At 63.6% G+C, this 56,015-nt stretch carries 54 protein-coding genes and 1 riboswitch; of the genes, 46 read left to right on the top strand and 8 right to left on the bottom strand.

The genetic code is table 11. The features are described from left to right. Positions 1-178 precede the first annotated feature (178 nt). A riboswitch (TPP riboswitch) is annotated at positions 179-292 on the top strand. Positions 293-300: 8 nt separating this feature from the next. The 7 genes from NKI99_RS26270 to NKI99_RS26240 all read left to right on the top strand — a co-directional run bounded on the left by NKI99_RS26270 (position 301) and on the right by NKI99_RS26240 (position 5,898). Continuing rightward, positions 301-891 (top strand): YkoF family thiamine/hydroxymethylpyrimidine-binding protein, encoded by a 591-nt coding sequence (locus NKI99_RS26270; protein WP_352612679.1) that lies wholly within the window; start codon positions 301-303, stop codon positions 889-891. A 95-nt stretch (positions 892-986) separates the two neighbouring features. Next, a complete protein-coding gene (locus NKI99_RS26265) occupies positions 987-1,748 on the top strand; it encodes an ABC transporter permease (RefSeq protein ID WP_352612677.1) in 762 nt (253 codons plus the stop codon). Further along, on the top strand, positions 1,745-2,512 hold the full coding sequence (locus NKI99_RS26260; protein WP_352612635.1) for an ABC transporter ATP-binding protein: 768 nt from the start codon (positions 1,745-1,747) through the stop codon (positions 2,510-2,512). Before NKI99_RS26265 ends, NKI99_RS26260 begins: the two co-directional genes overlap by 4 nt. Beyond that, entirely contained in the window at positions 2,505-3,524 is a 1,020-nt protein-coding gene (locus NKI99_RS26255) for an ABC transporter substrate-binding protein (RefSeq protein ID WP_352612633.1), read from the top strand. The genes NKI99_RS26260 and NKI99_RS26255 overlap by 8 nt, the downstream gene beginning before the upstream one ends. A 173-nt stretch (positions 3,525-3,697) precedes the next feature. Then, positions 3,698-4,393 (top strand): methyltransferase family protein, encoded by a 696-nt coding sequence (locus NKI99_RS26250; RefSeq protein ID WP_352612631.1) that lies wholly within the window; start codon positions 3,698-3,700, stop codon positions 4,391-4,393. Between the two features lie 492 nt (positions 4,394-4,885). Continuing rightward, positions 4,886-5,491, top strand: a complete 606-nt coding sequence (locus NKI99_RS26245; protein ID WP_031213861.1) for a hypothetical protein — start codon at positions 4,886-4,888, stop codon at positions 5,489-5,491. A gap of 251 nt (positions 5,492-5,742) precedes the next feature. Continuing rightward, a complete protein-coding gene (locus NKI99_RS26240) occupies positions 5,743-5,898 on the top strand; it encodes a DUF3309 family protein (protein ID WP_023814061.1) in 156 nt (51 codons plus the stop codon). Between the two features lie 286 nt (positions 5,899-6,184). Here the strand turns inward: NKI99_RS26240 and NKI99_RS26235 are convergent, their stop codons facing one another. After that, complete coding sequence (locus NKI99_RS26235) at positions 6,185-6,442, bottom strand: hypothetical protein (RefSeq protein ID WP_023814060.1); 258 nt, start codon at positions 6,440-6,442, stop codon at positions 6,185-6,187. 84 nt (positions 6,443-6,526) lie between these two features. Here NKI99_RS26235 and NKI99_RS26230 point away from each other — a divergent pair, with 84 nt between their 5' ends. From NKI99_RS26230 to NKI99_RS26185, 10 genes are all read left to right on the top strand, one after another. Further along, complete coding sequence (locus NKI99_RS26230; protein ID WP_027035091.1) at positions 6,527-6,796, top strand: DUF982 domain-containing protein; 270 nt, start codon at positions 6,527-6,529, stop codon at positions 6,794-6,796. A gap of 219 nt (positions 6,797-7,015) precedes the next feature. After that, positions 7,016-7,741, top strand: coding sequence for a GntR family transcriptional regulator (locus NKI99_RS26225; protein ID WP_352612629.1), 726 nt, complete (start codon positions 7,016-7,018; stop codon positions 7,739-7,741). Between the two features lie 3 nt (positions 7,742-7,744). Continuing rightward, positions 7,745-8,785, top strand: coding sequence for an ADP-ribosylglycohydrolase family protein (locus tag NKI99_RS26220; protein ID WP_352612627.1), 1,041 nt, complete (start codon positions 7,745-7,747; stop codon positions 8,783-8,785). Then, positions 8,782-9,753 carry a PfkB family carbohydrate kinase gene (locus tag NKI99_RS26215; protein WP_352612625.1) on the top strand — a complete coding sequence of 324 codons (972 nt, stop codon included), beginning with the start codon at positions 8,782-8,784 and terminating at the stop codon, positions 9,751-9,753. Before NKI99_RS26220 ends, NKI99_RS26215 begins: the two co-directional genes overlap by 4 nt. Before the next feature lie 57 nt (positions 9,754-9,810). Beyond that, positions 9,811-10,872 (top strand): ABC transporter substrate-binding protein, encoded by a 1,062-nt coding sequence (locus NKI99_RS26210; RefSeq protein ID WP_128304631.1) that lies wholly within the window; start codon positions 9,811-9,813, stop codon positions 10,870-10,872. 65 nt (positions 10,873-10,937) lie between these two features. Continuing rightward, on the top strand, positions 10,938-11,801 hold the full coding sequence (locus tag NKI99_RS26205; RefSeq protein ID WP_127317861.1) for an ABC transporter permease: 864 nt from the start codon (positions 10,938-10,940) through the stop codon (positions 11,799-11,801). Continuing rightward, a complete protein-coding gene (locus NKI99_RS26200) occupies positions 11,801-12,589 on the top strand; it encodes an ABC transporter permease (protein ID WP_352612675.1) in 789 nt (262 codons plus the stop codon). Before NKI99_RS26205 ends, NKI99_RS26200 begins: the two co-directional genes overlap by 1 nt. Further along, complete coding sequence (locus tag NKI99_RS26195) at positions 12,589-13,653, top strand: ABC transporter ATP-binding protein (RefSeq protein WP_352612623.1); 1,065 nt, start codon at positions 12,589-12,591, stop codon at positions 13,651-13,653. The genes NKI99_RS26200 and NKI99_RS26195 overlap by 1 nt, the downstream gene beginning before the upstream one ends. A gap of 238 nt (positions 13,654-13,891) precedes the next feature. Then, on the top strand, positions 13,892-15,142 hold the full coding sequence (locus tag NKI99_RS26190) for an aconitase X (RefSeq protein WP_128303397.1): 1,251 nt from the start codon (positions 13,892-13,894) through the stop codon (positions 15,140-15,142). After that, positions 15,139-15,597 carry an aconitase X swivel domain-containing protein gene (locus NKI99_RS26185; RefSeq protein WP_352441197.1) on the top strand — a complete coding sequence of 153 codons (459 nt, stop codon included), beginning with the start codon at positions 15,139-15,141 and terminating at the stop codon, positions 15,595-15,597. The genes NKI99_RS26190 and NKI99_RS26185 overlap by 4 nt, the downstream gene beginning before the upstream one ends. Here the strand turns inward: NKI99_RS26185 and NKI99_RS26180 are convergent. Both NKI99_RS26180 and NKI99_RS26175 read right to left on the bottom strand, forming a co-directional pair. After that, positions 15,558-16,643, bottom strand: a complete 1,086-nt coding sequence (locus NKI99_RS26180) for a siderophore-interacting protein (RefSeq protein WP_128303399.1) — start codon at positions 16,641-16,643, stop codon at positions 15,558-15,560. The two genes, NKI99_RS26185 and NKI99_RS26180, sit on opposite strands and share 40 nt — an antisense overlap. A 2-nt stretch (positions 16,644-16,645) precedes the next feature. Further along, positions 16,646-18,772, bottom strand: a complete 2,127-nt coding sequence (locus tag NKI99_RS26175; protein ID WP_352612621.1) for a TonB-dependent hemoglobin/transferrin/lactoferrin family receptor — start codon at positions 18,770-18,772, stop codon at positions 16,646-16,648. Positions 18,773-18,958: 186 nt separating this feature from the next. On the opposite strand from NKI99_RS26175, the gene NKI99_RS26170 reads away from it, so the two are divergent. The 7 genes from NKI99_RS26170 to NKI99_RS26140 all read left to right on the top strand — a co-directional run bounded on the left by NKI99_RS26170 (position 18,959) and on the right by NKI99_RS26140 (position 25,590). Beyond that, on the top strand, positions 18,959-19,903 hold the full coding sequence (locus NKI99_RS26170) for a heme/hemin ABC transporter substrate-binding protein (protein WP_352554747.1): 945 nt from the start codon (positions 18,959-18,961) through the stop codon (positions 19,901-19,903). A gap of 277 nt (positions 19,904-20,180) precedes the next feature. Beyond that, positions 20,181-20,777 carry a thioredoxin family protein gene (locus NKI99_RS26165; protein ID WP_023814046.1) on the top strand — a complete coding sequence of 199 codons (597 nt, stop codon included), beginning with the start codon at positions 20,181-20,183 and terminating at the stop codon, positions 20,775-20,777. Between the two features lie 30 nt (positions 20,778-20,807). Beyond that, entirely contained in the window at positions 20,808-22,433 is a 1,626-nt protein-coding gene (locus NKI99_RS26160; RefSeq protein ID WP_352612619.1) for an FAD-binding protein, read from the top strand. After that, positions 22,430-22,756, top strand: a complete 327-nt coding sequence (locus NKI99_RS26155; RefSeq protein ID WP_023814043.1) for a 4Fe-4S dicluster domain-containing protein — start codon at positions 22,430-22,432, stop codon at positions 22,754-22,756. Before NKI99_RS26160 ends, NKI99_RS26155 begins: the two co-directional genes overlap by 4 nt. A gap of 32 nt (positions 22,757-22,788) precedes the next feature. Then, complete coding sequence (locus tag NKI99_RS26150) at positions 22,789-23,625, top strand: ABC transporter ATP-binding protein (RefSeq protein WP_031213850.1); 837 nt, start codon at positions 22,789-22,791, stop codon at positions 23,623-23,625. 12 nt (positions 23,626-23,637) lie between these two features. Further along, complete coding sequence (locus tag NKI99_RS26145; RefSeq protein ID WP_352554749.1) at positions 23,638-24,534, top strand: ABC transporter permease; 897 nt, start codon at positions 23,638-23,640, stop codon at positions 24,532-24,534. Between the two features lie 36 nt (positions 24,535-24,570). Then, positions 24,571-25,590, top strand: coding sequence for an aliphatic sulfonate ABC transporter substrate-binding protein (locus NKI99_RS26140; RefSeq protein ID WP_352612617.1), 1,020 nt, complete (start codon positions 24,571-24,573; stop codon positions 25,588-25,590). Positions 25,591-25,639: 49 nt separating this feature from the next. On the opposite strand, the gene NKI99_RS26135 is transcribed toward NKI99_RS26140, so the two are convergent. After that, on the bottom strand, positions 25,640-26,668 hold the full coding sequence (locus NKI99_RS26135) for a LacI family DNA-binding transcriptional regulator (protein ID WP_352612615.1): 1,029 nt from the start codon (positions 26,666-26,668) through the stop codon (positions 25,640-25,642). A 336-nt stretch (positions 26,669-27,004) separates the two neighbouring features. On the opposite strand from NKI99_RS26135, the gene NKI99_RS26130 reads away from it, so the two are divergent. The 15 genes from NKI99_RS26130 to purU all read left to right on the top strand — a co-directional run bounded on the left by NKI99_RS26130 (position 27,005) and on the right by purU (position 41,981). Further along, positions 27,005-28,618 (top strand): extracellular solute-binding protein, encoded by a 1,614-nt coding sequence (locus NKI99_RS26130; RefSeq protein ID WP_352612613.1) that lies wholly within the window; start codon positions 27,005-27,007, stop codon positions 28,616-28,618. Between the two features lie 81 nt (positions 28,619-28,699). Further along, positions 28,700-29,560, top strand: a complete 861-nt coding sequence (locus NKI99_RS26125) for a carbohydrate ABC transporter permease (RefSeq protein ID WP_013530821.1) — start codon at positions 28,700-28,702, stop codon at positions 29,558-29,560. Continuing rightward, positions 29,557-30,516 (top strand): carbohydrate ABC transporter permease, encoded by a 960-nt coding sequence (locus tag NKI99_RS26120; protein ID WP_352612611.1) that lies wholly within the window; start codon positions 29,557-29,559, stop codon positions 30,514-30,516. Before NKI99_RS26125 ends, NKI99_RS26120 begins: the two co-directional genes overlap by 4 nt. Beyond that, positions 30,513-31,604: an ABC transporter ATP-binding protein gene (locus tag NKI99_RS26115; protein ID WP_352612609.1), complete on the top strand. Its 1,092-nt coding sequence runs from the start codon at positions 30,513-30,515 to the stop codon at positions 31,602-31,604. The genes NKI99_RS26120 and NKI99_RS26115 overlap by 4 nt, the downstream gene beginning before the upstream one ends. A gap of 1 nt (position 31,605) precedes the next feature. Next, on the top strand, positions 31,606-32,667 hold the full coding sequence (locus tag NKI99_RS26110) for an ABC transporter ATP-binding protein (protein WP_352612608.1): 1,062 nt from the start codon (positions 31,606-31,608) through the stop codon (positions 32,665-32,667). Positions 32,668-32,702: 35 nt separating this feature from the next. Next, a complete protein-coding gene (locus NKI99_RS26105) occupies positions 32,703-33,788 on the top strand; it encodes a Gfo/Idh/MocA family protein (protein ID WP_352612606.1) in 1,086 nt (361 codons plus the stop codon). Between the two features lie 55 nt (positions 33,789-33,843). Continuing rightward, positions 33,844-34,758, top strand: coding sequence for a sugar phosphate isomerase/epimerase family protein (locus NKI99_RS26100; protein ID WP_127317901.1), 915 nt, complete (start codon positions 33,844-33,846; stop codon positions 34,756-34,758). A gap of 67 nt (positions 34,759-34,825) precedes the next feature. Next, positions 34,826-35,770 carry a sugar ABC transporter substrate-binding protein gene (locus NKI99_RS26095; RefSeq protein ID WP_352612604.1) on the top strand — a complete coding sequence of 315 codons (945 nt, stop codon included), beginning with the start codon at positions 34,826-34,828 and terminating at the stop codon, positions 35,768-35,770. A gap of 82 nt (positions 35,771-35,852) precedes the next feature. Continuing rightward, positions 35,853-36,833 (top strand): ABC transporter permease, encoded by a 981-nt coding sequence (locus tag NKI99_RS26090; protein ID WP_352612602.1) that lies wholly within the window; start codon positions 35,853-35,855, stop codon positions 36,831-36,833. Continuing rightward, positions 36,830-37,612, top strand: coding sequence for an ATP-binding cassette domain-containing protein (locus tag NKI99_RS26085; RefSeq protein ID WP_502905561.1), 783 nt, complete (start codon positions 36,830-36,832; stop codon positions 37,610-37,612). Before NKI99_RS26090 ends, NKI99_RS26085 begins: the two co-directional genes overlap by 4 nt. Positions 37,613-37,628: 16 nt before the next feature. Next, a complete protein-coding gene (locus NKI99_RS26080) occupies positions 37,629-38,810 on the top strand; it encodes an aldose 1-epimerase family protein (protein WP_352612598.1) in 1,182 nt (393 codons plus the stop codon). Positions 38,811-38,859: 49 nt separating this feature from the next. Then, positions 38,860-39,942: a fatty acid desaturase family protein gene (locus NKI99_RS26075; protein WP_352612673.1), complete on the top strand. Its 1,083-nt coding sequence runs from the start codon at positions 38,860-38,862 to the stop codon at positions 39,940-39,942. A gap of 11 nt (positions 39,943-39,953) precedes the next feature. Then, on the top strand, positions 39,954-40,268 hold the full coding sequence (locus NKI99_RS26070) for a MocE family 2Fe-2S type ferredoxin (protein WP_013530832.1): 315 nt from the start codon (positions 39,954-39,956) through the stop codon (positions 40,266-40,268). 34 nt (positions 40,269-40,302) lie between these two features. Then, positions 40,303-41,103, top strand: coding sequence for a 3-methyl-2-oxobutanoate hydroxymethyltransferase (locus NKI99_RS26065; RefSeq protein WP_352554756.1), 801 nt, complete (start codon positions 40,303-40,305; stop codon positions 41,101-41,103). Next, positions 41,100-41,981: a formyltetrahydrofolate deformylase gene (purU, locus tag NKI99_RS26060; protein WP_023814025.1), complete on the top strand. Its 882-nt coding sequence runs from the start codon at positions 41,100-41,102 to the stop codon at positions 41,979-41,981. Before NKI99_RS26065 ends, purU begins: the two co-directional genes overlap by 4 nt. A gap of 9 nt (positions 41,982-41,990) precedes the next feature. Here purU and NKI99_RS26055 read toward each other — a convergent pair whose 3' ends face one another. Next, positions 41,991-43,472 carry an HAL/PAL/TAL family ammonia-lyase gene (locus tag NKI99_RS26055; protein WP_352612596.1) on the bottom strand — a complete coding sequence of 494 codons (1,482 nt, stop codon included), beginning with the start codon at positions 43,470-43,472 and terminating at the stop codon, positions 41,991-41,993. Next, positions 43,469-44,470 carry an ornithine cyclodeaminase family protein gene (locus tag NKI99_RS26050; protein ID WP_352612594.1) on the bottom strand — a complete coding sequence of 334 codons (1,002 nt, stop codon included), beginning with the start codon at positions 44,468-44,470 and terminating at the stop codon, positions 43,469-43,471. The genes NKI99_RS26055 and NKI99_RS26050 overlap by 4 nt, the downstream gene beginning before the upstream one ends. Before the next feature lie 121 nt (positions 44,471-44,591). On the opposite strand from NKI99_RS26050, the gene NKI99_RS26045 reads away from it, so the two are divergent. The 7 genes from NKI99_RS26045 (at position 44,592) to NKI99_RS26015 (ending at position 53,879) form a co-directional block, all read left to right on the top strand. Next, entirely contained in the window at positions 44,592-46,025 is a 1,434-nt protein-coding gene (locus tag NKI99_RS26045) for a DHA2 family efflux MFS transporter permease subunit (RefSeq protein ID WP_352612593.1), read from the top strand. A gap of 270 nt (positions 46,026-46,295) precedes the next feature. Then, positions 46,296-47,282: an ABC transporter permease gene (locus tag NKI99_RS26040; protein WP_128303419.1), complete on the top strand. Its 987-nt coding sequence runs from the start codon at positions 46,296-46,298 to the stop codon at positions 47,280-47,282. A 60-nt stretch (positions 47,283-47,342) separates the two neighbouring features. Next, complete coding sequence (locus NKI99_RS26035; protein WP_352612591.1) at positions 47,343-48,368, top strand: sugar ABC transporter substrate-binding protein; 1,026 nt, start codon at positions 47,343-47,345, stop codon at positions 48,366-48,368. 77 nt (positions 48,369-48,445) lie between these two features. Continuing rightward, complete coding sequence (locus NKI99_RS26030; protein WP_352612589.1) at positions 48,446-50,569, top strand: ABC transporter permease; 2,124 nt, start codon at positions 48,446-48,448, stop codon at positions 50,567-50,569. After that, positions 50,566-51,615 carry an SMP-30/gluconolactonase/LRE family protein gene (locus tag NKI99_RS26025; protein WP_352612587.1) on the top strand — a complete coding sequence of 350 codons (1,050 nt, stop codon included), beginning with the start codon at positions 50,566-50,568 and terminating at the stop codon, positions 51,613-51,615. The genes NKI99_RS26030 and NKI99_RS26025 overlap by 4 nt, the downstream gene beginning before the upstream one ends. After that, positions 51,615-53,111 (top strand): sugar ABC transporter ATP-binding protein, encoded by a 1,497-nt coding sequence (locus tag NKI99_RS26020; RefSeq protein ID WP_352554761.1) that lies wholly within the window; start codon positions 51,615-51,617, stop codon positions 53,109-53,111. Before NKI99_RS26025 ends, NKI99_RS26020 begins: the two co-directional genes overlap by 1 nt. Positions 53,112-53,471: 360 nt before the next feature. Then, entirely contained in the window at positions 53,472-53,879 is a 408-nt protein-coding gene (locus tag NKI99_RS26015) for a carboxymuconolactone decarboxylase family protein (protein WP_352554762.1), read from the top strand. A 4-nt stretch (positions 53,880-53,883) separates the two neighbouring features. Here NKI99_RS26015 and NKI99_RS26010 read toward each other — a convergent pair whose 3' ends face one another. After that, the gene (locus NKI99_RS26010) at positions 53,884-54,771 is read right to left on the bottom strand and encodes an amidohydrolase family protein (protein WP_352612671.1); all 888 of its coding nucleotides are present in this window, start codon (positions 54,769-54,771) and stop codon (positions 53,884-53,886) included. Next, entirely contained in the window at positions 54,771-55,907 is a 1,137-nt protein-coding gene (locus NKI99_RS26005; protein ID WP_128303424.1) for a vWA domain-containing protein, read from the bottom strand. The genes NKI99_RS26010 and NKI99_RS26005 overlap by 1 nt, the downstream gene beginning before the upstream one ends. Between the last annotated feature and the right edge of the window lie 108 nt (positions 55,908-56,015).

Raw genomic sequence — 56,015 nt, 5'->3', positions numbered from 1 at the left:
GTGAAGTCGTCGCTTATTTTCTACGAAAGTGATCGCGTTGCGACTGTGGGGACAACCGGTCGCGGCGGCGAAGGTTCCCGACAAAATTCCGCTCAGGCGCACCGTGACTGGCGCAATGCTTTTGGCGCAGTGCTCTGAAAAAACGGCTTTCCCTTGAACTCGAATGATGCTTTAAGGCGCACATCCACAGGGGTGCTCCGTACGGTCGGGGCTGAGACGGGGGCGGCAAGCCCACAGACCCTAGAAGCTGATCTGGGTAATACCAGCGGAGCGAGGCGGGCGATGTTTTGAGGCGCACAGATTTCCCTATACCCCATGACCGACGATTTCGTCGGTGTCATTCTTGGCGCGCTCGGTGCGCTCGATCCCTGGCGCGACAAGCTCAGGATCGAGACCGACGACATCTCGACCTTGCTGGTCGGGTCGCCCGAAGTGCTGTTTCCCGCCATGCGCGACCTCTTCGTGGCGGCGGCACGTAGCGGCAAACATTGCGTGTTGTCGGCCACCATCTCGCGCGGGTGCCCTGGCGAGCCGGATGATCCGATCTGCCGCTCCGATGCACTTGGCGGGCCTGTCGGGCCACTCGGCCCGCGCAAGGATGCGGCCATCGCGGCGGTGCGCAATGCTGCTGCCACCGGCCAGCCGGCGGCGGCGCAGTTCTCGCTCTATGTGATGGGCACCGACGACCACATGGACGAGATCTACGGCTGCATCGATTTTCTCAAGCAGTCCGGCGTCTATGAGCGTTCCAAGCATTTCTGCACGAAACTGCGCGGTGATGCCGGTGCGATCTTTTCGGCGCTGGACGAGGCCTTCTGCCGCTTCGGACCAGGCGCCGGCCACGTAACCCTCGACGTCACGGTCTCGGCCAACAGCCCGTCGGCTGTCTGAAGCTGCCGCCGCCTCCGCGCGGCCGTCAAAGGTTATCTCCCGTGGTCTCATCATCATTCGCTTCGCGCCCGATCGCGGGCCTTCTTGTCAAGGCAATGCCGGCCATGATCTCGGTCGGTTTGCTCCTAGTGGCGTGGGAGCTTTATGCCACCTATTCCGGCATCAGGCCGACGATACTGCCGGCGCCGTCGCGCGTTTTCGAGCAAGCGCTGCTCAATCGCCAGGCGCTGGCCGACAACGCCATTCCGACCATCGGCGCCACGCTGCTCGGCTTTGCCTGTTCGCTCAGCGCCGCCTTCGTGCTGTCGATGCTGGTCGACTTCTTCCAGCCGCTGCGGCGTGCGCTGTTTCCCGTCTTAATCGTCAGCCAGACCTTGCCGCTGGTGGCCATCGCGCCGCTGGTGGTGCTGTGGTTCGGCTTCGGGCTGGCGCCCAAGATCATGCTGGTGGCGCTGGTTACCTTCTTTCCGATGCTGGTTGCATTGGTCGAGGGTTATGAGTCGACCGAGGCCGAGATCGGGCAAATGCTGCGCGCCATGGGGGCAGGGCGCTGGCGCATCTTCGTGCTGGCACGGCTGCCTTCGGCGCTGCCCTATTTCTTCGCTGGCTTGAGGATCTCCATCACCTACGCCGTGGTCGGCGCGATCTTCGCCGAATATGCGGGGGCCGCGAAGGGGCTGGGCATCTACATGCTCAACGCCAAGAACAATTTCCGTCCTGACCTGGTTCTTGCCGGCGTCGGAGTGAGCGCTGCCCTGACCCTTGTCCTGTTCGGGTTGACTGTACTGCTGCAGCGCCTTGCGATGCCCTGGGAGCGGGCCGGCAAGGAAACCGCCGGGAAGGGAGCCTGGCGATGAGCCGGCTGGAACTGCGGCACGTGCGCAAGGCGTTCGGTCGGCTCGACGTGCTGGCCGATATTTCGCTTAGCGTCGGCGCTGGTGAATTCGTCTCGATTCTTGGACCCTCGGGCGCCGGCAAATCGACGCTGTTCCAGCTTCTGACCGGCGCCGAGCATGGCGAGGGCGAGATGTTGTTCGACGGCGCGCCGCTCGACGACCACGGCAGGCATTTCGCCTTCATGCCGCAGCGTGACGCGCTGATGCCGTGGCGGCGCATCCTCGACAACGCGACGCTCGGGCTCGAAGTCCAAGGCATGAGGAGACAGGCGGCGCGGGTGCGCGTTGCGCCGTTGTTTGCCGAATTCGGGCTTGCCGGCTTCGAGCGGCATTTTCCAGCGCAACTGTCCGGCGGTATGCGCCAGCGCGCGGCCTTGCTGCGCACGGTGGTGCAGCAACGCGACATGCTTTTGCTCGACGAGCCGTTCGGCGCGCTCGACGCGCTGACCCGCACGGCCATGCAGCGCTGGCTGGAACAGATGTGGCGGCATCATCGCTGGACGGCGCTCCTGATCACCCATGACGTGCGCGAAGCCGTGTTCCTGTCCGACCGCATCTATGTGCTGTCGGCGCGCCCGGCCCGCATCGTGCGTGAAATCAAGGTGCCGCTGCCGCGCCCGCGCAGCCTTGGCGGCGATGCCGCGCGCCAGGCAAGTACGCTCGAGGCCGAGATTCTCGACATCATCGTCAACGCCTCCCCATCCAAAGGACACGATCATGACTGACTTGACGCGCCGGCAGGCCTTGTTGCTGACCCTTGCCACAGGCCTTCCGCTCATTGCCGGATCGGGGCGAGCCCAAGCACAATCGGCACAAAAGGTCACCGTTGCCCTCGACTGGACGGTCAACACCAACCACATCGGACTGTTCGTCGCCCGCGACAAGGGCTTCTATCGCGAGGCCGGGCTCGAGGTCGACATCCTGCCTTACAGCGATACCGGTGCGGGCACGCTGGTTGCAAATCGCGTCGCCGATTTCGGCATCAACGGCACCATCAGCCTGTTCACCCAGAGAACCGCCGGAGCGGACCTGAAGGGCGTCTATGCGGTGGTGCAATCGGAAACCGGCCGCGTGGTCCTCAATGCGGCCCGCAGCGAGATAGTAAGCCCGAGAAACCTTGACGGCCTGACCTATGGCGGCTTCGGCAGCGCCTGGGAAAACGCCCTGATATCGACCATCATCCGCCATGATGGCGGCAAGGGCAATTTCGAGACGGTGACGCTCGGCACCTCAGCCTATGAGGCGCTGGCCAATGGTTCGGTCGATTTCACGCTCGAAGTCTCGACCTGGGAGGGTGTCGAAGCCGAGCTCAAGGGCGTCAAACAACGCAGCTTCGTCTATGCCGATTACGGCGTGCCTGACGAGCATACGACACTGATCTCTTCGAGCGAAGCCTATCTCCAGGCAAACCCCAAGCCTGCGGCAGCCTTTGTCCAGGCGACACGGCGCGGCTACCAGTTCGCGGTCGATCACCCCGAAGATGCGGCAGCCCTGCTGATCGCGGCCAACAAGGATGCGTTGACCAATCCGGCGCTGATCCACGCCTCGCTGAAGGCGCTGATCGACGGCCATTATCTGCGCAGCCAAAGCGGCGCCATCGGGACGATGGATTCGGCCAAGATGGAAGCGATCGGCGACTATCTCTTCGCGTCCGGCATCTTGCGCGATGCCGATGGCAAGCTGGTTGCTCAACGCCCGGATTTCGGGAGCTATTTCCGCAACGACTATCTGAGCTAGTCTACCAAGATCAAATGAAATGGGTCGCCCGTCTTTCTGGACGACCGCGTGGAGCAGGGTCGTCTGGATGTGGCACCCTGGCTCCCTGACAGCCAGTTTAACACCGATCTGATCTTGTTGATTAACTGCCCGGCAATGGTTGCGTGCAAAGGTCGCCTCGAGGGATCATCGGGGTGTTTGCATTGCTCATATCAAAAAGCGAGGCGCTTTCGCACGTCAGTGACGGCAGGATTCTGTCCGCAGCCCGAAAGCGCGAAATCCTGGTGGATTTGCGCGAAGGTTTCTTTCGGATCTGCGCGCTGGCCTTCGCGGGCATGTTCGTCTACCGCGGCGTATATCACCTGATGCTCGACCCGACCCGCATCAATGTGGCGCTGGTGGCAATCTCCGAGATCCTGACCTTTACCTGGCTGCTTCTGTCGCGGCGACCGCAGGTACGCGACTGGAACCCGCTGACGGTGGTTGTTTCGGTGGTCGCCAGCTTCGGTGTCGGCTTCATCGACCTGGAACCGGGCGTGGCCATCATCCCGGTCTATGCCGCTGCGCCGCTGCAAGTCCTGGCGTTGGGGTTCGTGATCTGGGGGAAGATATCGCTAGGGCGTTCTTTCGCCATTCTGCCGGGCAATCGCGGCGTGATGACCGACGGTGCCTACCGCCTGGTGCGGCACCCGATCTATGCCGGATACCTTGCCGGTCATGTCCTGTTCCTGCTGTCGGCCTTTTCCTTCTACAATCTTGCTGTCTACGCCGCGATCACCTTCTTCCAGGTTCATCGCATCCTGCGCGAAGAGGCGCTGTTGGCCGCCATGCCGGAATACCGGGACTACATGAAGCGCGTCCACTACAGGCTGTTCTACGGCGTCGTCTGACAAGCGGGTGTGCAGAATCGTTCGGTCTGCAATCACGCTGGCACCTTTCGCGTGATCTGCGCGCTTCCTCCCCCGTGCAGATTGGTGTCAGTCTGCCAGGCCTAACCTCAAGACATTGGCGGTTGTCATTCCGGTTCTGTCTCAGGCGGGCCCGTCTGCCTTCTGGCGCGTCTCGCTCCGCATCCGGACCGTCAACAGACCCTGGCCACTTGCAATCATCGTGCGAGAGGCTCATGCATTGTCCGGCGCGGTGAGCGGCATCGCAATAGGATAAGCGGAGCAACGTTCGACCATCAATGGATATCCGCATTGTTTATGCAGAGAGCCAATAATACAACTTTTATTATCATTTTATCTTGGGAGTTTTATTGATGTATACCACGCCTCAATTTCAGCATTCTCTCTGTGAAACTGAAATTCACCACCTCGCGTAGTTGATCTTGCAATCGGACTCTCGCCAATTGCTTAGCGCAACGACAACAGGAGAGTGTTATGGCTCACACCATCAAGACAGTCGCCAACATGTTGGCGGGTAGTGCGGTAATTTTAGCTCTTTCCCTGCCCGCCAATGCTGCGGGAATCGGCCTTGGCGTTGGTGCCTCGGTGGGTGGTAGCGGCGGCGTCAATGCCGGTGTCGGGGCTTCCGTTGGCGGCAGTGGCGGCATCAGTGCCGGAGTGGGCGCCTCGGTCGGCGGCAGCGGTGGTGTAAATGCCGGTGCCGGTGCCAATGTTGGCGGCTCGAGCGGTGTCAATGCTGGTCTCGGCGCTTCGGTCGGCGGCAGCAACGGCATCAATGCCGGCGCGGGCGCCAACATCGGAGGGTCTGGCGGCATTACGGCCGGCCTTGGCGCCAATGTAGGCGGGACGAGCGGCGTCGGCGTGGGTATTGGTGGCGGCATCAATCCAGGCAATCCGTCGAACCCGAGCAATCCGTCCAATCCGTCAAACCCCAGCAGGCCGAGCCTGCCGGGTGTCGTGGCCCAGATGTCGGATAGCAACGTGGCGCGAATGAAGAAGCGCTGCGTCGACGTGCTCAGCAGCGAAGGCGCCTACGACCGCGATCTACGGCAACTCTGCCTCCTGATCGCTCGTCGCTGATACTGGAGGGGCCGGGGATTGGAAGTGCCGAACCAGACGTGAGGCTCGACCGCACTCTCCTGGCCTCCGGCCGGTAGGAAAGCCCGCCACGCTGGCGGGCTTTCTGCGTCCACAGGCGTGCCGGAATCAAATTCTGGTTGCCATCATCTGGATGGCCGCTTCTGTTGCCGGCAGACCTCTTCCGCACGCGATGCCCGCCACAATCGCGCGGAACGGTAGAGCCTTTGGAGCGCTCGTCTTTGAACATCGCCATGAGTCTTGGAACCATACCGATCATCATTGCGCTGCTTGGCGGCCTCAGCGGCCTCGGTGGCGGTCCGTTCTACGGCACCGGCTACTATGGCGGCGGCGGCCTTGGGCTCGTGCTGCTCATCGCCATCGTGCTTGTCGTGCTCGGGCGTATCTAGTCTAGCCGGGTTATCGCAACTGATCGCAATCTCGTGAGCGCCCCCAATATCGGCGTGCACCGGATTGTGATGCAGGCAAGCCGGCTTGTGATCCTGCACTCTGCAAAACTTTCGTATGGTCATTGCGGTCCACACCCCCCGTGGAAACAAGAGGAGAGGGTCCCACCCCTTGTCCTCCTCCAAGGCCCGCTCCGGTTCACCGTAGCGGGCTTTTGCTTGCTGGCGAGGGGAAACCGGCTCGCATCAAGCCCTGTGGGCAAGGCATCCAGATGCTGACGCCAGTCGACTATTCCATGTCAGGTACGTCGCCGCTGACGAAGAGCGTGTTCGGCGGGCCGTATTCGCCCAGCGTCGGATCGGCCTCGCGGCTCCAGGCGATGACGCCGGCATGCTTTGCCGCCAGAGCCCTGGCGGTGCGTATGGCGCGGTCTTCGCTCTGCTGGTCGGCGGGTCCAAAGGCTGGGAACAACTCGCCATCCTCACCGCGATCGAACGCGACCACGACGATCAGCCTGGGATTTTTCTGGCCACTGGAGTCGGACATCTTGCACCTTTGGCGCGGAACCTATCACATTGCGCGGGGTTGAAGGCCGCGAATCGATGAATGCCGACTTTGGGGAGTGGCATCGTGCAAGATCAGCGTTTCGATGAGCCGGTCAGGATTGCGCTTGGCCGATCGCGAAACTCGATCTTCAACGTGGAGCGGGTCGCTCAGGCTGCCGACATCCTGCTGAACCGCTGGCCGGTTGCAACCGGGCAAAAGCATATGGTTGCCCGTAAGGTCTGTCTGGCCGTGCTAGAGGGAAAGAAAGAAGTCTCGGCGGCAAGGGCGGCGTTCATCAACGCCGCTATCGAGGCGGACATTCTCGTTGAGCCGCGTGAGGTGTCGATCCCGTAGCCTGCCCGGTGAAATTGAATCAAGGATCGGCTCTATCCTCTTGGTTGATCTCGGTCTTTCACACCGGCTTTTCCGGGCCATGGCAACCGGCCAGTTCGGCGCGCTCTGCGGACAATCCGAAATTCGGGGTTCATTGGGCCTGTTTCCGGCATCTGTTGACACGGCATTTCTATCCAGATATTGAACAGGACTATACAGGTTCACTGAACAGGTACCTATATGAAGCGGCGCGCGGTTCAACTGTCTCCCGGTACGGGCAAACCCGAGCAGATCGCAACCGTTCTCGAACGTGAAATCCGCTCCGGTGTTCTCGGCTTCGGCGACCGCCTGCAAAGCGAGAATGAACTTGTCCAGCGCTTCTCCGTCAGTCGCAATACGGTCCGCAAGGGCCTCGAAGAACTGTCCAGCCGCGGGCTGATCACGACCAGGGTTGGTATTGGCTCGTTCGTCACCTTCGACGGCAAGCCGGTCGATGACTCCATCGGTTGGTCGCGCGCGCTGGCCGATGCCGGCGCCAATGCCGAGACGCGGACGCTGCGGCTGGAGGTCATCGAAGACCCCGATCTGGCTGCGCTGCTTGGTATCGAAAGCCCGTTCTTCATTGCCGTTGACCGGGTGCGCACCAACGCCAGCGACGGCCATGCGATCTCCATCGAGCGCAGCCGGCTGCCATTGTCCTCCGAGCTTGAGGACGTACCGTTGCGCGGACTGCGCGAGGGCTCGCTGCACCAGACGCTGCGCGCCGCCGGCCTCATTCCCGACCATGGCGAGGAATGGGTCGAGATCGAGATGCTCAATGCCGAGGATGCGGCCATCCTCGGTTGCCCACAAGGCACGCCCTTCCTGCGCGGCCGCCGGCTGACGCGTGCGGCTGACGATCGGCCGATCGAGTATGTCACCAGCCTGCTCAACCCGGCACATTTTGCGCTGCATATGAGGTTCTGAGCGATGTCGGATGCAACCAGCAAGGCCATCGATCGCGCCATGGGCGCGCTTATCGGCGGAGCGCTGGGAGATGCGCTCGGCATGCCGACGCAGCTTTTGTCGCCGGTTCGCATTGCCGAACTCCACGGCCATGTCGAGGATTTCATCGAGCCTTTCGCCGATCATCCGGTGTCGAAGGGACTGGCTGCCGGCACCATCACCGACGACACCGAACAGGCGCTGCTGCTCGGCCGCATCCTGGTCGAATCCGGCGACCGTTTCGACCACGCGCGCTGGGTCAATGCGCTGCTCGACTGGGAGCGCGAGGTCAAGGCGCGCGGCAGCTATGATCTCTTGGGGCCGTCGACCAAACGGGCCATCGACGCCATCAACAATGGCGTACCGGCCGAGGAAGCGGGACGCAGCGGCGACACCAATGGCGCGGCCATGCGCATCGGGCCTGTCGGCATCATGATGCCGCTCGAACCATTGGAGGCGTTCGTCGCCAAGGTGGCGGAGACCTGCCGGGCGACGCACAACACCTCGATCGCAATCGCTTCCGCTGCTGCCGTTGCCGCTGCCGTCAGCCGCGGCATCGCCGGCGGTGGCTGGCGCGATGCTTCCGCCAGCGCCGTCGCGGCGGCGAGGCGAGGGGCGACGCTTGGTCATTGGGTCACCGGCGGCGACATCGCCGCGCGTATCGTCTGGGCGCAGGACATCGTGCGCGGCAAGGCGATCAGGGATGCCATTCGGCTGATCACCGATCTGGTGGGTACCGGCGTGGCCAGCCAGGAATCCGTCCCGGCGGCCTTCGCCGTGCTGGAAGTCGCCCGTGGCGACCCCTGGCAAGCAGCTATCATCAGCGCCAATATCGGCGGCGACACCGATACGATCGGCGCCATCGCCGCCGGCATGGCCGGCGCCTGCAGCGGTTTTTCCCGATTGCCGCAACAGCATATCGCCCGGCTTGTCGGCCTCGACATGTCAGAGGTTCGCGCGCTTGCCGCCGACCTCGTGGCAGCAAGGGTGGCGAAAATCGGTTCCGGCAAGGACGCGGCGGAATGAGCGGCCGTCTCGTCCATGTCGGCAGTGCCGTGGTCGACTATGTCTACCGCATCGACGCCCTGCCGGCGCCCGGCATGGAAAAGACGGCGTCGAGCTTCGCCCAGGTCGCCGGCGGCGGCTTCAACATGATGGTCGCGGCCAGCCGCACCGGCATGCAGGTGGTGTTCGGCGGCCAACTCGGCAGCGGACCCAATGGCGATTTCCTGCGTGCCGCTTTCGCCGCCGAGGGCATCGCGACGCTGACGCCGCCATCGCCATTGACGGACAGCGGCAACTGCGTCGCCATGATTTCGAGCGACGCCGAACGCACCTTCGTGTCGTGGCCAGGGGCGGAGAGCGTGCTCAGCCGCGACCTGATGGCGCCGGTCGCGGTGGCGCCGGGAGACTGGGTGTTCACCTCCGGCTACATGCTAAGCTATCCCAAGAGCCGCGATGCGCTCACCGATTGGATCGAGGCACTTCCGGCAGATATTCCCTTCGTCTTCGATCCGACGCCGGTCATCTCGGACATTCCGCGTCCCATCCTGTCGCGGGTGCTTGCCCGCACCACATGGCTGAGCTGTAACACGACGGAAGCCGCCGAGATTGCCGGCCCAGGCGATGTCGAGGGACTCGCGGCACGACTTCTCGCCGACCACTGCCCCAAGGCTGCTGGCGTGATCATTCGCGCTGGCGCGAAGGGTTGCCATATCAGGCTGGCCGACGGCACAGCGCAGACCATTGCCGGCTTCAACGTCAGCGCCATCGACACCAATGGCGCCGGCGACACCCATATCGGCGGTTTCGTCAGCGCGCTGGCGCACGGCATCCCGCCCTTCGAGGCAGCGCGCTATGCCAATGCTGCAGCGGCCATTTCGGTCACCCGCCATGGCGGCTCGTCGGCGCCGACGAACCGCGAAATCCAGACATTCCTGAGCCATGCCGCCGACCCATCGGGAGCAGGCCGGACACAGAAGGCCAATGCATAACAGCTGGAAAGCCTGACAAGCCCGGGAAGCGGGCAAACCCACAGAGAGGAACCAACCATGCGCATGCCTGACTTGACTGCTCTGCTGACGGCGACCGCCGTCTTTACCTCCGCACTCACGTTCGCCGCCAAGGCCGACGAAGTGCATGTGCTCAACTGGAAGGGCTACGGCGCCGACGAGCCGTGGGCCGTCGAGGCTTTCGAAAAGGCGACCGGCAACAAGGTCGTCAACGATTTCTTCAATTCCGAACAGGAAATGCTGACCAAGATCCGGACCAATCCCGGCCTCTACGACGTCGTCATGATCAACGCCGCCTTCAACGACCAGGCGATGGACGGCAAGCTGATCCAGCCGATCGACGTTTCCAAGCTGCCGAACTACGCCGACATCAGCAAGGACAAGGCGGGATCGCCGATGCTCGTCCACGACGGCAAGGTCTATGGCGTGCCGTGGGTATGGGGCCTGACGGCGCTCGCCATCAACGAAAAATCCTTCGACAAGCCGCCGACGAGCATCGCCGAGATGTGGGATGCCGCGCACAAGGGCCGTGTCGTCATTCGCGACGACGCCGTTGAAGCGGTGCAGTTCGGCGCCATCGCCACTGGCCAGAACATCAACGACATCAAGGATATGGATGCGGTCAAGACGAAGCTGACCTCGCTGATGCCGCAGATCAAGACCTTCTGGAGCTCGGAGAACGACTGGAACCAGATGGTCGCCTCCAACCAGATCGACATCGGCACCTACTGGAGCGGCTCGGCCGATCGCGCCAAGACGCATTTCAAGCTGCCGGTCTCGCTGGTCGTGCCGCAGGAAGGCGCCGTCGCCTGGCTCGACGCGTTTTCCATTCCGGTCGGCGCCAAGAACGTCGCCGGCGCCGAGGCCTTCATCAACTACATGATCGACCCGAAATTCTACGTCGAATGGGTCACCAAGGTCGGTGCTCCCGTCTCCGCCAACACCAAGGCGGTGGAAGCGCTGCCCGAGGATGCCTTCAACCGCAAGGTCATGGGTGATCCCGAAGTGGCCAAGCGCATCCAGTTCCAGGCGCCGATCACCGACGCCCAGCGCGAAGCCTATCTGGCGCTCTGGCAGCAGCTTAAGGTCGACGTGAAGTAAGATCACAGCCAGGCCAGCCGGCGGTTCGCGTCGGCTGGTTCTTCCAATACTGGGAGGAGGGTACCATGGCAGCTGCGACAGCGTCGCGAAGCGGGCTGAGATCGGCATTGCCGCTGCTGGCGCCAGCCTATCTCTGGCTGACGGTGGCGATCTTCCTGCCGCTATCCGCTATGGTCTTCTTCTCGTTCATGACCGAGCTGCCGCTGTCGGGAAAGCCGTGGGCGTTCACGCTTGGCAACTATGCCGCCTTCTTCTCGCAAAGCCTCTATCTGACGCTGCTGCTGGCCTCGCTGCGGCTTGGCCTCGAAGTGACGCTGTGGTGCGTCGTCATCGGCTATCCCGCGGCTTACGTGCTCGCCAAGGTGCTGAAGGGGCGCAGCCGCGAGGCGATCTTCCTGCTCGTCATCCTGCCGTTCTGGTCGAACGGGCTGGTGCGCATCTTTTCCTGGGCGATGGTTTTGCGCGAGGGCGGCATTCTCGACACCGCGCTCAACGCGGTGCTGCCGTTCAAGATCAACATCGACCTGATGTATTCCTATCCAGCCGTCATCATCGGGCTGGTGCACTCCTATGTGCCCTACATGGTGCTGACCTGTTATCTGACGCTGCAGGCGATCGACGACTCGCTGATCGAGGCCGGGCGCTCGCTTGGCGCATCGCGGTTGCAGGTGCTGAAGCGGGTGATCATCCCGCTGTCGATGCCCGGATTGGTCGCGGGTGCGGCGCTGATCTTCGTGCCGGTCGTCGGCTCGTTCATGGAACCGCGCATCCTCGGCGGCCGCACCGGCACCTTCTACGGCACGGTCATCGAGGACCAGTTCGTCGCCGTGTTCAACTGGCCGCTCGGTGCAGCGCTCTCCTTCATCCTGCTGGCGGTGGTGCTGGTCATCCTGGCGGTGGCGTCGCCGGTGCTGCGGAGGGCCGCGTGATGGTGACGACCCGCATCCTCGAATGGCTCGGCCGTCTCTACATCTTTATGCTGCTCGCCTTTCTTTATCTGCCGATCATCATCATGGCGCTGATGTCGTTCAATGTCTCGCCCTTCTACCAACTGCCGTTCGAATGGACGACCGAATGGTACGCCTCGCTGTGGCAGAACGACCAGCTGATCGCGGCCACCTGGAACAGCGTCGAGATCGCGGTCATCACCACAATCATCTGCGTCGTGCTCGGCTCGGCTGCATCATTGGCGCTCTACCGCTATGAGTTTCGTGGCAAGAAATTCCTGCAGGCGCTGCTGTTTCCGCCGATCGCCATACCGTGGCTGATCACCGGCACGGCGATGCTGATCTTTTTCTTCGGCGTTGGCATCGGCCGTGGCCTGCATGCCATCCTGCTCGGCCATGTCGCACTGGCGCTGCCCTATGTCATCGTCGTCGTCTCGGCCCGGCTGCAGACCTTCGTGCCGGAGCTGGAAGAGGCGGCGCGCTCGCTCGGCGCCAACCAGTGGCAGGTGACGAGGCGCGTTACGCTGCCCTGGATCATGCCCGGCGTCATCGCCGGCGGGCTGTTTGCGTTTGCCGTTTCGTTCGATCAGTTCGTGGTGTCCTATTTCCTGGCGACGCCGGGGCAGACGACGCTGCCGGTCGAAATCTACGCCGCGATCCGCAAAGGGTTCACGCCCGAGATCAATGCGGTCTCGACAATCATCATTGTCGTGTCGATGGCGCTGATGCTGCTCACGGCGCGCTTCTTCAAATTCGGCGGAGAGAAATAATGGCCGGCGTGCAGGTATCTGATGTCTCGCGCAGTTTCGGCGCGCACAAGGCGCTGGACGATGTCTCCATCGATTTCGCCGATGGCGGCTTCTATGCGCTGCTCGGGCCGTCGGGCAGCGGCAAGACCACGCTGCTCAGGCAGATCGCGGGGTTCGATTTTCCCGACAGTGGCCGCATCACCATCGGCGGCGAGAGCGTCGAGCGGGTGCCGGTCGAAAAGCGGCGCATCGGCATGGTGTTTCAGAACTATGCGCTGTTTCCCAATATGAGCGTCGCCGACAATGTCGCCTTCGGCCTGTCGGTGCGCGGCGAGGCCAGGGCGATCATCGCTACCGAGGTGCAGCGCGCGCTCGATCTGGTGCAACTCGGCAAGCTCGGTGGGCGGCGGCCGCATCAGCTGTCGGGCGGCCAGCGCCAGCGCGTGGCGCTCGCCCGCGCCATCGTCACCAAGCCGCGCGTGCTGCTGCTCGACGAGCCGCTCGGCGCGCTCGACAAGGCGCTGCGCGTCGATATGCAGATCGAGCTCAAGCGCATCCAGCGCGAGATCGGCATCACCACCATTTTCGTTACCCATGACCAGGAAGAAGCGCTGACGATGAGCGACCGCATCGGCATATTGCGCGACGGCAGGCTGGTGCAGGAAGGACCACCGGAGGAGATCTACGACCGGCCGAAGAGCGAATTCGCCGCCACCTTCCTCGGCGACGCCAACATTTTTCGCGGCGATACGACGGGCGATGGCATCCGGCTGCCGGACGGCACGGCGATTGCCGCCGGCGCGGGTGCTCGCCTTGCTGCTGGTGCCAAGGCGAGTTGTGCGGTGCGGCCCGAACGCATCCGTATTGCTATTGATGGCGGGGCTTCGGATGGCAACGCCAACATGCTCAAGGGGCAGGTCTCCAAGCGCATTTTCGCCGGCAACAACAGCACATACTTCGTCGACCGTGCCGGCCAGACGCTGAAGGTGATCGTGCAGAACACCGGTGCCGACAGACTGGCGGAGGGCCAGGAGGTGGTGCTGCGCTGGTCGCCTGAGAGTACGGTGCTGATTGCGCCGGGGTAGTCGACGCGGTTCGATAGATGGGGCTGTTGGCGTTCCTTCGCACCCCCCTCTGCCCTGCCGGGCATCTCCCCCGCAAGGGGGGAGATCGGCTGCTTCAGCGCCGATGCTCTTCCCGAAGCGTTGGGAATTTGCGAAGGCGGATATGAGGGCCAATCTCCCCCCTTGCGGGGGAGATGCCCGGCAGGGCAGAGGGGGGTGCTGTCCCGCCACAAGATCAAGTAAGGTCCGGAGCACACCCATGACGTTGGAATTGACCGCGCGCGACCGATCCATGCTCGACGGCGAGCAGGGCCCGTCCGCCGCCGCTGCCATGAAAATCCTCGTCGCATTTTCCAATGCGGTTGGGGCGCGCGGTCTGCTCGACATCACTGGCGCCCATATCGATGGCTGTCTCTACCACGGCAAGGCAGGGCTCGATTTCGTCGAGCGGCTGGTCGAAGGCGGTGGCCGGGTCCAGGTGCCGACGACATTGAATGTCGGCTCATTCGACCTCATCCATCCCGGCATGGTGAAGATGCCGGCAGCGGAAGAGGTGCCGGCGCGGCGGCTGATGAAGGCGCATCTGGAGCTCGGCTGCCAGGCGACCTTCACTTGCGCACCTTACCAGACGCGGTTCAGGCCGGAGTTCGGCGAGCAGATCGCCTGGGGCGAATCCAACGCCATCGTCTTTGCCAATTCGGTGATCGGCGCGCGCACCAACCGCTATGGCGATTTCATCGATCTGTGCTGCGCCATGACCGGCCGCGCGCCGGCCTGGGGTCTGCATCTGAGCGAGAACCGGCGCGGCCGGATCCTATTTGAGCTGGATGTTCCGGACGGCGAGCCGAGCGACAGCCTTTTCGTCGGCGTCGGGCTATTCATCGGGCAAGCGAGCGGCGACCGCGTTCCGGTGATTGCCGGTCTGCCGCAGCCGCGCGATGAGGACCAGCTAAAGGCGCTGGGCGCGGCGGCTGCAACGACGGGTGCTGTGGCGCTGTTCCATGCGGTCGGCATCACGCCGGAAGCGATGACGCTCGATGAGGCGTTCCAGGGTCATGCGCCTGACGAAACGATCCGCATCACCCGCGCCGATATCGACCATGCGCTGGCCAGGCTATCGAGCGTACGGGATGGCGCGCCGGTGGCGGCCGTGTCGCTCGGCACGCCGCATTTTTCGTATGAGGAGTGGATGCGACTGTTGCCGTTGCTGCGCGAGGCAGCACCCGGAAGGCGCATCCCGATCTACGTCAACACGGGCCGTGCGACCTTGGCGCGACTGCAGGAGGAGGGCGCGCTGGCGGGGATGGAGGCGTTTGGTCTGGTCCCGGTCGCCGACACCTGCACCTATGTCACATCGATCCTGGAACGCCTCGACGGCGTCGTGATGACCAATTCCGGCAAATGGGCGCATTATGCACCGGGCAATATCGGCGTGTCCGTCGCCTTTGCCGAGATGGAGGATTGCATCCGCTCCGCTGCCGTCGGGCATGTCGTGCGGAGCGCCTCATGACGCGACCGGTGGCACGAACCGGCACCTTCCAGTTGGCCGGCGAAGCCAAGGGCCAGGCGCTGGTGTTCTCGCAACCCCTCAGCTTCTGGGGCGGTATCGATGCCGAGACCGGCGACATAACAGACCATTCGCATCCCGGCCTCGGCCAAAATGTCGCCGGCAGGATTTTGGTCATGCCGAGCGGGCGCGGCTCATCGTCTTCATCCTCGGTGCTGGCCGAGGCGATCCGCAGAGGCACGGCGCCGGCCGGTCTTCTTCTGGAGCGGCCGGACCCGATCCTGGCGGTGGGCGCCATCGTTGCCGAGTTTCTTTATGACATCCGCATGCCGCTGGTGGTGTGCGATATTTCGAACCTTGTCTCCGGTGATCAAATTGATATCGGCATCGGCAAAGACGGCGGGCCGATCATCAGAGTTCACCCCGCCATCAATCCGGCAGAGCCACGCCGCCAATAGGCAGCCGCCAGCGTCTGATCGCGACCAAGTCCCAGCGTGTCGCGCCAATATTCGCGCACGATCTTGGCGGCAGCGGCTTCCGCCGCGAACCAGCCGAAGGCCGAACCGTCCTGCGGCCACGCCACCGAGCGGACAGCCTCGGCCAGCCGTCTGTCCTCGCCCGCCGCCACGCCATCCCGTGTCAGCCAATGCACTTCGATGCGGGTGGGGTTGGCGATCTTCTGCCGTTCACCGTCATTGGCGATCTCGACGAAGGCAACGCCTTTTGTCTCGGCCGGCAGCGTCTCCAGCAGCCGCGCCAGCGCCGGCAGGCCGGTTTCATCGGCACCCAAGACATACCATTCTGCCTGCCGCACCGGACGGCCGACCGGTCCCATGATGCCGACCTTCATGCCGGGCGCTGCCTGCATGGCCCAGGTGGAGCCGACGCTCTCGCCGGTATGAATCAGGAAGTCGACATCGATGATGCCCTTTTCCACGTCGAGCGCGCGGATGGTGTAGACGCGCGCCACCGGGCGCCGGTCATCGGCGGGCCAGACCGGCAAGCCATTGCCGCCGAGCACCGGCCACAGCGGATCGGGCACCTCCCTGGTCGGAAACAGCATGCGGATATGCATGCCGCCGAATTTGGCGAAACGGCTGAGATCCTCGCCGGCCAGCCGGATGCGGCGCATATGCGGGGTGAGGTCGCGAATATCCGTCACCACCATCTCGCGGAACTGAGCGAGGCTGGTTTCGCCTGAGAGATCGCCGGTCCAGACGATCTCGGGATTTTCCTCCTTGGCGTAGACCTGTACGGCCGTGGCCAGCAGGTCCTTGATACGGGCCAGCCCGTCGCGGTCGGCGGCATTGGCCCGCATCACCAGCCGTTCCATGTCGAAAGAGGCGCCACCGAAGGCAAAGCGGAAATCGATGCGCTGTCCCTGATGCGAAGCATCGGCCTCGAAGCTCTGCAGTCTGTCGCTGATGCTGTCCATGTAATCGGGCAGATGTCGCAGGTTGAGCTGTGCCTCACAGGCCAGTTCACGCACCGATGCTTGGCTCATTGTCAGCCTCCGATCCTGCCGGTGAGCGCCACCTTGAAGGTGCGGCCCTTGCCCTGTTCGGTTGCCGCCGAGGTCGACCATGCGCTTTGCGGGTCGGTGTAGGCGGTGTTGAAGATGTTATCGACGCCGAAGCCGAGCTTGAGGTTGTCATTGACGCGCCAGTTGGCGAAGACGTTGACCAGATCGAAACCGTCATCGACGACCGGCACGGCGTTGGGATTGGTGCGGCTGGTGCGGGTGATCTTGCCGACGCTGAGATATTGCGCGCCGACGGTGAGCTGGTCCTCCAGCATGCGGAAGCCGATGGTGGCCGAGAAGCGGTCGAGCGGCGTGTTGTTCAGCGCCTGGCCGGAATAGACGCCGCTGACGACCTTGGCGTCGATCAACGCGCCGGCAAGGTTCACAAAACCCCAGTTGTAGTCATAAACCATCTCGGCCTCGATGCCCTTCAGCCGGGCGTCGCCGATGTTGATCGCGGTGCGCGGCAGGACGGTCAGGTCGACGTCGATGTAATCCTCGACGGCAGTGTGGAAGACGTTGAGCTTGGCGCGCAACCGGTCGCCCGCCGTCAGAACATCGTCATACTTGACGTTGATGCCGGCCTCCCAGTTCTTCGCCGTCTCGGGCTGCAGCAGAAGATTGGGCCGGTATGTATCGCCGCCGCCATGCGCGCCGCCGCCGCGGAAGACATCCTGCAGGCCCGGCGCCCGATAGCCTTCGGAATAGGTGCCATAGAGCTGGAAGCCATCGAATGGCGTGACGCCGACGGTGAGGCGCGGCGACCAACGATCGCCGGAGATCGAGGCTTCCTGCGGCGACGGGATGCGCGTTTCGCCATCGAGCTGGTAGCCGTCATACCGCATCGCAGTGATGACCTGCAGCCAGTCCTCGTAATCGCCCTGCCACTGCAGGAAGCCGCCATAGCCCTGCTGTTCGCCAGCGCCGAAATGCGCCGCTTCCGAGGAGGCCTCGAGATAGTAGTAATCGAGTCCGTAGGTCAGCGTATGTGCTAGTCCCCAGGCGTCGAAACGTGAGGAGTTCTTCACGTTGAAGCCGGATGTGGCGACATCGTAAAAACGGAAATTGCCGATCCCTGAGGCAGGCGCGACCTGCGTCTGCTCGGTGCGGGTGCGGTTGTGGTAGGCATTGGCGCTGAAGTCGATCAGCTCGTTGTCGTCTGGCTTCCAGGTGTAGGCGGCGGTGTAGGTCTGGTTGGTGGTGTTGGTGTCGTAGCGGCTCAGCGTCGGCGAGGTCGAGCCGCTGGATCCGGTGATCTGGTCGTTGTAGCGCTGCAGGATGGCGCCGAGCTTCAGCTCATGGTCATCGGCCGGCCGCAGCGTCGTCTTCAGATAGCCGCTGGTCACCCGCTCGCCGGTCCATGGCACGGTCTCGCCATTGCCGTCGGTGTAGCTGTCGCGGTCGCGGTAGATGAGGTTGCCGATGATGTCGGCATCGTCGCTGAAGCGGTAGGCACCGGTGGTGCTGGTGGTGAAGCCGTCGCCATTGTCCTCGTAGCCGAGCTTCTCGCTCAGCGCCCAGCGCTCGTCCTTCTTGAGGAAATCGCCGGCGTCCTTGGTCTCGAAGGAGACGACGCCGCCGATGCCGCCTGACCCATAGGCATTCGACACCGGGCCACGAATGACGGTGGCTTCCTTGATCAGGTCCGGTTCGACATAGAACGAGCCAGAGCCATGACCGACGCGCCAATAGTCCTGACGGGCGCCGTCGAGCGTCACGACGACGCGGCCATATTGCTCCAGGCCGCGAATGTTGATGGCGGTTGCGGGATCGTCGCCATTCATCGAGGCAGCGACGCCGGGCGTGGTGCGGAAGATGTCGGCCGCTGTGTCGGGCTGAATGCGGTCGAGTTCGTCCTGATCGACGGCGCTGATGGCGGCCATCGATTCGATCACCGCCGTTTTGATCATCGTCGCCGAGATGGTGATCACGTCGAGCATCGTCGCCGGCTGATTCTGCGCGGCACTGGCCGGCGCCAGGCGGCCGGCCTTGGCGGCGGCCTTTTTCTCCTGGTCCTGTTCCTGCGCGCTGGCAAGAGGCACGGCGCAGAGGCCGAGCACGAAGGCGAGCGCGGTGCTCGCCATCAAGGTCGTGTTTGTTGTCGTTGTCATCGTCATGCAGCCCCCAAGCAAAAGCAAAACTGCTGGCGGTGGCTGAAGGGCCTTGGCTGGCATGATCGAGAATCCCTCGACCAGGCGGGCCGGGGCAGGGGTCACATATTAAAACATGATGACACAAGTCAACTTTAAATTTATAGCCGACCATCATCGAGAAGCATCTGGCACGGGAACAGCGGCATGGTCGGCAGTTTAGGCGAAGGCAAGACGACCCACTGGTCGCAACCTGGCAGGATCGCGGCGGTGCTGCTTCTGGCGCTGTCGGTGCTGGCGCCTTCCTGTGGTTTCCAGGCGCTGGCCGCCGAGGGCGTTGTCGACGCGCTGGGGCGAACCGTCGTGCCGGGCGCGGCGACCCGAATCGTGACGCTCGGCTCCGACGTCACCGAGATCGTCCACGCGCTGGGCGCCGGCGAGCGGATCATCTCCGTCGATCGCGGCAGCAAATATCCGCCTGAAGTCGCGCAAAAACCCAATGTCGGCTACCGCCGCCAGCTTTCGGTCGAGGGGCTGGCCAGCCTGCGTCCCGACCTGATCCTGGCGGCCGAGGACAGCGGACCGCCGGAGGCGGTCGAGGTGCTAAAATCACTGGCGATCCCGATCGTCTTCGTCCCGCAGGACAACAGCCCGCAAGGCATCGAGCGGAAGATCACCCTGATCGCCGCCAGCCTTAGGCTCGAGGACAAGGGCAAGGTGGTTTCCGCCGAGGTGCTCACCGCCTTTCAGACGGCAGCCGATCTGGCAGCAAAAATCCCGCCGGAGCGGCGCAAGAAGGTGGTGTTCTTCCATGGCCTCGTGAAGCTGAGCGCTGCCGGCGCCGGCACCTCTGCCGACGCCATCATTCGCTATGCCGGCGGCCTCAACCCGATGGATGTCGTGCATGGCTACAGGGCGGCATCGGAGGAAAAGCTGATCGAGATGGCGCCTGACGTCATCCTGATGATGAGCGACGGCAAGAGCGGGCCGACGCCCGAGCAGGTGTTCGGCAACCGCGCGCTGGCGGCAACGCCGGCGGCGGCCAACAAGGCGCTGGTCGTGCTTGACGGCGCCTACATGATCGGCTTCGGGCCGCGCACATCAGATGCGATCCGCGATCTGGCGAAGGCGCTTTATCCGGAAGGGGAATGACGCCGTAAAATCGCAAGGCGGTTCGGCTGGGCAGTACCAATTCGTCGGCGAACCAGTTGAGCTTGATAAATCCTGTCCGTCCGGATTTCTCCGGATCGGCTTCCGCCCGAACAAACTTGGCGGCTCGGCCTGAAACATTGGCACGATATTCTAAGCCGCGCGGTTGACCGCGAATGCGCTATCCAGCCTATAATTATACTAAATTCATAGACTAACTGCGGACGTTCAGGGCGCTCGCACCTTGGCCTGTGAAAATGGTGCACAAGGGAGCGCATCGATGCCGAAGACAGAGTCCAATCCGATCGACCTCGGCACCAGGGCGGCCGATTTCCTGTTGCCCGACGCGCAAGGCGTGCTGCACCGCCTCGCCGATTTCGACGCCAAGCCGGCCCTGCTCGTCGCCTTCATTTCCAACCGTTGCCCGTTCGTCGTGCTGATCCGCGAGCAGCTTGCCGCTTTCGCCAGGGATTATGCGGGCAAGGGGCTGCAAGTGGTGGCGATCAACGCCAACGACCACGAAGCGCATCCGGAAGAAACGCTTGCCCGTATCGGCGAAGAGGCCGAAAAATTTGGCTATTCCTTCCCCTATCTCAAGGATGCGTCGCAGCAGACGGCGAAAGCCTATGGCGCGGCCTGCACGCCCGACTTCTTCCTGTTTGATACCGACCGGCGGCTCGCCTATCACGGCCAGTTCGACGAGGCGCGGCCGGGCAACGGCAAGCCGGTGACGGGTGCCGATCTGCGAGCGGCGGTCGACACGGTGTTGGAGGGCGGCAGGCCCATTGCCAGCCAAGTGCCGTCGATCGGCTGCAACATCAAATGGAGTGCCGGCAACGAGCCGGTCTGGTCTTCCAGCGCGGCGCGCGCGGCCTAGCGCCGGCCTCGACGCATTCGCCAGGTGTCCATGCACAAGCCGCAAAAATCCGCTTCCGACAGCTTGCTGCTCCAGGCAGACGTGCTGGTGCTGGGCGGCGGCCCGTCGGCCGCCTGGGCGGCAGTCGCGGCGGCCGAGGGCGGCGCCAAGGTGGTGCTGGCCGACAAGGGCTATCTCGGCACCAGCGGCGCCACCGCGCCGTCCAACACCGGCACCTGGTGCGTGCCGCCGGGTGACAACAGGCACGCCGTGGTCGAACGACGCTGGCAGCGCACCGGCGAACTCGCCGACCCGCGCTGGATGCTGCGCTGCGTCGACACCGCCTACCGCAACCTGCTCAGGCTGTCCGAATGGGGCTATCCCTTTCCGAGCGAGGATGACGGACGGCTCTACATCGCCAATCTGCGCGGCCCGGACTACATGCGCTTCATGCGCCGCCGGGTGCTTTTGGCCGGCGTCACCGTGCTCGACCATCATCCGGCGCTCGAACTTCTGTCCGACGGCGATGCCATTGTCGGCGCCGCCGGTGTTGCGAGACAGATCGGCCAGGACTGGCGCGTCGACGCCAACGCCGTGGTGCTGGCGACCGGCGGCTGCGCCTTTCGCGAACGCATCCTCGGCGCCACCGGGCTGACTGGCGACGGCTATCTGATGGCGGCCGAAGCCGGCGCCAGCCTGTCGGGCATGGAGTTCACCGGCAAATACACGCTGGCGCCCTATGGCTCATCGCTGAACAAGGGCCTGCCGTTCCGCTGGGCCTCGTTCCATCGCGAAGATGGCTCGCCGATCGTCGGACCGACCGGCGAGCCGTTGCGTAACGGCATCGGCGACCGCGAGGAGGAAGTGGCGCGCGCGCTGATCGACGGCCCGGTCTATGCGCGGCTCGATCAGGCCGAACCGGCGCTGCAAGGCTGGCTGCGCCAGGGCCAGCCGAATTGCTTCGTGCCCTATGACCGCGTCGGCATCGACCCGTTCAGCGAGTTGTTCCGCATTACCTTGCGCGCCGAAGGCACGGTGCGCGGCACCGGCGGCATCGACATCGTCTCCGACGATTGCGCCACCGGCGTGCCCGGCCTCTACGTCGCCGGTGATGCCGCCAGCCGCGAGATGATGACCGGGGCCGTGTCGGGCGGCGGCGCCGTCAATTCATCCTGGGCGCTGGCCAGCGGCTGGTGGGCCGGCAAGGGCGCCTCGACCCATGCCAAGCGCCGCACCGGCAAGGCGTTCCGCAGTGCGGTGCAGTCGCTCGGCCAAGCCGGGTTGCGTCCGGCATCGTCGGCGAGTGCCGACATCTCGGCGAGCGAAGTTATCGAGGCGGTGCGTAGCGAAGTGACGCCGCTCGGCAAGAATTTCTTCCGCACTGGCGAGGGCCTGGAGAAAAGCGGCGAGCGGCTGGAGAGTGTCTGGCGCGACGTGCGCGACCATCTGCAAGGCGAGGGGCTGGATCGGGTCCGCACGCGCGAGGCGGCATCGATCGCCGCTGCCGGGCGCTGGTCCGTGGCCGCAGCGCTGCACCGCACCGAGAGCCGCGGCATGCATCGCCGCACCGACCTACCGGGCAAGAGCCCGGCCTTCGCGCACCGGCTGGTCATCACCGGTGTGGATGAGTTCCGCATCGCAGGTGCGCCTGAGCGGCTGGCGGAGCTGGCGTCATGATCGAGATCGTCTCGGCCACGCGCTGCGTCGAATGCGACATCTGCGTCAAGGTGTGCCCGGCCAACGTCTTCGACGCGACCGACAATGGCGTGCCGGTGATCGCTCGCCAGGAGGACTGCCAGACCTGCTTTCTCTGCGAGATCTACTGCCCGACCGACGCGCTTTATGTGGCCGAGTTCGCCGAAGGGCCGACCGGCATCACGGAAGCTCAGGCCGACGCCCGACGGCTGTTCGGCTCCTATGCCCGCGCGCTTGGCTGGAAGCGCGGCAAGGCGGGCGGCTCGGAATTCGACCCGACGCACCGCATCCGCGTGGCGCAGTGAACCGATCGGAGACAGATATGGATCGCCCGAACATGGACCGGATCGTCGTCAGCGACATCAGCAAGACGTTCCAGCTCAAGCCGGGGCAGTTCGTCACCGTCGATGGCGAGGCGACCGACCGCGTCACCGTGCTCGACGGCGTTGATCTCTCGATCCGCAAAGGCGAGTTCATCACGCTGGTCGGCCCGAGCGGCTCGGGCAAGTCGGTGCTGCTCGATATCATTGGCGGGCTGACGCAGGCGACCGGCGGCAATGTCCAGCTCGACGGCAGGCGCATCACCAGGCCCGATCCAAAGACCGGCTATGTCTTCCAGCAATATGCGTTGTTTCCCTGGCGCACGGCGCTCGCCAACATCGAATATGCGCTGGAAGTGCGCGGCGTGGCCAAGGCCGAGCGTACCGCCACAGCCCGCCATCTGTTGGCGCTGTTCGGCCTTGCTGGTTTCGAGGACCGTTTTCCCAACCAGCTGTCCGGCGGCATGCAGCAGCGTGTGGCAATCGCGCGTGCGCTGGCCAGCAACCCGGAAGTGCTGCTGATGGATGAGCCGTTCGCGGCGCTCGACCAGCAGACGCGTGAACTGCTGCAAGGCGAGCTGCTGCGGATCTGGGGCAAGATCAACACGACTGTCATTTTCGTCACCCACTCGATCGACGAGGCGATCTTCCTCGCCGATCGCGTGGTGGTGATGACGGCGCGGCCGGGCGCGGTGAAGGAGATCATCGATATCGACCTGCCACGGCCGCGCGACGGCGACATCCGCGCCAGCGCCGAATTCAACGCCTATCGCGCCCGCGTCTGGGACGTGCTGCGCGACGAGGTCAACAAGGCGCAGAAGGACTGGACCCTGTCGCCAGCCTTCAGTCACTGAGGAGCTGGACCAATGGCCTATCTGACCGAGAAGTTTGGCTCCGCTGGAGCGCTCCACCTGTTTGCCGGCGCTGGCGAAACGGTCGCCGTCGCTAGGGTCCCGGCCATCAAGGCCAGCGCCAAGAACCGGAGCAAGAAAGCGAGCCACGGCACGTTCCTCTATGGCTTGCCGCTGCTCGGCCTGTTCTTCCTGCTGTGGGAGATCGCGCCCCGGCTCGGCTGGCTGAACCGGATCTTCTTTCCGCCGCTGAGCGAGGTGCTGGTCGCCTGGTGGGCGCTGCTCGCCTCGGGCGTGCTGATCGAGCATATCGGCATAAGCCTGCAGCGCGCTGCGATCGGCTTCGCACTCGGCGTGGTGGTGGCCATCCCGCTCGGTCTGTTGATGGGGCGCTATTGGCTGTTCGAGAAGGTTTCCGACCTTCTGGTGCAGACGCTGCGCAACACATCGCAATTCGCACTGCTGCCGGTGTTCATCCTTTTGCTCGGCATTGGTGAGGAATCGAAGGTGGCGATCACCTTCTACTCCTCGGTTTTCTTTCTCCTCGTCAACACGATCAGCGGCGTCAAGTCGGTGGATCCGCTGCTGATCAAGGCGGCGCGCTCGATGGGCACGTCCGACTTCGATCTGTTCCGGAAAGTCATCCTGCCGGCCAGCATTCCCTCGATCGTCGCCGGCGCGCGGCTGGCGGTGAAATCCTCGCTGTTCGCGGTCATTGGCGCCGAGATGCTGGCGGCCAAATCCGGCCTCGGTTTCCTCATCCAGAACTCGCAGCTGATGATGGAAACGGCCGACATGTATGCCGGCATCCTGACGCTGACCGTCATCGGCCTGACCGTCAACTACCTGCTTGTCTGGTTCGAGCGCTGGGCGACAGCCTGGAAAGGCCAGTCCGAGACCTCGCTCATCTGAGCCGTCCATTCATTCCAATCAGGAAGGATTTTTCCCATGCCCAGCATTCCATTCGATGCACTTCGCCGACTGCTCCTGAAGGGCGCCATTGCCGTCGTCATCGGCCTTGGCGGCATGCCTGCCTTCGCCCAGGACAAGCCGGAAATCATCCGCATCGGCAGTACCGCGCCGGGGCATCTCAAATTCATCCTCGCCCAGAAGGACGGCTGGTGGGAGAAGGAATTCGCCAAGGACGGCATCAAGGTCGAACTGGTGACTTTCAATGGCGGTTCGGAGGCGACGACAGCGTTGGCCACCGGCGCGATCGAATTCACCTATACCGGCAACAATCCAGCGCTGCGCGTTGCGGCGTCCGGCGCCGACATCAAGCTGATCGGCCTGTCGAGCTATGTGAAGGCTGGCGGTTCCTACATCGTCGTCAAGACCGACTCGCCGCTGAGGACACTGCAGGATCTCAAGGGTAAGAAGGTCGCCTATTTGACCGGCACGGTGCGGCATTCGAATTTCAGCAAGGCGCTGAACAGCGTCGGCCTGACCACCAATGATGTCGAAGGTCTGAACCTGCCTTTCGAGGCATCCGGCCCGGCGCTGCTGCGCGGCGATATCGACGCCATTGTCGAGACTGATTCGACGGCGGCCAAGCTGGTCGACACCGGCGAGGCGCGCGTCCTGTTCGACACCAGCACCCATCCGGAATGGAACGTGCCCAACGTCATCTCGGTCAACGGCGCCTTCGCGGCGAAATATCCCGATCTGGTCAAGCGGCTGCTGAAGGTCGATATCGAGATTTCGCGCTGGGCCGACGCCCATCCGGACCAGACGATCAAGACCTTTGTCGAGGCGACCAAGTCGTCGGAAAAATCCGTCCGCAAGACCTATGCCGACGGGGTGTTCCATCAGGATCCGAAACTCACGGACGACGCGATCGCCGCCTTGCAGGGCGAGGAGAAATTCATGGCCAGCGCCGGGCTCCTGAAGGGCTCGATCGACTATGGCAAATGGGTCGACAAGAGCTTTGTCGATGGCGCCGCGGCTGAGGTCGCTGCCGTCCAATAGGCCCGGAAAGATCGAGTTGGCGGCGCTTTGCGGCGCCGCCTCGTACAGGTCAAATCTCCGGAATGTTCTCCTTGAAGATCACCTGCAGCCTTGGCTGGTGCAATTCGTAGGGCAGCCCCCGGACCGCATGGATCAGGGTGTTGAGCGCTTCGCGGGCCTCGACGCGCGGGTTCTGGTCGATGACCGCGTCGAGCGTGCCGTCGAGCAGAAGGTCCTTGGTGCCGTCCGTCACTTCGTGGCCGAGGAAGACCATGGATTGGGCGCGGCCGCGCTCCTTGAGCGCGCGGGCGATGCCGGTGTTGCCGGCGCCGACATTGTAGATCGCGGCAAGGTCGGGGTGCCGCTCCAGCAGGGCCGATGCCTCCGAATAGGCCTTCTCGCGGTCGTCGAGCATTTCGCGCATCTCGACGATCTGCAGACTGGGCGATTCCTCCGTCAGGATATGGCGGAACCCCATCTCGCGTTCTTCGTGGCCGCGATAAGACAGCGAGCCGGCGAACAGCGCCACCTTGCCCGGACGCCCCGATCCCATGAAGCGGTTGAGCAGATAGCCGGCCAGCCGCCCGGCGGCGCGGTTGTCGATGCCGATATAGGCGACCCTGGGCACATGCAGGATGTCGGAGGCGATGGTCACCACCTTGATGTCGTTGGCCGACAGGGAGCGGATTGCTTCGCGCACCGTCGGATGGTCGAGCGCGATGACGCCGACGCCTTGCGTCTGTCCGCGTAGATCCTGCAACAGGCGAGCGAGCCGGTCAGGATTGAAGCCCTCGATGGTGGCGATATGGACATCGAGGTCGGGCCGCGCCAGAGCCTGTGCCTCGATCTGGCGGTGCAGCATCTTGATGAAGGAATTGGTGCCGGCCGGCAGGGCGAAGTCGAGCCGGATGACCTCGCCGGGCGAGGGTCGTGGCGGCGCGCCGTTCGGACCTTCGGCGATGTAGCCGAGGCGCTGCGCCATTTCGAGCACGATTTCCCGCGTGCGCGCCCGCACGCCGGGTCGGTTGTTGAGCACTCGGTCGACGGTGGCGGCCGAGACGCCGGCTTCCCGGGCTATGTCAGTCAGGGTGGAACGCACCGTCTTTCATCTCCTGCATGCGTCGGATCGGCTGGTGACGGCTTCCCCGCCATCCGCGATTCTGATGGGAAATGATGTATCCGCCCTTGGCCGATGTGCAAGCCGCCGCGCTAAATCAAATGGTCCGGCAGGGCTGCGCGGGGCAGGGAAGGGCCGGGCGCCCTCAAAATGAGGCATCCTGCGTGACGTATGGGTCCCGTTTTTGTGCATTTCCTTGCCCTGTTGCAATATTATGAGGTGTTTTGATTATTTATGATGTTGACAGCCTTGCCATGCTGCCGTCAATATCCCTCATAAGGGTCGTGGAGGAAACGTGGCCCTGAGGGAGGAGTTTCAATGTCTGACTTGATCCGCATCTCGCGGCGCCGGCTGCTGGCATCCGGAGGAAAGGCGGCTGTGATCATGACCGCCGCTGGTATCGCACCCCAATTCATTCGTCCCGGTCGCGCCTATGCGGCCGACGCGCTGGCGCCCGGCATGATCGGCGGCCCGACGGGCTTCGAAGGGGCCGAGCGCTACCAGTATGGCGCCGACACGCCGGAAGGCCGTGCCATCGAGGCAGCCAAGGCGCTGAAGGGCGCCGGCAAGGCGCCGGCCAAGATCGTGCTCGGCCTGTCCGACGGCTCGATCGGCCAGCTCACGCAGCCGTTCCCGGCCGGTGCGCCGTCGATCAAGGAACTGTGGGAAAAGGAAACCGGCATCGCGATCGAAATCGTCGGTTTGCCGAACGGCCAGGAATTCACCAAGACGATGCAGGACATCTCCACCAAGGGTGGGGCCTACGACATCTACTCGACAGAATGGAACCGTCTTGGCGACCTCGCCGAAACCGGCGGCATCGCCAAGCTCGACGACTTCGTCGCGCAGTACAAGCCCGAGTGGGACGATCCGGTGACCGGTTATGTCAATGGCGCCAAGGGCGTGTCGCTGCTCAACAAATATCGCGGCTCGAACTATGGCGTGTCGCTGGACGGCGACTTCCAGACCTGGGTCTACCGCACCGACCTGTTCGGCGACGAAGCCGAGAAGAAGGCCTTCAAGGACAAATACGGCTACGATCTGGCGCCGCCGAAGACCTGGAAGCAGCATGGCGATATCGCCGCCTTCTTCCAGCGTCCCGACAAGGGTCTATTCGGCTCGACCGACCTGCGCAACCAGGGCTGGGGCTACACGAACTGGTACCAGCGCTATGTCTCGATGGCTTCGCCCAACCAATTCCTGTTTGGCGATGACGGCAAGCCTATGATCAATTCGGAACAAGGCATCGCGGCGACCAACGAATATGTCGCTTCGCTCGCGCATCATTCGCCGGATGCGATCTCCTGGGGCTGGCCGGAGCAATACGGCAACTTCGCCAAGGGCGGTGCGGCGATGACCTGCGCCTTCTCCAACCTGCCGAAATTCCTCGACAATGCCGGCAACAAGGATTCAGCCGTCACCGGCAAGATCGGCTCGATGCTGCCGCCCGGCCGCGAGATCGACGGCAAGCTGATCAGCCGTTCCGTGCTGTGGTTCTCGCTGACCGGCATGGTCTCGTCGCAGTCGAAAAACCAGGAGGTCGCCTATCTCCTGCTGCAATGGCTGGGCTCGGCCCGTATCTACGCATGGATGAGCGCCAACCCCGGCGGTTACCTGGACCCGTTCCGGCTTTCGGACTTCTCCGATCCGCTGGTGCGCCAGACCTATCATGCCTACCACATGGACGTCGTGCGCGAGACGGTCGCCCGCACCGTGCCAACCATCAATTATCCCGGCGCCACAGCCTTCCACAACGCGCTCGACGAGAATCTCATGGCGGCGCTGACCAAGGCAAAGACATCAGAGCAGGCGATGGCCGACACCGAGGCAGAGTGGAAGAAGATCGCCCGCCGCACCGGCGAGAACAAATTGCTTGAAGCCATCAAGACCAACAAGGAGGCCTGGCCGACAGTTCTCGATCCAATCGTCTGATCCTCCTCCCGGGATCGCACCGAAGGAGGGGAGGAGCTTGCTTCTCCCCTCCGCCCACAACGCCACCAGCAAAGCCGCCAGATGAAGCGTTCCGTTCCTTTCCTGATATTCCGCTATGCCGCGATCTTCGCCGCTATGGCGGTGACGCTGGTGCCGATCCTGTGGATGGTATCGATGGCCTTCAAGCCGATCGCCGAATGGTCGGCGACCGGCGCCGACCTGACCTGGTGGCCGAAGAACCCGACGCTCAGCAATTTCCGTTTCGTCTTCGGCGAGTCGACGAACAATTTGATCGTCGCGCTCGACCGTAACGCGCTGAAGCCGATCCTCGCATCGCTGCTGTCGGCGGTTTTCGGCACGGTGATCGCCATGTCGGCGGGCACTGCCGCGGCTTATGGGCTGTCGCGTTTCGGCTCCGGCCAGAACCTGCCGCTGGCGCTGATCCAGCTCCGGATCTTTCCGCCGATGGCGGTCATGATCCCGGTGATGATCATGTGGGCTTTCCTCAACTTCACCGACAGCTGGTGGGGCCTGGCGCTGATCTACGGCATCGTCACCTTGCCGTTCGCCTTCTGGCTGATGAAAACCTTCTTCGACGACATGCCGCGCGAGATCGAGGAGGCGGCGCTTGTCGAGGGCTGTTCGCGACTGCGCGTCTTCACTCGCATCACGTTGCCGATGATGCGCGCGCCGCTGGCAAGTGCCGCGCTCTTCGTCTTCATCCTCAACTGGTCGGACTATCTGATCGCGCTGCTTCTGACGACGCGCGAATGGGTGACCATCCCGGTCTACATGGCCTCGCTATCCTCCTCGATGACTGGGCAGCTCTATGGCGCCAAGGCGGCGCTTGGCCTGATCGCGGCCGTGCCGCCGGTCATCATGGGCATCGCCATCCAACGCCATCTGGTGCGCGGGTTGACGTTCGGGGCGCTCAAGCAATGAGCGCGGTGACTGTCATGACTTCCAAGGATGAGATGAAAGCCGTCGGAGCAAAGCCGGTTTCGCGCGATGAGGGCGCAAGGCTGGGCTTCCGGCTGACATTGCCTGCGCAGATCCTCGTGCTCTTCATCTCGGCCTTCCCGCTGTTGATGCAGCTCTACATCAGCGTCACCGACTGGTCGCCCCTGTCGGGCACCGGCTGGTGGAACGCTTGGTCGATGTGGAACAGCTTTGCCAACTACACCGATCTCGCCGTCGACACGCGCTTCTGGAGCGCGCTGAAGCGTACGGCCATCGTGATGATCGTCTGCGTGCCGGCGGAGTTCCTGCTCGGGCTGGCGCTGGCAACGCTGTTTGCCGACGATTTCCCGGGCAAGCGCATCTTCTATTCGATCCTGCTGATGCCGATGATGGTGGTGCCGGCGGTGGCCGGCTACATGTTCTTCATGCTGTTCCAGTCGGGCGGCCCGGTGAACGACATCTTGTCGTCGCTTACCGGATCTCCCGTCACCATCGCCTGGCTGTCGGATCCGACGCTGGCCCTGATCGCTGTCATGATCGCCGACATTTGGCAGTGGACGCCACTGATGTTCCTCATCCTGCTTGCCGGCCTGGTCGGCGTGCCGGAGGACCAGATCAAGGCGGCGACGCTGCTCGGCGCCAATCCGTGGCAGCGCTTCGTCACCATCGTGCTGCCGAAGATGAAGACGATCATCATCATCGCGCTGGCGATCCGGGTGATCGAGAACTTCAAGATCTTCGACACGCTCTACATCATGACCGGCGGCGGTCCAGGCGTCGCAACCGAAACCATCTCGGTCTACATCTACAAGCTCACCACGCAGGACCTGATCTGGGGCTATGTGGCGGCGATCGCGCTGGCCATTTTGGTCGTGCTGTCGATCGTCGCGGTGTTTGCCATGAAGCGCATGGCGCGGGCACGCGAGGTGGCGGCATGAGCGCCATTCACCTGCAGAACCTGGTGAAGAAATTCGGCGACTTCACCGCGCTGAAGACCATGGACCTGGCAATATCAGATGGCGAGTTCATGGCGCTGCTCGGTCCGTCGGGCTGCGGCAAGTCGACGACGATGAACATGATCGCCGGCATGGAAGAGCCGACCGGCGGCAAGATCCTGTTTGGCGAACGCGACATGGCCGGTGTGCCGATGGGCCGGCGCGGCGTCGGCTTCGTCTTCCAGAACTACGCCATCTTCACCCATATGACGGTGCGCCAGAACCTCGCCTACGGGCCGAGGATGCGAGGTGCGGCGAAGGCCGAGATCGACCGCCGTGTCGGTGCCATCGCCGAGATGCTGCAGCTGACGCCGCTGCTCGACCGCAAGGCCGACAGGCTGTCGGTCAACATATTGCAGCGGGTGGCGATCGGCCGCTCGGCGATCATGGAGCCGGCGATCTTCCTGCTCGACGAGCCGCTGTCCAATGTCGACGCCGCTTTCCGGGCCGTCATGCGCACCGAACTGAAGCAGCTGCAGCGGCAGTTCCGCCAGACCATGGTCTACGTCACCCACGACCAGCTCGAGGCGATGACCATGGCCGACCGCATCGCGGTCATGGATCATGGCGTGCTGCAGCAGGTCGGCACGCCGCTCGAGGTCTACAACGATCCAGCCAATGTCTTCGTCGCCCGCTTTATCGGTGCGCCGGGTATGAACCTGCTCAAGGGCAGGCCGGCGGAGAGCGATCGCGGACTGGTCGTCGATCTCGGACCGTTGGGCGTCACGCCGCCGCTGCCGGGCGAACTCGCAGCGGCCATGCGTGGTGCGCGCGGCGAGGTGCTTTACGGATTCCGGCCGGAACAGGCGACGTTGGTGCAGAATGGGCAGGGCCTCGCAATGCCGGTGACCTTCGTCGAACGGATCGGTGCGCGCACCATCGTTCATCTCGGCCAGGGCGAGGCGGCTGTGAAAACGGTGTTCGACAATGATGTCGGACTGGCTATCGGCGACACCGCTGTCATTGCCCCCACTACGTCGTCGGTGCGCGTCTTCGACGCCGCTACCGGCCTTGCGATAAAGGCAGGTTGAGATGGCCGATATCGTCTTTCGCAATGTGACCAAACGCTACGGCAATATACTTGCCGTCGACGACGCCTCGTTCACCGTCAACGACAATGAGTTCTTCTGCTTCTTCGGACCGCCGCTGTCAGGCAAGTCGACCATTCTGCGCCTGGTGCTCGGGCTGGAGACACCTGACACCGGTGAAGTCCTGATCGGAGGCAGGCCGGTCAACGCGATGTCGCCGGCCGAGCGCAACGTGGCGATGGTGTTCCAGAACCTGGCGCTGTTTCCGCATATGAGCGCGCTCGAAAATGTCCGCTTTCCCCTGGTCGAACGCCGGGTCGCCGAGGCCGAGATCAAGTGGCGGGTCACGGACGTCGCGGCGAAGCTGCATATCGGCCATATCCTGCACAAGCCGCCGGGACAGCTTTCGGGCGGGGAGCGGCAGCGCGTGGCGATCGCGCGGGCTCTGGTGCGCGATCCCAATGCCTATCTGATGGATGATCCGATCTCGGCGCTAGACGCCAGGCTGCGCGAGGAAACGCGCGTCGAGCTGAAGCGCATCCAGCGCGAACTCGGCAAGACGCTGATCTATGTCACGCATGACCAGGAAGAGGCGATGTCGGTCGCCGACCGCATCGCCATCCTGGAGGACGGCAAGATCAGGCAGATCGGCACGCCGGCAGAGATCTACGACCGCCCGGCCAGCACGTATGTGGCAAGGCTGCTTGGCTCGCCGATGATGAACATTCTCAGATCGGCGCGCAGCGAGGGCGGTGTCGAAGCGGCTGAAGGGACGATCCGCATCGAAGACAAGACAGCGCCCGCCGACGCCGTGGAGATCGGCCTGAGGCCGGAAGACATCAAGGTTAGACCGTGGGCGGATGGGGGCCAGGGCCGCCCGGCGCGAGTGTTCGAGGTCGAGCCGCTTGGCGGCTATACCGTGGTGACGCTCGCTGCCGGGCAGGCGCGGCTAAAGGCATTGCTGCGCGGCCAGCCCGACGTCCGGCCGGATGCCATGGTGGCGATATCCTGCGAGCCGGCCAGAGTGCATTATTTCGAACAGAGCGGCGGGGCGTTGGCACGATGACGGCCGCCACAAGGAAAGAGTTTCGGGAGGAAGAGATGGCAAACAAGGGCTTCGAGCCGGACGTGAAGGTCCGCACGAAGGAATACAGGATCGGCTGCGTCGGCGCCGGCATGATCATGGCCGAGTGCCATCTCGCCGCCTACAAGGAAGCTGGATTCCCGGTGGTGGCGATCGCCTCGCGCACCAGGGCCAGCGCCGAGAAGGTGGCGACGCGCTGGAGCATCCCCACGGTCCACGACACGCCCGAAAAACTGATCGAGGACGAGAATGTCGAGATCATCGATCTTGCCTTCCCGCCCGACCTGCAGCCGGCGCTGATCCGTCACGCGCTGAAGCAGAAGCACATCAAGGCGATCCTGGCGCAGAAGCCGTTGGCCTTGTCGGTCGACGAAGCGGTCAAGCTGCGTGACGAGGCGGCCAAGGCCGGCAAGATCCTCTCGGTCAATCAGAACATGCGCTACGACCAGTCGATGCGCGTCTTGAAGCAGATCATCGACAGCGGCGCGCTGGGCGAGATCATCTTCGCCCAGATCGACATGCACGCCATCCCCCACTGGCAAAGCTTCCTCGAGGATTACGACCGGCTGACGCTGGCCAATATGAGCGTGCATCATCTCGATGCGCTGCGCTTCCTGTTCGGTGACCCCTCAGAGATCACCACGCTGACGCGGAAGGATCCGCGCACGACATTCGACCATTCCGACGGCATCACCGTGTCGACGCTGCGCTTCCCGTCCGGCGTGCTCGCCGTGTCGCTGGAGGATGTCTGGTCCGGTCCGCACCAGGATGGCTACAAGGACGACCAGCACATCAACTGGCGCGTCGACGGCACCAAGGGCGTCGCGAAGGGCACCATCGGCTGGCCGACGGGCGCGGCCTCGACGCTGACCTATGCCTCGACCGAGACGACCGGCGGCGAATGGGTCAGCCCGAGTTGGGACACGATGTGGTTCCCGCATGCCTTTATCGGCGTGATGGAGCAGCTCCAGCATGCGGTGAAGACCGGCACGCCGCCGGCGCTGTCGGTGGCCGACAACGTCAAGACCATGGCGCTGGTCGAGGCGGGCTATCGCTCGATCGACGAGGGCCGCACTGTCAAGCTTTCCGAAATCGCTATCTGATCACCGCCACTGAAACACCAGACAACTGAATCGCTTACAGGGAGGAATTCACACCATGATGCAGGCAGGTATTTTCACGGGCTATTTCCCATACGGCCTCGAAGAGACGGCGAAGAAAATTCGCGGCCACGGTTTCAACACCGTGCAGCTCGACCTTCATTTCAAGGATATCGACCTGTCGGCCGGCCAGATCACCAAGGATAAGGCCAAGAAGGTTCGCGACACGTTCCGTGCCCACGACCTGCCGATCTGCTGCATCTCGGGCTACACCAATGTCATTCATCCCGACCTCGCGCACCGCAAGGCGAATGTCGATCGGCTGAAGGAAATCATCCGCAACGCCCGCCAGCTCGGCAGTCCTTACGTGATCTCGGAGACCGGTACCTACAACACCGAGAGCGAGTGGATGAGCGATCCCAAGAACAAGTCCGAAGAGGGTTTTGAGATGTGCCGCAAGGTGATCTCCGAACTGGCGCAGGAAGCCTATGACCACGGCTCAATGTTCCTGCTCGAAACCTACGTCAACAATGTCGTCGGCTCGGTCGAGGAAACGGTGAGGATGTTCGCGCAGGTCGACCATCCGGGCCTCGGCCTGCTGATGGATCCGACCAACTACTTCGAAAGCCACAACATCGACCAGATGGACAAGGTGCTGAACCAGGTGTTCGACACGCTGGCCGACAAGGTCAAAATCGCGCATGCCAAGGATGTCGCACGAGCCGGCGACGACAAGAGCGAGAAGCATGCGGACATCGGCGATGACGACGCGCTGGCCTCGCACACCTTCCGCGGCGTTGGCGAGATGGTCCTCAACGCGCCGGGCACCGGCTCGCTGAACTACGACCTCTATCTGCAGCGCCTGTCGCAGAAGAACCCGAACATCCCGGTGATCATCGAACACCTTTCGGAAGACGACGTGCCGAGGGCCAAGAAATTTCTCGACGACAAGTTCCGCGCCAACGGTCTCTGACCGGCTGTGCGCCGCCCTTTGCCGGCGGTGCATCCGGCTTGGAAGCAACAACAAGGGAGGAATTGCAGTGTTGAAATTCGGATTGAAACTGGCGGCGGCCGCGACTGTGTTCGCGGGAATCGCATTCGCCTCGCCGGCAATGGCGCAGGAAGGCCAGAAGACCTTCTACCTGCTGTCGCATGGCGGCCCATCGGATGCGTTCTGGCTGGACTGGAATGCCGGCGCGACCAAGGCCTGCGACCAGCTCAAGGTGACCTGCAAGATCTCCTTCAGCGGCGGCGACATGGCGGCGCAGAAGGAGGCCTTCAATTCCGCGCTTGCGGCCAAGCCCGACGGCATCGCCACCACCTCGGCCCAGCCAGGCTTGTGGACGGAAGAGGTGAAGGCGGCCAAGGCGGCCGGCATCCCGATCGTGTTCTTCAACACAGACGATCCGGCGACCGGACGGCAGGCCTATGTCGGCGCCGATCTCAAGGAGGCGGGCGTCATCTGGGCCAAGTATCTTGTCGACCACAAGATGGTGAAGCAGGGCGACAAGGTGTTCCTGCCGGTGGAAGTGCCTGGCGCCAGCTATCAGCAGCTCGAGACCGAAGGCATCGCCAGCGTCTTCGATCCGTTGGGGATCAAATATGATGTGGTCGATTGCGGCACCGACCCGGCCGGCATCATTGCCAAGATGACCGACTATATGGTGGCCAACAATCCGCCGGCGATCATCGCGCTCGGCGATTCCGTCGCGGCCAGCGTCAAGCGGGTGTTCGACGGCGCAGGCGTGCCGGCCGGCAAGATCCCGGTCGTCGGCTGGGGCAATTCGAAGGAAACCGCGGAGGCCGTTAAGTCCGGCTTTATCAACGCGGCGGCCTGGCAGTTCCCGTCTGCACAGGGCTTCATGCCGGTGGCGCTTCTCGGGCTCGCCGCGTCGGGCGAACCGATCGGCTATGACATCCATACTTTCAGCCTTTACGACGCCTCAAGCGTCGAACCGATCCTGAAACTCTACGACACGAAGTGAAAACCGGTGCCCGCGGCGCAGGCCGCGGGCACCACTTCAAAGCATGGTTCAAGCAGTCATGATGATCGCCGCAGAAGACGAAATGCCTGTCGGGAAACGCAGATCGAGCCTTATACGCTCGCCGCAATTCTCCTCGCTCGTCATCCTCATTGTCCTGCTCGCGATTTTCGCCATCGCCGATGCCAATTTCCTGTCGCCGCTCAACATCTCCAACATGATGGCGTTCCTGCCTGAGCTCGGCATCATCGCGCTCGGCATGACGTTGCTGTTGACGGCGGGTGAGTTCGACCTGTCGATCGGCGCCGTGTTCGGGTTGGCGCCGGTCGTCGTCATGCTCCTGGTGCAGAATGGCGGCGTGGATATCGGTGTCGCCCTTCTGGCCGGGCTTCTGCTGTGCATCGCCATAGGCGCCATCAACGGGCTGATCGTCACCAAGATCGGCATCTCCTCCTTCCTGGTCACGCTGTCGATGCTGCTCGTGGTGCGCGGGGCGGCGCTCTACATCACGCAGGGCTTTCCGCTGAAATCCTGGGACCAGCCAGGCTTTTTCGTCACGCTGCTGGCCGGCAGCTTCAATGTCGGGTCGTTCCGGTTCTACACCTCGCTGTGGTGGTTCATCGGTCTCTCGCTGCTGGCGATCTACGTGCTGCGCTATGCCAAGCTCGGCAACTGGATCAGCGCCATCGGCTCCAACCGGAACGCGGCGGTGGCGCGCGGCGTGCCGGCGGACGCCGTCAAGGTGTGGCTGTTCATCCTGACTTCGGTCCTTGCGGGACTGGCCGGCATGATCAGCGCCTTCCGCATCTCGGCCGCCTCACCGGTGGCCGGCACCGGCTACGAGCTCGAAGTGATCGCCATGGTGGTGGTCGGCGGCACGGCGCTGACCGGCGGACGCGGCACGATCCTCGGCACCATCGTCGGCGCGCTGATGCTGCGCGCGATCCGCAACGGCATCGTGCTGATCGGCGTGCCGGGCCTCGCCTACAACATCTTCGTGGGCCTCATCATCCTCGCCATGCTCATCCTGCACGCTTTGCTGCAGAAGAACGCCGCAAGGGGCTGACGATGGAAGTGCTTCGGCTGCAGAATCTGCAAAAATCCTTCGGCAGCGTTCGGGCGCTGAAGAATGCGTCCTTTGCCCTCAACGAAGGCGAGGTGGTGGCCTTGCTCGGAGACAATGGCGCCGGCAAATCGACGCTGATCAAGGCGATCTCGGGCGTGTTTCCAGCCGATCGGGGCGACATCTATGTGCGCGGCGAAAAGGTCTCGATCCGCTCGACGCGCGATGCGATGGACCTCGGCATCGAGACCATCCACCAGGATACGTCTCTGGCGCCGGATCTCAGCATTGCGCGCAATCTTTTCCTTGGGCGCGAACCGGTCAAGCTGAAATGGCTGGGCGTGTTCGCGCCGCTCGATTTCGCCAAATTGCGCGACGCGGCGTCGGCGCTGTTGAAGCGCGTCGGCATCTCGAAAAAACTCAACGCCGATGCGCTGGTCTCTACGCTGTCGGGTGGCGAGCGGCAGTCGATCGCGATTTCTCGCGCCATGCAGTTCGCCGCCAAGGTCATCATCCTCGACGAACCGACCAACAATCTCGGCGTCGAGGAAACCCACGGCGTGCTGCGCTTCGTCAAGGAGGTGCGTGAGGCCGGTCATTCCGTGCTCTTGATCACCCACAACATCCACCACGTGTTCCAGGTTGCCGACCGCATCATCGTCATGCGCCGCGGCGAGATCGTCGCCGAGCAGACGGTTGCCGATACCGATCTTCTGACCGTGGAAAGCATCATCACCGGCGCCGACATGTCGGCCCTGCTGAAAGAGACGAGAGCGAAGTGAAGAAGTTGGCCGTCACATGGTAGAACTCTATGGCAAGACGCTTTCGCGCCGGCAGGTATCGGAACGTTCGGGCATGCTGTCGCAATTTGCCGGCGTGCGGCTGATGACGCTTGCCGACGGGGTGGAACGCGGCATTCGCATGCTGGAGTTCCGCACCGGCTCGGGCATGCGTTTCACGGCGCTGGTCGACCGGGCGCTCGACATCGCCGATTGCGACTTCAAGGGACAGGCGATCGGCTGGCATTCGCCGAGCGGCTTTCGCAGCCCCGGCCTGCACGACTATGAGGGGGAGGGCGGGCTCGCCTGGGCACGCTCGTTTTCTGGGCTGCTTGTCACCTGCGGCCTCGACCACATATTGGGTCGGGAAGAAGTGCCGGCCGATAGCTACAACTACCCGGGAAAGAAGACCGTGATCCATTCGCTGCATGGCCGCGTCGGTACCATTCCGGCGCGGTTGACCGGTTATGGCGAGACCTGGGATGGCGACCGCTGCGTGCTTTGGGCCGAAGGCGTCGTTCAGCAATCGGCGGTGTTCGGCGAGGATCTGCACCTGCTGCGGCGCATCGAGGCCGATGTCGGCGGCAACGAGATCCGGCTGTCGGACCGCGTCGTCAATCACGGCTTCAACCGCACGCCGCATATGTATTTCTACCACGTCAACGTCAGCCATCCCTTGCTCGATGAGGGCTCGCGCTATCTGGCACCGATCCGCGATGTCGTCTGGGCCGGTCATGACGGCGAGCGTTACCAGGCGCAGAAGGTCGGCTACCGCACGATGCCGGCGCCACAGTCGGGTTTCAGCGAGCAGGTCTGGCAACATGAGATGGCGGCCGATGCCAATGGCGAGGTGCCTGTGGCTGTGGTCAACGATCGGCTCGGACTCGGCTTCGAAGTGGTGACGCGCAAGGACCAGCTGCCTTGCGCCTATCAATGGCAGAATTTCCAGGCAGGGCAGTATGCGCTGGGCATAGAGCCGTCGACACACCATGTCTTGGGCAATCTCGCGGCGCGCGAGCGAGGCGAGATGATCTGGCTGGAGCATGGCGAAAGCCGTTCTTACGATGCGGTGTTCCGGGTGCTCGACGGCGCCGGCGCGATCGCCGCGGCCGAAGAGAGGATCGCGTCGATCGCCAGGCAGCCGCAACAGGATTATCCTGTGCCGTCGGGCAATTTTCCGGGATTGGCGGACAGGGCATGATGCGAAACGAATGCTCCGGCTGGCGGGCCGGAAATCGGAGGTCGATGTGATGGAGAAAAAGCGCGACTACAGCCTGGTCGGGGAAAGCACGCGCACCGCGATCGAGACCGGGCTGGCCTCGGCCGAGTGGTATCACACCGATGTGCCGCGCAAGGCGATGAAAGAGCTGATGCAACGCTCGGACGGGCCGGCGATCCGCGACACGATCATCTGGATCGTTGCCATATTGGGCTCTGCCGCCGGGATCGCCTGGTTCTGGGGCACGTGGTGGGTGGTGCCGTTCCTGCTCGTCTATGGCGTGCTCTACGGCTCGTCCAGCGACTCGCGCTGGCACGAGTGCGGCCACGGCACCGCCTTCCGCACGCGCTGGATGAACGATGCCGTCTACCAGATCGCCAGCTTCATGCTGATGCGCAACCCTGTGACCTGGCGCTGGAGCCATGCCCGCCATCACACCGACACGATCATCGTCGGCCGCGACGCCGAGATCGCGGTGATGCGTCCGCCGGACCTTCTGCGCGCCGCACTCGCCTTCACCGGCATTCTCGATTTCCGCTATTCGCTGCCGACGCTGGTGCGCAATGCGTTCGGCAGCATCTCGCCCGACGAGAAAAGCTTTATTCCCGAGATGGAGCTTCACAAGGTGGTCACAGCCGCGCGCTGGCATGTCGCTATCTATGTCGCGGCGATCGCGCTGGCGCTTTATCTGTGGTCGTTCCTGCCGCTGGTGCTTATCGGCCTGCCGCGCCTCTACGGCAGCTGGCACATGGTGCTGACCGGCCTGCTGCAGCATATCGGCCTGGCCGATAATGTCACCGACCACCGGCTGAACACGCGCACCGTCTACATGAACCCGATCAGCCGCTTCATCTACTGGAACATGAACTACCATGTCGAACATCACATGTTCCCGATGGTGCCGTATCACGCGCTGCCGAGGCTGCATGAATTGATCAAGCATGATCTGCCCGCGCCGAACCCTTCGATGTGGCATGCCTATCGCGAGGTCTGGCCGGTGCTGCTGAAGCAGCTTCAGTACGAGGACTATTTCCTCAAGCGCGAGCTGCCGCCGACGGCGCGGCCGTATCGGGACGAGTTTCATGCGCTGACCGTTCCGGCGGCGGCGGAATAGGGGAGAGGCAGATGGCCGACTGGGTTGAAGCGTGCGGCGTCGACGATGTCGAGGAAGAGGATGTCATCCGCTTCGATCATGGCGGCCGTACCTTCGCCATCTATCGCAGTCCCGATGACGAGTACTTCGCCACCGACGGATACTGCACGCATGAGAAGGCGCATTTGGCCGATGGGCTGGTGATGGACGACATCATCGAATGCCCCAAGCACAATGGCCGCTTCAACTACAAGACGGGTGTGGCCCGAGGCGCACCGGTATGCGTCAATCTCGCCACCTATCCGGTGAAGGTCGAGGCTGGCAAAGTGATGATCCAGATCGGCTGACCTGCCGCCGAATGCAACTGAGGGAACCCATTTGATGAGCCGAAAAAGACCGACGGTGGCGGATTTGCGCGCCATGAAGGGCAAGCGACAGCTGACCATGCTGCGCGTGCTGACGATGGACGAGGCCGAGGCCGCCGAGCGCGCCGGGGTCGACATCGTCTCGGTGCCGCCCGAACTGGTGCTCAACCCGCAATTTCGGGACGCCGCACCCAGCCTGTTCACCATGCCGGGCGACAATTTCTACGAGATCGGCACGGCGGACGATTTCGTGCGCTGGGCCTTCCGGCTCTACAAGGCCGGCGCCGACGCGGTCTATTGCAGCGCCGGCTACGCTACGATCAAGCGGATGGCCGATGACAATATCCCGGTGATCGGCCATGTCGGGCTGATCCCGTCACGGGCCACCTGGACCGGCGGCTTCAAGGCGGTTGGCAAGACCGCCGATACCGCCATGGAGGTCTTCGCGGCGGTGAAACAACTGGAGGCCGCAGGCGCCATCGGCGCCGAGATCGAGGTCGTGCCGATCGAGGTGGCCAAGGCGATCTCGGAACGCACATCGTTGATCATGCTGTCGATGGGGGCGGGCATTGGCTGCGACGCGCAGTATCTGTTCGCCGACGACATCCTCGGCCAGAACCGTGGCCACATGCCCCGCCACTCCAAGGTCTATCGCAATTTTGCCGCCGAATATGATCGTTTGCAAGCCGAGCGCATCGCCGCGTTCTCGGAGTATGTCGCCGATGTCAACAGTCTGGCCTATCCCGAAGACAAGCATGTGGTGCATATGGATCCGGCTGAACTCAGCCTGTTCATGAAGAGGGTCGACGGGGCGTGAAATCTCAAGGCAATGATGCGACGGACGACGCCGCGCCGGTTCATATTCTTACGCTTTCTTGCGAGGACCAGCCGGGGATCGTCGCCGCGGTCACGGCGGAGCTTGCCGCGAACGGCGCCAACATCGCCGAAAGCAGCCAGTTCTGGGACCGGCAGACCAATCGCTTTTTCATGCGGATCGCCTTCATCAGCCCGCCAGGCTCGACCAGGGACAGTCTGGAACGGGCCTTGAAATCAAGTGTCGACCGGTTCGGCATGAAGACCGCGCTCGTCGATCAGGGGCGCCGCCCGAAGATCATCGTCATGGTCTCCAGGTTCGACCACGCGCTTCTGCATCTGCTGTACCAGATCAGGGTCGGCTGGCTGAACGCGGAGGTTGCCGCCGTCGTCTCCAACCACGAGGATGCCCGCCGCTTCGCCGAGCTGGAGGGCATTCCCTACCACCATTGGCCGACCACCAGGGAGAACAAGGCCGAGCAGGAACAGAAGCTGCTGGACCTGGTGCAGCAAACAGGGGCCGAACTGGTCATCCTGGCGCGCTACATGCAGGTGTTCTCGAAAAGCCTGTCGGACCGGCTGTTCGGACGGGCGATCAACATCCACCATTCCTTCCTGCCGAGCTTCAAGGGCGCCAAGCCTTATCACCAGGCCTTCGACCGCGGCGTCAAGCTGATCGGTGCGACGGCGCATTACGTCACCTCCGACCTCGACGAGGGCCCGATCATCGATCAGGAGACCGAACGCGTCACCCATGCGATGAGCGCCGAGGATTTCGTCGCCGTCGGGCGCGACATCGAAAGCCGGGTGCTGGCGCGCGCGGTCAAGCTGCATCTCGAAGCCCGCGTCATGCTCAACGGCCACAAGACCGTCGTCTTCTGAGAAGCCGCGTCAGGCCGGCCAATTTCCACCGGCGAGCGCGGCGTAGAGCGCCTCGGCGTCGATGCCGAGCGGCCGGTCCTCCTTCAGAGCAGGGACCAGCGCGCGGATCGCCGTGTGAATTGCGGTGGTGCGTGGCGCTGGCGTGAAACCGTCGCGCAGGTCGACCGCTTGTGCGGCCGCCATCAGCTCGAAAGCGATCAGGCGGCGCCATAGCGCGATCATCCCGGCGCATTTCGCAACCGCCAGAGGTGTCTGCGTGGCGTGATCCTCGACGCCCTCCGAAACCGGAAGAAAGTCGAGCATCACCGGATTGGCCTTGTGGCGGATGGCGGCCAGGATCGAGGTCACTGTCTTCTGTAGCGGCACGAAGCCGGCCGAGGCGCCGCCGACCGGCGACAGATATTTCGGCAGGCCATTGCGGCCCGAACCGGTGAGCTGGATGAAGCGCGCGGCACTGGCCGCGGCACATTGGGCGATCGCCAGGCCGAGCGTCTCAAAGGCGAGCGCCAGTGCGGCGGTGTGGAAATTGCCGGTCGACAGCACCAGCTCATCATCGCCCAGCACCAGCGGGTTGTCGGCGGCGGCGTTGAGTTCGATCTCGACAGCCTGTCTCGCCTGACCGATCGCCTCGATCAGCGCGCCATGGATCGACGGCATGCAGCGGATCGACAGCGGGTCCTGCAAGGTGGTCGGCACCAGCGCCTCGTCGCGGACGAGCAGATCGTGCAGCACCTTGGCTGCTTCCTGCTGGCCGGCCGCCGGGCGCGCCATATGCAGGCGCGGATCGAGGATGGTGCGGTTGGCACCAAAACCTTCCATGGTCAGCGCCCCGGCCTGCTGTTGCTGGGCAAGGGCGGACAGCGCATCCGTCACCGCAAGCGCGCCGCTGCCGGCGGATACCGCCGAAGCGTTGATCAGCGACAGCCCGTCCTTGGGCGCCAGGCTGATAGGGGCGAGGCGCGCCATCATCAACGCCTTGGCTGCCGGCATGCGACGGCCCTGATAGTCGGCTTCGCCTTCGCCGGTGAGCATGCGGGCGAGTGCCGTCATCAGCACCAGGTCGCCGGCGCCGATCGAGCCGAGCGACGGCATGACGGGATGGACGCCGGCATTGAGCGCGTCGACCAAAGCGACGAAGACGAAGGGCGAAAGGCCGGAGCCGCCAACCGACAGCATCGCGGCGCGGGCAAGCATAGTAGCGCGCACGGCTTCGACCGGCAGCGCTTCGCCGACCGCGCCGTTGCGTCCCTCCAGCAATTGGCGCTGGAAAGCGCTGGCGTCGCCCTCTACAGCAGTGCCGAGATTGGCGCCGAGCCCGGTGTTGAGGCCATAGATCTGCTGGCCGGACGCGGCGGCCTGGTCAAGCACTTTTCGCGCCTTCTCCAGCCTGCCGATGACATCAGGTCCGATTTCCACCTTGCGCGCTTCGCGGGCGACCGCAGCGACATCGCCAATGCCGACGCCGGTTCCGGCGAGGACGAGCGCGCTCATGCGAAGCGCAGCCTCTGGCCGATACCTTGCACTTGCGCCTTGGCCAGCATCGCCTTGCCCAGTGCAATGTCGGACAGCGACAGGCCGCGATGCCAGAACAGGATCGTTTCGTCGTCGCTTTCTCGCCCGACTTTCAGACCGGCGGCGATCTGGCCGAGCTCGGCATGCAGCGTCTTCTCGCTCAGCCGCCCGGTCTCGACATGGGCGCGCAGTGAGCCGAACTTGCCGCCCTTGCATTGGCCCCAATCGTCGACGACCATTTTCTGCATGATGTCGGTCAGCGACAGTTCGACCGCGCTCATCGTGCCATAGGGCACGACCAGCGCGCCGGGCTTGATCCATTCGGTCTTGAGCAGCGGTTGCGGCTCCGGCAGCCGCGAGGCTTCGACGACGATGTCGGCGCCCTCGATGCAGCTCTTCCAGTCGGCCACCGCCGTCACCGTCTTGCCGAGATCGGCGGAGAGTTTGGCGGCAAAACCGTCGCGGCTTTCCGGGCGACGCGAATGGACGCGGATTTCGTCGAAGTCGAAGAGATGGTCGAGCAGGCGCACATTCCAGTAGGCGGTGCCGCGCGCGCCGATATGTGCCAGCACTTTGGAATTCTTTCGCGCCAGATGCCTGGCGCCGATGGCGGTGACGGCGCCGGTGCGCATGTCGGTGATGACGGTGGCGTCGAGGATGGCGCGCGGCGTGCCGGTGCGCGGATCGAACAGATTGAGGATGCCGAATTCGGAAGGCAGCCCGTGCAGGTAATTGTCGACATAGTCGCCGACGATTTTCACGCCCGCCGTGTCGAGCGGCGCGACGTAGCCACGCAAGACATTGAAATGACCGTGGAAGGACGGGTCCGGTTCGAGATGGACGCGCGGCTCGATCACCGTCTGGCCGTTGCCTTGCGCCACCAGGCCAGCCTCGACGGCAGCAATGATTTCGCCATCGGTCATGGCAAGGGCGTCGATGTCGAGGGCATTGAGGTAGTCGATATAGATGGGCTTCATGTTACGCGGACACTTTCCTCGGCCACCCCGTTCATCCCATAGCAGGCCGTGGCGGCACACGAAAGTTTGTTGCGACGTCTCTGGACGCGGCCGGTGAGATGCTGTTCAAACCGGTTCCGTCATGACTGCCATTCCCGAGACCGCAACCTTATCCGAAACGGCCACCAATGCGCGGCGCGTGGCGCTGATCGTCGCCATCGCCTTCTTCATGCAGTTGCTGGATTCGACGATCATCTCGACCTCGCTGCCGCAGATGGGCGCATCCTTCGGCGTGTCGCCGGTGGCAATGAGCATCGGCATCACCGTATACATGCTGACCATGGCGGTGTTCGTGCCGCTGTCGGGCTGGCTCGCCGACCGGTTCGGGGCGCGAAACATCTTCCTGCTGGCGATCGTCCTGTTCACCCTGGCTTCGCTCGCCTGCGGCCTCTCGCAAACCCTGACCCAGTTTGTCGCCGCCCGTGTCGTGCAAGGGCTCGGCAGCGCGCTGATGACGCCGGTCGGGCGGATTCTCGTCCTGCGCAATGCGTCGAAATCCGAATTGCTCAACGCCACGGCGCTGATCACCTGGCCAGCACTGTTTGCGCCGGTGGTCGGGCCGGTGCTCGGCGGCTTCATCACCACCTATCTGTCCTGGCACTGGAATTTCTTCATCAACATCCCGCTCGGCGTGATCGGGCTGTCGCTGGTCGCCCGCTTCATTCCGGGCGACCGTGAGGCTGACCCCAAGCCGCTCGACTGGCCGGGTTTTTTCCTGACATCGGCCGGACTTGCCCTGCTGCTCTATGGCCTTGAACGCATTGCTCATCCGGAGGACGGCGTGCTGCCGACAGCGCTGCTGATCGTTGCCGGCATCGTCATAGGCTGGCTGGCGGTACGGCATCTCCGGCGGGCGCCGCATCCGCTGCTCGATCTCTCCTCGTTCAATGTGCTGACCTTTGCCATCTCGACATTGGCCGCCGGCACCATTTTCCGGGTGGCGATCAACGCCACGCCGTTCCTGCTGCCACTGCTGTTCCAGGTCGGCTTTGGCCTCTCGCCCGTCGATGCCGGCTTGATGATCCTGGCCTATTTCCTCGGCAATCTTGGCATGAAGACGGTGACGACGCCAACGCTGCGGCGTTTCGGTTTCCGCTCGGTGATGGTCGTCAACGGCATCATCGCCTCGGTCTCGATCATGGCTTGCGGGGCGGTCTCGCCGCAGACGCCACAGGCGCTGGTGGTGGCGCTGATGCTGATTGCCGGCCTGACGCGCTCGATGCAGTTCACCGCGCTCAACACACTGGCCTTCGCCGACATCGATGCGGCGCAACGAAGCTCGGCGGCGACCCTGTCCTCGATGCTGCAGCAGGTGGCGATGCTGTTCGGCGTCGCGGTGGCGGCGGCGATCCTCAATTTGTCGCAGATCGTCAGGGATCGCCCCGCTCTCGACCTTCTGGATTTTCGAATCGCCTTCCTGGCGATCGGCGCCATCGGGCTGGTGGCGGCGTTGCGTTTTCTCGTGCTGCCGCCAAGTGCGGGCGCGGAGGTTTCCGGCCACTCGCCGGGAAATTGAGATCGATTTTTCCGCCTGATGCGGAGATAAATTCCGTCTCGTCCTTTCGCCGTAGTGCAGCGCTTTCGCGAGCGGCCGCAATGGCGCAACCAATTGCCAAAAGTGCAGGCCTTTCCATGCATTGCGCCAGCTTCGGCAATCGACGCGTCCACTCGGTGAATATCGCTGCCGGCCTGGGTTCCGAGCGCGGATTCATTTGACGAACCGGCGTTGGGCCGATTAGCGTTCTTTCCCAGGGATGGCAGCGCTGCCATCGGGGCAAACGCAGACATGAACACGATCGGCTGGCCGAATTTCAGGAGCCTGAATCAGGAAGGCATTGTCTTTGCCATCGCGGTGGTGCTGTTCGTTGCAGCGGCCATCGGCCTGCCGGGCTTCATCGACCCCAACAACCTTGTCGCCATTGTCCGCTCGGTGTCGGTGCTCGGCATTCTGGCCCTTGGCATGGCTGTCGTCATCATCGGCCGCGGCATCGACCTCTCCGCCGTCGCGATCATGGCGATGTCTGTCGCCTGGTATCTGCAACTTCTGAATTCGGGGACGCCGGACGGGCTGGCCTTCGCCTATGTGCTGGCTGGTGTGCTGGCCATCGGCCTGCTCAATGGCTTTCTCGTCGCCTATGCCGACGTGCCGGCGATCTTCGTGACGCTGGCGACAGGCTCCTTCGTCTTCGGCTATGTGCGCTCGCAACTGATCACGCAGGATGCCGTGCCGGTGCCGCAGGGCCATTGGGTCGAGCTGCTCGGCGGCCTGCGCTTCCTCGATGTTCCCATCGAGGTGTTCGTCTTCGCCGGCCTGGCATTCCTGTTCTTCCTGTTCCTGCGCTACACCAAATGGGGACGCTACATCTATTTCGCCGGCGACAATCCGGTGGCGGCGCGCAACATCGGCATTCCGGTGCGGCCGATGCTGGTGCTGCGCTATGTGCTTTCCGCCCTGGTCGCACTGGTCGCCGGCCTGCTGACGGCGGCGAGCCTGCATTCGATCAACACCCGGGTCGTCAACTCAACGCTGCTCTACGATATCGTGCTGGTGGCGGTGATCGGCGGCATCGGCCTGTCCGGCGGGCGCGGCGGGGTGCGCAACGTGCTGGTCGGTGCGGCACTGATCGGCATCCTGCTCAACGCCATGACCATCATCGACATTCCGCTGCTCTACCAGAACCTGATCAAGGCAGCGATCCTGCTCGGCGCCATCATCGTCGACGGCATCATCAATCCACGTGACGAGCAGACCGCCCAGCAAGGCGATATCTAAACCTACCGCGGACGGTTGGGGCCGGCCGTGAACAGCAACAGCAAAAATAGAGGATCTGACATGAAACTGATCAAGACACTTATGGCCGCCGCCACGGCGCTTGCCGTTACCACTTTCGTGGCGCCAACCTTTGCCGCCGATGATCCCGGCCCGGCCGCCTATGCGCAGGCGCTCAAGGGCAAGCGCGTCATGCTGGTGCCGCTGGCGATGGGCTTCGACCTGGCGCAGGGTTGGTCGCATTACCTGAAGACAGAAGTCGAGGCCTGGGGCGGCGTATTCGAGACGCGTGACCCGAACTGGGTCGTCGATGCCGGCGCGCAGGCGATCACCGACGCCATCTCGTCGGACACCAGGCCGGACGTGCTGATCATCCATGCGCCGGACCTCAACTCCTATTCCAAGCTGATGAAGAAGGCGCAGGCCGCGGGCACCTACGTGATACTGGTCGACAATCCGGCGAACTTCCCGGCTGATGCCTTTGTCGGCAGCGACTGGGACCGGCTCGGCCAGCTCGAGGCCGAAGCGGCGATCAAGGGCTGCGGCCCGAACTCGTCAAAGAAGATCGGCCTTGTGCAGGGTGACCAGGCCAACTCCTCCAGCCTCTATCAGTATGCCGGCATCATGAAGGTGCTGGACAAGAATCCCGACTTCAAGGTGGTGGCAAAGCCCGATTCAAACTGGGATGCGACGACCTCGCGCAACGTGACGACGACGATGCTGCAGCAGAACCCGGACATCTGCGCCATCATCGATTTCTGGGATGGTGACGCCACCGGCGCTTCCGCCGCGATCCGCGACGCCAAGCTCGACGGCAAGGTGTTCCTAGTCACCACGGGCGGCGGCGAAAAGGCGGCCGATTGCGACAAGCTGCAGGACGGCACCTATGGCGCCGTGGTGATGACCGATCTTGCTCGCCAGTCGGGCGACATGAACGCGATCATCAAGTTCCTGCTGCAGAGCGGCCAGCCGGCCGGCACCTCGCACACCTACATCTACACGCTGGAAAAGGCGACGACCAAGGCCGACCTGAAGCCCGACAGCTGCTGGGACCTGAAGGCGCTGCAGGCGCAAGCGGCTGCGAAATAAGCCGATCCTTGCCAACACCGATCAACGAGGTGGCCGGATTGCCCGGCCACCTCTTTCTCATGGAATAGCAGCTGCCGATGTCCTTTCGCGAACGCCTCCAGTCCTGGCGGTACAATCTCGTGCCCGACCATGTCGTCGGCGAGATACTGACCAAACGCTGGACCGACAACGCCATTCCGTTCCTGGCGCTGGTGGCGACGCTGGCAACCTTCGGCTCGATCATTCCGGGCTTCTTCAAGCTGACAGCGCTGCAGGAATCGACCCGCCAGCTCGGCGAGTTCTCGATGGTCGTCACCGGCATGACGGTGGTGATGCTGGGTGGCGGCATCGACCTGTCGGTCGGCTCGATCTTCGCGCTGTCCTGCTTTTCCGCCGTCTATGTCTTCTTCATCCTCGAACAGTCGATCTGGCTGGCGCTGGCTGCGTCGCTGGCCACCGGTCTCATCTTTGGCGCCATCAACGGCTATCTCGTCGGTTATCTCAGGTTGCGCGCCTTTCTGACCACGCTGGTCACCTTCATCTTCGGGCGGGCGCTGTTTGATATCCTGGTCACCACCTATGCCGCCGACGTGCAGCTTTCGACCGCGACATCGGATGTGCTCGATTTCATCGGCGACAGCACGTTCTGGGGGCTGTCCGTCTCGGTGTGGCTGGCGATCATCCTGGCCATCGTCACCCATATCGCGCTGACCCGTTCACGGCCGGGCTGGCATGTGCTGGCGGTCGGCGGTTCCAGGCGCTCGGCGCACAATGCCGGCATCCGCGTGCGCCGCACGGTGTTCATGACCTACGTTTTTTCAGGCTTCTGCGCCTCGATCGGCGGTTTTTTGATCGCCTGCCGGTTGAGCGGGGCAGGGCCGGGCACCGGCCTCAACCTCGAGATCATGGCGCTGACGGCGGCGGTGGTCGGCGGCGTCAGCCTCGGCGGCGGGCGCGGCTCGGTGATCAAGGGCCTGATGGGCGCCATCATCGTGCTGACCATGACGAATGGGCTGATCCGGCTGGGCTACGGCACCGGCACCAACCAGATGGTGTTGGGCATCATGCTGGCGGTCGCCGTGACCATCGACATCCGCTGGCTGAAGAACCGCCACAAGGTGCTGAACGAGGTCTATGTTGCGCCGGTCTATCTCAAGATGGGCGAGACGCAGTCGGCCGCACCAGGCTCCGGAACGCCCTACGAACTCGACAACCGGCTGTCGGCCGCCGACCATATCGGGCTTGGCGAGCTGGAGGGGCCGGAAGACGTCATCCTCGACCGCGACGACAATCTCTATTGCGGCACGCGCCATGGCGAGATCGTCCGCTTCTTCGCGCCGGACTATGTCAAATCGGAAGTGTTTGCCCATATCGGCGGCTTTCCGCTCGGACTTGCCTTCGACAAATCGGGCAATCTCATCAGCTGCGTCGGCGCCATGGGGCTCTATTCGGTCTCACCGGATCGGGAGGTCAAACGCCTGTCGGCAGAGACGTCGCGCTCCTGGACCTCGATCGTCGACGATGCGCGGCTGCGTGACCCCAACGACTGCGACATCGCACCCGATGGCCGCATCTATTTCACCGACTCGACCAAGCGTTACGACGCGCATGACTGGGCGCTGGATTCGATCGAGAACCGTGCCACCGGCCGGCTGCTGGTCTATGATCCGAAGGACGGCTCGACCAAGACCTTGCTCGACGGCTACCGCTACACCAATGGTGTGTGCATGGCGCATGACGGCAAGTCGCTGTTCTTCGCCGAAAGCTGGGCCTGTCGCGTGCATCGCTACTGGCTGGAAGGGCCGAAGGCCGGCACCGCCGAATGCGTCATCCGTGACATGCCGGGCTATCCCGACAACATCAACCGCGCCTCCGACGGCAATTACTGGATGGCGTGGCTCGGCATGCGCACGCCGAGTTTCGACCTGTCGCTGCGCCATCCCGACATGCGCAAGCGCATGACGCGGCGGCTGCCACAGGACGAATGGCTGTTCCCCAACATCAACACCGGCGGCGTGGTGAAATTCAACGAAAAGGGCGGCATCGTCGAGGCGATGGGCGACCTCACCGGCGGCGCGCACCCGATGGTCACCTCGATGCGCGAGCACAAGGGCGATCTCTTCGTCGGCGGCATCCTCAACAACCGCATCGGCCGCTACAAGATTTCGGGCGCCGACCCGAACTGGACCAGTCCCGCTTCCTATTGGGGAGCAAAGCCATGATCCTCGATCCGGTGCTTGACCTGTTTCGCGGCAAGGCCGTCACCATCCCGCCGCTCGACGGCGCTTTCAGGCCCAATACGCGGCTGGATGATGCGCCGGCTTTTGCCGAGCTGACCGAGCCGGACAATCTGCTGGTCTCCGGTGACAAGCTGCTGGCCTCCAGCGGCAACGCCATCTACTCGGCTGCTGCCGGCGCAACACCAACCGTGGTCGAGACCTTTCCGTCTGCCGTCACCGCGCTGGCGCTGTCGCCATCCGGCGAACTGACGGTCGGGCTGGAGAGCGGCAAGCTGCTGATATCAGGCAAGGAGGTTTCGCTGCCGGTTGATATCGGTTGCATCACTGCACTTGCCTATGCCGGTGACGGCACGCTGTGGCTGGCCAACGGCTCGGCCGAGCACGGGCCGTCGCAATGGGCCGCCGATCTGATGAAGAAGGGCGCGTCCGGTTCGCTGTGGAAGCGAGACGCCGCAGGCGGTGATTTCCGCAAACTCGCCGGCGACATTGCCTTTCCCTATGGCCTGCATCCTGTCGGCAGGGATGTTCTGGTCAGCGAAAGCTGGCGTCACCAGCTCGTCCGCTTCGATGGCGCGACAGGCAGCCGCTCGACGGTTATGACGCATCTGCCCGGCTATCCCGCGCGGCTGTCGCCATCCGCCGATGGTGGCGCCTGGCTGACCTTGTTTGCGCCGCGCAACCGGCTGATCGAATTCGTGCTGCAGGAGACGCATTACCGGCAGGATATGCTGAGCCAGGTGCCGCCCGCCTATTGGATCGCGCCGGCGCTGGCCTCCAGCCGCAGCTTCCTCGAGCCGCTGCAATGCGGCGGCATCCGCACCATGGGCATCCACAAGCCGTGGTCGCCGAGCCGCTCCTACGGGCTGGTGGTCAGGCTCGACCAGAAGATGCAGCCGCAGTTCAGCCTGCACAGCCGCGCCAACGGCACGCGCCATGGCATCTGCAGCGTTGCGGAAAAAGACGGCCTTCTGTTCGTCGCCTCCAAAGGCGGCGACTGCATCCTTTCCGTCGCCATGGGAGGTTTCTGATGGAACCGATCGTCCGTCTGGAGAATGTCACCAAGAACTACCGCGGCGTGCCCGCGGTGAAGAATGTCAGCTTCGACCTGCGCAAGGGTGAGATCCATGCGCTGCTCGGCGAAAATGGCGCGGGAAAATCGACGCTGACCAAGATCATCGCTGGGGTGGTCGACGCCACTTCAGGCAAGATGTTCCACAAGCGACAAGAGATCGCCTACGCCTCGCCGCACGCAGCGCTTGAAGCCGGCATTGCGATGGTGTTCCAGGAGACGAGCCTGGTGCCGTCGATGACGGTGGCGCAGAACCTCTATCTCGGCACCGAAAAGTTCCTCAACCGGCTGCGCGGCACCTACATTTCGGCGCAGCAATTCCTGCAATCGCTGAACTTTCCCGTCGACCCGAACGCGATGGTGGCGACGCTGGGTGCTGCCAAGCGGCAGATGGTCGAGATCGCGCGCGCGGTGCACCACAATGCCGAGATCATCATCTTCGACGAGCCGACGGCGACGCTGACGCCGGAAGAAAAGCGGCACTTCTTCGCGTTGATCCGCCGGCTGAAGGCGAGCGGCGTGTCGATCGTCTTCATCAGCCATGCATTGGAAGAAGCGCTTGATATTGCCGACCGCATCACCATTCTGCGCGACGGCGAGCTTGTCATCACCGACGACACGTCAGCCTTCGACCGCGACCGGATCGTCGCCGCTATGGTCGGGCGCACTTTGTCGGGGCAGATCTACCGCCAGCGTGACGAGGCAAAGCTGCGCAAGGCGGGCCGGAAGGTGCTGTCGGTGCAGGACATCTCGATGAGCAATGTCGTGCGCAACACATCCTTTTCGATCTTCGAGGGCCAGATCACTGGCGTGTTCGGGCTGATCGGCTCCGGCCGCACCGAGACATTCAAGATCGTTTCCGGCATCTACAAGCGCGATTTCCTGCGCGGCGGCGCCATCGAGCTGGACGACAAGCCCGTGCGCTATCTCGTACCAAGCGAAGCGGTGGCGGACGGCATCGTCTACGTCACCGAGGACCGCAAGAGCGAAGGCATCTTCGAGACGATGGGCATTGCCGAAAACCTGTTCGGCGGACTGCTGGCGGCGGGCCGCGAAAAGGCCTGGGTGATCAACGCGCAGGAGATGCGCGCACTGTCAGCCGAATGGACGAAGACGCTGAACATCAAGGCGATCAACGACAATGCGCGGGTGGTCGAACTGTCCGGCGGCAACCAGCAGAAGGTGGTGATCGGCAAGGGGTTGGTGCAGCAGCCGCGCATCGTCATCTTCGACGAGCCGACGCGCGGCGTCGATGTCGGCGCGATCGCCGAGATCCACCAGATCATCAACCGGCTGGCCGACGAGGGCCTGGCCGTCGTCGTCATCTCGTCCTACCTGCCGGAGATCATGAACCTGTCCGACCGCATCCTGGTCTGCCGTCAGGGCCGTATCGTCGAGGAGTTTTCGCCGGCCGAGGCCACGGAGGAGAAGATCATGTACGCTGCGGTGCATTAGGGTTCTGGCCGATGCGTACGTCGATAATTGGCGCGCACGTCCATCCCTTCGTCATCCACGGGCGAAGCAAGGAGCGTAGCGACGCGGCGCAGACCCGAGGATCCATGCCGGGACTCCGTAGCGCTGCTGCGGTGCAGAATTCTGCTCCGTTGCACTCCGCGGCTGACGTCACGGAATGGATCCTCGGGTCTCCGCGACGGCGCTTCGCGCCTGCTTCGCCCTAGGATGACGAAGTTTAGGTGCCTCGGCTAATCTTCAACGCTATTGCGCCAAAAACTGAGTCAAAGAAGCTGGTTAGCCGCCTTTGCTCGAAACTTGATTCAACGAGCCAGTTCATCGATCGAAAGGAAAGGAAATACCATGGCCACCACAAGACTTCTGAGCGACGCCGAGGTCGAAAAGATCCCGGCCGTGAAGGCCGTCTTCGATGACATCCGCGCGACGCGCAAATCCGATTTCGTCAACAATTTCTGGCGCGGGCTGGCCAATGATCCCGCGGCGCTGAAGCGGATCTGGGAACAGTTGAAGGTGGTGATGGTTGCCGAGAGCGCCATCGATCCGTTGACCAAAGAGATGATCTACATCGCGGTGTCGACTGCCAATGGCTGCTCGTACTGCGTCCATTCGCATACGGCGGCAGCGCGAGCCAAGGGCATGACCGATGCGCAGCATGGCGAGCTGGTGTCGATCATCGGATTGGCTGGGCAGACCAACCATCTGGTGACGGCGATGCAAATCCCGGTCGATCCGCAGTTCGAGGTTAAGTGAAGCGTCACACCGGCCGGTAAACCTTCTCCGCCGTGTTCCAGAAAATATCCGCCTCCGCCGCCGCGCCATGGTTGGCCACCGCATTGCGGTGCGCCTTGATCAGCTCCGCGTGGCTGGTCCATAGCTTCTCGATCGGGAAGTTCGAGCCGAACATCAAATGGTCGGCACCCAGGATCTCGATCGTGTTGTCGACGATGTAGGCGATCAGCGCCGGGTCGTTGCGGTGGACGAAGGTGCCGAGGCCGGAGAGCTTGGCGTAGAAATTGGGCGCCGCCGACAGCGTGCGCAGGCCTTCTTTCCAGGCTTCGGTGGTGTCCGGTTCCATGCCGGTCAGCATGCCGGCATGGGTGAGGATGAAATTCGTTTCGGGGTTCTCGCCGACCAGCGTCAGCCCGTCCTTCATCTGGGCGGGGAAAAGCTGCAGGTCGAAGGACAGGCCATAGTCCTTGAGCCGCGCCACATTGGCGCGCACCTTCGGGTCGATCACCTGGTCGGCCGAGGCGGCGAAACGGAAGGCCGGTGTCTCGTGCCAATGCAGCTGCATGCGCACGCCGCGCAGCAGCGGATATTTCTTCAAGCGATCGATCTGGGGCCTGATATCGTCGACGGTCATGTCGGTGTAGCCGACGATGGCATGCGGCCAGCCGGTTTCGTCGGATGTCTTCTGCAGGAAGGCGACTTCCTTCTCGAAATCCTCCTTGGCCCAGTTGGTCTGGACATAGACGGCCTTCTCGACGCCCGACCCCTTCTGGTCTTCGAGAAACTCCTCGATCGGATAGTCGCGGCGGATCGGCTCGTAGGGACCAAAAATACGCGGCACCATCGGCCCGACCAGCCAGGGCTGGTCCTTTTGGCGCCAGATGTGGAAATGCGCGTCGATGGTTTTCTGCATCATGAAACCCTCCTCCAGATTGTCGCCGCCGCCGGAGCAGGGCGGGCGAGCGACAGGATGAAATCGGTGAGGCCTTTCACCGACGAGCCGTCGACGAGGTCGTCCAGCACCGGCAGGATGGCGCGCAGTGCCGCCGTTGCCGGCCGGAAGCGCGGATCGCCGGCCAAGGGTGTGGCCAGCGACAGTCGGAAAGCGCGGGCGCTCAGCCGTCGCATGGCTGTCTCCAACTCGCCATGATCGCCGCGCTCCAGCGCGTCGGACAGGATCACGACCGTGGCACCGCGTGCAAACGACGAGAAGCGCGGCACCGAGAGGAAGGCGAGCAGCGTCGGCCCCATGCGGGTGCCGCCGTCCCAATCGTCAACCTGCGCGGCCGCGCGCGCCAATGCCTGATCGCGGTCGCGGATGCGCAATGCCGTGGTGATGCGGGTCAGCCGCGTGCCGAAGGTGAAGATCTCGGCGCGGTCCGCGCCTTGCACGGCGGCATGCGCCAGCTTGAGGTAATCCGACGTGTGCAGCTTCATCGAGCCGGACACGTCGATCAGCAGCAGCAGCTTTCGGGGGACGGTCTGGCGGCGGCGCAGCAGCGGCGAGGGCACGTCGCCATCGGCGCTGACGATTTCCCGCAGCGACCGGCGCAGATCGAGCTTGCCGCGCGAATGCGTGCGTACGGTGCGGAAGGAGCGGCGGGCGGGCAAGGCTGAAGCGAGTTTGCGGCGGAAAGCGGCAAGGCGGTCATCGTCACGCTGGAAGTCGCGGCTGCTCAACTGCTCCAGTGCCGAGGACAGCTCGCCGCCCTCTTGGGTTTGTTCGGCTTCGATCCGTTCGTCGTCGGCGCCGCCATCATCCTTGATGCGGGTTTCCTCGTCGGCGTCGCCTTCCACCACGGCGGATGTGTTGCCATAAAAGTGGCTCTGGAAATGCGCTTCGAATTCGTCGTGGCGGTCGGGCGGCGGCGCCAGCGTCGCGAGCGCCGCCTCGCGGATGTCTGCCATCGAGCGCGGCCCGAGCAATGTCACGGCCTGCATGAAGCTGGAGACCTGCTCGGGCGCTATGGCGAAGCCGTAGCGGCGCAGCAACCGGGCGAAGCTGAGCAAGGGCGCTGCCGCGCGGGGTAAGCTTGTTTCCCGCATCATTGCGTGGCGCCCCCCTCTGTCCTGCCAGCGTTGCGGAATGAACGGGGAGAACGTGCCGTTGAGGTCTCGGCTCACGCCAGCGCCTCCTCGACAATCCGGCCAAGCTCG

It is taken from the genome of Mesorhizobium sp. M0239 (assembly GCF_040321815.1).
Classification (GTDB): domain Bacteria; phylum Pseudomonadota; class Alphaproteobacteria; order Rhizobiales; family Rhizobiaceae; genus Mesorhizobium.
This window is presented reverse-complemented; position numbering and strand designations above follow the sequence as displayed.

Bases quoted from the DNA above. Each gene is read 5' to 3' on its own strand.
- NKI99_RS26265 (WP_352612677.1), top strand. From the start codon at position 987: ATGCCGGCCATGATCTCGGTCGGTTTGCTCCTAGTGGCGTGGGAGCTT.
- NKI99_RS26260 (WP_352612635.1), top strand. From the start codon at position 1,745: ATGAGCCGGCTGGAACTGCGGCACGTGCGCAAGGCGTTCGGTCGGCTC.
- NKI99_RS26255 (WP_352612633.1), top strand. From the start codon at position 2,505: ATGACTGACTTGACGCGCCGGCAGGCCTTGTTGCTGACCCTTGCCACA.
- NKI99_RS26245 (WP_031213861.1), top strand. From the start codon at position 4,886: ATGGCTCACACCATCAAGACAGTCGCCAACATGTTGGCGGGTAGTGCG.
- NKI99_RS26240 (WP_023814061.1), top strand. From the start codon at position 5,743: ATGAGTCTTGGAACCATACCGATCATCATTGCGCTGCTTGGCGGCCTC.
- NKI99_RS26235 (WP_023814060.1), bottom strand. From the start codon at position 6,442: ATGTCCGACTCCAGTGGCCAGAAAAATCCCAGGCTGATCGTCGTGGTC.
- NKI99_RS26225 (WP_352612629.1), top strand. From the start codon at position 7,016: ATGAAGCGGCGCGCGGTTCAACTGTCTCCCGGTACGGGCAAACCCGAG.
- NKI99_RS26220 (WP_352612627.1), top strand. From the start codon at position 7,745: ATGTCGGATGCAACCAGCAAGGCCATCGATCGCGCCATGGGCGCGCTT.
- NKI99_RS26215 (WP_352612625.1), top strand. From the start codon at position 8,782: ATGAGCGGCCGTCTCGTCCATGTCGGCAGTGCCGTGGTCGACTATGTC.
- NKI99_RS26210 (WP_128304631.1), top strand. From the start codon at position 9,811: ATGCGCATGCCTGACTTGACTGCTCTGCTGACGGCGACCGCCGTCTTT.
- NKI99_RS26205 (WP_127317861.1), top strand. From the start codon at position 10,938: ATGGCAGCTGCGACAGCGTCGCGAAGCGGGCTGAGATCGGCATTGCCG.
- NKI99_RS26200 (WP_352612675.1), top strand. From the start codon at position 11,801: ATGGTGACGACCCGCATCCTCGAATGGCTCGGCCGTCTCTACATCTTT.
- NKI99_RS26195 (WP_352612623.1), top strand. From the start codon at position 12,589: ATGGCCGGCGTGCAGGTATCTGATGTCTCGCGCAGTTTCGGCGCGCAC.
- NKI99_RS26190 (WP_128303397.1), top strand. From the start codon at position 13,892: ATGACGTTGGAATTGACCGCGCGCGACCGATCCATGCTCGACGGCGAG.
- NKI99_RS26185 (WP_352441197.1), top strand. From the start codon at position 15,139: ATGACGCGACCGGTGGCACGAACCGGCACCTTCCAGTTGGCCGGCGAA.
- NKI99_RS26180 (WP_128303399.1), bottom strand. From the start codon at position 16,643: ATGAGCCAAGCATCGGTGCGTGAACTGGCCTGTGAGGCACAGCTCAAC.
- NKI99_RS26175 (WP_352612621.1), bottom strand. From the start codon at position 18,772: ATGACAACGACAACAAACACGACCTTGATGGCGAGCACCGCGCTCGCC.
- NKI99_RS26170 (WP_352554747.1), top strand. From the start codon at position 18,959: ATGGTCGGCAGTTTAGGCGAAGGCAAGACGACCCACTGGTCGCAACCT.
- NKI99_RS26165 (WP_023814046.1), top strand. From the start codon at position 20,181: ATGCCGAAGACAGAGTCCAATCCGATCGACCTCGGCACCAGGGCGGCC.
- NKI99_RS26160 (WP_352612619.1), top strand. From the start codon at position 20,808: ATGCACAAGCCGCAAAAATCCGCTTCCGACAGCTTGCTGCTCCAGGCA.
- NKI99_RS26155 (WP_023814043.1), top strand. From the start codon at position 22,430: ATGATCGAGATCGTCTCGGCCACGCGCTGCGTCGAATGCGACATCTGC.
- NKI99_RS26150 (WP_031213850.1), top strand. From the start codon at position 22,789: ATGGACCGGATCGTCGTCAGCGACATCAGCAAGACGTTCCAGCTCAAG.
- NKI99_RS26145 (WP_352554749.1), top strand. From the start codon at position 23,638: ATGGCCTATCTGACCGAGAAGTTTGGCTCCGCTGGAGCGCTCCACCTG.
- NKI99_RS26140 (WP_352612617.1), top strand. From the start codon at position 24,571: ATGCCCAGCATTCCATTCGATGCACTTCGCCGACTGCTCCTGAAGGGC.
- NKI99_RS26130 (WP_352612613.1), top strand. From the start codon at position 27,005: ATGTCTGACTTGATCCGCATCTCGCGGCGCCGGCTGCTGGCATCCGGA.
- NKI99_RS26125 (WP_013530821.1), top strand. From the start codon at position 28,700: ATGAAGCGTTCCGTTCCTTTCCTGATATTCCGCTATGCCGCGATCTTC.
- NKI99_RS26120 (WP_352612611.1), top strand. From the start codon at position 29,557: ATGAGCGCGGTGACTGTCATGACTTCCAAGGATGAGATGAAAGCCGTC.
- NKI99_RS26115 (WP_352612609.1), top strand. From the start codon at position 30,513: ATGAGCGCCATTCACCTGCAGAACCTGGTGAAGAAATTCGGCGACTTC.
- NKI99_RS26110 (WP_352612608.1), top strand. From the start codon at position 31,606: ATGGCCGATATCGTCTTTCGCAATGTGACCAAACGCTACGGCAATATA.
- NKI99_RS26105 (WP_352612606.1), top strand. From the start codon at position 32,703: ATGGCAAACAAGGGCTTCGAGCCGGACGTGAAGGTCCGCACGAAGGAA.
- NKI99_RS26100 (WP_127317901.1), top strand. From the start codon at position 33,844: ATGATGCAGGCAGGTATTTTCACGGGCTATTTCCCATACGGCCTCGAA.
- NKI99_RS26090 (WP_352612602.1), top strand. From the start codon at position 35,853: ATGCCTGTCGGGAAACGCAGATCGAGCCTTATACGCTCGCCGCAATTC.
- NKI99_RS26080 (WP_352612598.1), top strand. From the start codon at position 37,629: ATGGTAGAACTCTATGGCAAGACGCTTTCGCGCCGGCAGGTATCGGAA.
- NKI99_RS26075 (WP_352612673.1), top strand. From the start codon at position 38,860: ATGGAGAAAAAGCGCGACTACAGCCTGGTCGGGGAAAGCACGCGCACC.
- NKI99_RS26070 (WP_013530832.1), top strand. From the start codon at position 39,954: ATGGCCGACTGGGTTGAAGCGTGCGGCGTCGACGATGTCGAGGAAGAG.
- NKI99_RS26065 (WP_352554756.1), top strand. From the start codon at position 40,303: ATGAGCCGAAAAAGACCGACGGTGGCGGATTTGCGCGCCATGAAGGGC.
- NKI99_RS26055 (WP_352612596.1), bottom strand. From the start codon at position 43,472: ATGAGCGCGCTCGTCCTCGCCGGAACCGGCGTCGGCATTGGCGATGTC.
- NKI99_RS26050 (WP_352612594.1), bottom strand. From the start codon at position 44,470: ATGAAGCCCATCTATATCGACTACCTCAATGCCCTCGACATCGACGCC.
- NKI99_RS26045 (WP_352612593.1), top strand. From the start codon at position 44,592: ATGACTGCCATTCCCGAGACCGCAACCTTATCCGAAACGGCCACCAAT.
- NKI99_RS26040 (WP_128303419.1), top strand. From the start codon at position 46,296: ATGAACACGATCGGCTGGCCGAATTTCAGGAGCCTGAATCAGGAAGGC.
- NKI99_RS26035 (WP_352612591.1), top strand. From the start codon at position 47,343: ATGAAACTGATCAAGACACTTATGGCCGCCGCCACGGCGCTTGCCGTT.
- NKI99_RS26030 (WP_352612589.1), top strand. From the start codon at position 48,446: ATGTCCTTTCGCGAACGCCTCCAGTCCTGGCGGTACAATCTCGTGCCC.
- NKI99_RS26025 (WP_352612587.1), top strand. From the start codon at position 50,566: ATGATCCTCGATCCGGTGCTTGACCTGTTTCGCGGCAAGGCCGTCACC.
- NKI99_RS26020 (WP_352554761.1), top strand. From the start codon at position 51,615: ATGGAACCGATCGTCCGTCTGGAGAATGTCACCAAGAACTACCGCGGC.
- NKI99_RS26015 (WP_352554762.1), top strand. From the start codon at position 53,472: ATGGCCACCACAAGACTTCTGAGCGACGCCGAGGTCGAAAAGATCCCG.
- NKI99_RS26010 (WP_352612671.1), bottom strand. From the start codon at position 54,771: ATGCAGAAAACCATCGACGCGCATTTCCACATCTGGCGCCAAAAGGAC.
- NKI99_RS26005 (WP_128303424.1), bottom strand. From the start codon at position 55,907: ATGATGCGGGAAACAAGCTTACCCCGCGCGGCAGCGCCCTTGCTCAGC.